Below are 57671 nucleotides of genomic sequence, written 5' to 3'. Positions count from 1 at the left end.
TCCCGTGGTATCGACCACCGAGACTGGCCGCGCGGCGACCCTAATCTGCTCGTCGCCATGGATGGCCACCGCCCCCGCCTTCCCTTCGGTCAACACAAGCCATTCAAGCTGCTCACCCGCCAACTGGCGGGCATGTTGCCAGGGGTCACTTACCTCGCCGAGATCGGAGCGGGAGGCCACCAGCACATGGCAGGGACGGCGCGCTTGGCCGCCCTTGGGATACTGGGCCAACACAAAGCTCTTGCCGAGCATCTGGCGCATATAACTGATGATGGCGGTGCCGGGATAGTTCACGTAGAGGCAGTCGATCCCCTCCTGTGGCAGATCACCGGGCAGATCGGGACGACGGGGACGGCGAAGTATGGTGCGCTCGCCGGTGGAGTCCACCAGGATCAGCAACTCGCCGGTCTCGCCGCCAAAGCGCTCCACATGGCTGCAATCCAGCCCGTAACCGGCCGCCTGCTCCAGCAGCCAGTCGCCGGTCTCGTCCAGCCCGATGCGTGAGGCAATGGTCACCTCGTGACCCGCCCACACCAGCCCGATGCCGGTATTGGCGGCACCACCTCCCAGCCTGCGTCCCTGATCCACGTATTGCAGCCGGGCCCCCGCCACCAGCGGTTCGGAGAGGGAGAGCACATGATCACAGTTGAGATTGGCAAGCAGCAGAATACGTGACATAGAGACCTCGGACGATGGAGATAGCCCAAAAGAGACAGGCTGAACCCCGAGTAGAGCCCAGCCTGACTGAAGAGACAACCGTAAGCGATCGGTAATCCGATCGGGATCAATAGATGGGCAGTTCCACCCCGGCCAGCAGCTCGTCGATGCGCGCCTGGGTCGGTTGTTGCATCACGCTCTGGATCACCTCCTTGGTGAGGTGAGGCGAGAAAGAGCTGATGAAGTCATACATGTAGTTCTGCAGCAGAATGCTCTTGCTGAAGCAGATTTGGGCCGGACAGGGCTTGAACAGGTGCTCCAGATTGATGGAGACCAGCCCGGGGCTGTCGGTGTCGTTGGCCACCAGCGAGGAGATGATGCCGATGCCAAAGCCCAGCTCCACATAGCGCTTGATCACTCCGGCATCCATTACCGTCATGTAGTAGCTCGGGGTCAGCCCCGCCGCCTGAAACACCTCATCCTGCACCTGCCGACCGGTGGCACCGCTCTCGTAACTGAGGATGGGGTAGTGGCAGAGCTGCTCCAGGGTCGGCTTCTTCACCTTGGCCAGCGGGTGATCCTGCGGCACCACCAGCGAGAGGGTCCAGAGGTAGGCGGGCAGCGCGATCAGCTCCTTGTCGAAGCCAATTTCGTGGGCAACGATGGAAAAATCGGAGTAACCCTTGCTGATCTGCTCCTTGCTCGCCGACATCACCGGATGGAGGTGGAACGAGATTTTGGGGTACTTCTTGGTGAAGTAGGTAACCGACTTGGGCAGCAGATAGCGGGCGATAGTGTGGGTAGTGTGAATGTTGAGGGTGCCCACGGTCGGATCCAGATACTCACGGGAGATCGCCTTTATCTTGCTCTCGATGTTGAGCATCGCCTCGGCACACTTGATGATCTCCTCGCCCACCGGGGTGATGCGGTGCAGATGCTTGCCACGGCGCTCGAAGATCCGCACTCCCAGCTCGCTCTCCAGCAGGCCGATCTGCTTGCTGACCCCGGGCTGGCTGGTATAGAGCGCATCGGACGCCACCGAGACGTTGAGGTTGTGGTCCCGGATCGCGATCAAGTACTTCAATTGCTGTAGTTTCAAGGCTTCACCCTCTCAAGCTGGTGCGGCGATCACGCCAGACAAACAGGCCGCCACAAAGGGCGGCCAGTGTATCATCCGATCCCGACATCGCAGCGCTTGATCCTTCATTTTGCTACAAAATCTAGCACCCGAAGGGGGTCGCTGACAAACCGGGCTCAGGCTGCGCCGGCCCGCAGCGGCAGGATCCCCAAAAACTGCAGCAACCACTGCATCATGGTGGTCGAATCCACCTCTCCCTCCAGCGAGGAGAGGCTGCTCTGGTAACGCTCGTCGGGTAACAGGCCTCGGCGCCGCTCGATCAGCGCCCGGTTGTACTCCACCGAAAATTCCGGATGTCCCTGAATGGCAACTATGTTGTTCCCCTGCAGGAACATGAAGTTGGGGCAAAAATCGTTGCCCGCCAGCCGGGTCGCTCCGGGGGGCAGCAGGGCCACCTGATCCTGATGACTGGCCAGAATACGGATCTGATCACGAGACGGCGCCATCCAGGGCTCATCAGCCAACATGGGGTGCACCGACACTCCCAGCCCCCACCCCTTGGTAGACTTCACCACCTCGCCCCCCAGCGCCTGGGCGATCACCTGATGACCAAAACAAATCCCGGCCAGCTTGACGTCGGCATCATGGGCCCGACGGATCCAGCCACGCAACGCCTTGATCCAAGGGATATCGCTATAGGCATCGTGGCGCGAGCCGGTGATGAGCCAGGCATCGCACTCGTGCAGATCCTCCGGCAGCTCCCCATCGATGGCTGACCAGACCCGAAACTCCAGCTCGGGTGCCAGCGGCTGAAACCCCCTGATAAACATCTCGGAGTAGACGGGGCCAAAACGATCCGCCAGATCGGGATCCAGCCGGTCACAATCGAGAATTCCCAATCGCATCTGTTGTTCCTTTACAGAGTTCGCCCCCGCCAATCATCGACCGGCGGGGGCAAGAGGTTAGGCCATGAGCACGTGCCAGCACGTCACTTCATGGTCGGCATGGAGAACTCGGCACCACTGCGCAGGCTCTGGGGCCAGCGCGCCGTCACCGTCTTCATCCGGGTATAAAAGCGAACCCCGTCCGGCCCGTGCATGTTGAGCGGCCCGAAGATGGAGCGCTTCCAGCCGCCAAAGCTGTGAAACGCCATCGGCACCGGAATGGGAACGTTCACCCCTACCATACCGACCTGTACCCGCGCCGTGAAGTCCCGCGCGGTGTCGCCGTCGCAGGTAAAGATGGCGGTGCCATTGCCGTACTCATGTTCATTGATGAGTCGCAGCGCCGTCTCGTAATCCGGTACCCGCACGATGGAGAGCACAGGGCCGAAGATCTCCTCGCGGTAGATGCGCATCTCGGGCGTCACCTGGTCAAACAGGCAGCCACCGATGAAGTAACCCTCGTCGTGGCTCAGCGTGCGACCATCGACCCGCAGCGTGGCCCCTTCGGCCACCCCCTGATCCACATAGCCGCGCACCTTGGCCAGATGCTCCTTGCTGATGAGCGGCCCCATTTCGTTCTCCGGGCTCTGGCCCAGCCCCGGGCCGACCCGCAGTTTTTCCACCAGCGGCGTCAGCTTGGCCACCAACGCATCAGCGGTCTCGTCCCCCACCACCACGGCCACCGAAATAGCCATGCAGCGCTCACCCGCCGCCCCATAAGCAGCCCCCATCAGGGCGGAGACCGCCTGATCGAGGTCCGCATCCGGCATCACCACCATGTGGTTCTTGGCGCCGCCCAGCGCCTGCACTCGCTTGCCGTGGGCCGAGGCGGTGGCATAGATGTACTGGGCGATGGGGGTGGAGCCGACAAACGACACGGCGCCGACCCGCGGGTCGGTCAGCAGCACGTCCACCACCTCCTTGTCACCGTTCACCACGTTGAGCACGCCGTCCGGCAGACCGGCCTCCTTGAGCAGCTCGGCCATCCGCAGCGAGAGAGAGGGATCCTTCTCGGAGGGTTTGAGAATGAAGGTGTTGCCGCAGGCAATCGCGACCGGGAACATCCAGAGCGGCACCATGGCCGGGAAGTTGAACGGGGTGATGCCGGCGCAAACCCCGACCGGCTGCATCATGGAGTAGCTGTCTACCCCGCGACCGACGTTGAGGGAGTGCTCCCCCTTGAGCAGATGGGGAATGCCGCAGGCAAACTCCACTACCTCCAGCCCGCGGGTCAGCTCACCCTGCGCATCGGAGAAGACTTTGCCGTGCTCGCGGCTGATGAGCTCGGCCAGCTCGTCCCTGTGCTGCTCCATCAACTCTTTGAAGCGGAAAAAGACCCGAGCCCGCACCAGCGGCGGGGTTTGCGACCAGTCGGCAAAGGCACGCTCGGCGATGGCGATCGCCTCCTGACACTCGGCGGCGCTGGAAAGCCCAACGCTCCCCTGCTGCTTGCCGCAGGCTGGGTTGAAGATGGCGCCCTGGCGCTCGCTACGACTCTCCTGCGGCTGGCCGTTGATGAAGTTGCTGACCCTGTATGTCATGTATCCTCCGTGATAATTGATGTGGTGATTGCGCTGAACAAGACAACGCAAGGCCCCGCCAGCGCGGGGCCATCAAATGGGTTAGGGTTGTGCCTGCAGGGCATCCTGCAGCAGGGTGAAGAGATCATCGATCTGGCTGCGCTCGATGATGAGGGGTGGCGACAGGGCGATGATGTCGCCGGTCACCCTGATCAGCGCCCCCTTCTCGAAGCAGCGGACAAACACCTCATAGGCGCGCTTGCCCGGCGCATCCGGCATGGATTCAAGTTCGATACCGGCCACCAGCCCGTAGTTGCGCACATCCTTCACATGCTTGCAGCCCTTCAGCGAATGGGCCGCCTCCTCCCAGTAGCCCGCCAGATCCGCGGCGCGGCTAAGCAGGTTCTCGTTGCGATAGATCTCGAGGGTCGCCAGACCCGCAGCAGCAGCCACCGGATGACCGGAATAGGTGTAGCCGTGGAACAGCTCGATAGCCCCCTTACCTGCCGCCATCATGTCGTCATAAATATGCTTTTGCACCAGCACAGCTCCCATGGGGATAGCGCCGTTGGTGAGCCCCTTGGCGCAGGTGATCATGTCGGGGATGACATCGAACTCCTGCGCGGCGAAGGGAGAGCCAAGGCGACCGAAACCGGTGATCACCTCGTCAAAAATCAGCAGGATGCCGTGTTTGGTGCAGATCTCCCGCAGCCGCTTGAGGTAGCCTTTGGGCGGCATCAGCACGCCGGTACTGCCGGCGATGGGTTCGACGATCACCGCCGCTATGTTGCTGGCATCGTGCAGAAAAACGATCTTCTCCAGCTCGTCGGCCAGCGCCACATCCTCCTCAGGCAACCCTTTGGTGAAGGCATTTTTGGCGATGTTGAGGGTATGGGGCAAATGATCCACCCCGGTCAGCAGGGAGCCAAACCACTTGCGATTGCCAGGAATGCCCCCCACCGAGATGCCGCCAAAGCCAACCCCGTGATAACCCCGCTCGCGACCAATCAGCCGGGTGCGGGTGCCCTGACCGCGAGCCCGCTGCCAGGCCAGTGCGATTTTGAGCGCGGTATCAACCGACTCTGAGCCGGAGTTGGTATAGAAGACATGGCCAAAGCCCTGGGGAGCGATCTCCACCAGCCGGTTGGCCAGCTCGAACGGCAACGGGTGGCCCATCTGGAAAGTGGGGGCGAAATCGAGGTGGGAAATCTGCTGGGAGACCGCCTCGGCAATCTCGCGCCGACCATGGCCCGCGTTGCAACACCAGAGTCCGGCAGTGCCATCCAGTATCTTGCGGCCATCCTCTGAGTGATAATACATCCCCTCCGCCGACTTCAGGATGCGCGGCGCCGCCTTGAACTGCTGGTTGGCGGTGAACGGCATCCAGAAGGCGGACATGTCGGAGGGAGTATTGATGTCGCTGATCGGTTTCATGGTCACCTCATCCTTAAGGTGTTTAGCAACTATTGGCCATTGCCTATTAAATTAAACACCTGAATCCATAAAAAAGGGCTCATTATCGCCCTGTCTAATGCCACCCCTAGCTAGATGACTCTACAGGGTGGTATAAGATATTTAACACAAATTTAATAATAGTAAACAGTCAAGGAGTGTCTATCGATGGATATCGGTCACCGTCTCAAGGCGGTTCGCACCAAGGCGGCCCTCTCCCAGCGCGAGCTGGCCAAACGCTCGGGCGTGACCAACGGATTCATCTCCCAGATCGAAAAGAATCAGGTGAGCCCGTCAGTTGCCTCCCTGCGCAAGGTGCTGGAAGGGATCCCCATGTCACTGGCCAGCTTCTTTACTGACGAGACCGAAATGGACTCCGAAGTGATCTTTCGCGCCGCCGATATGCCGGATCTCGGCACTCACCCCATCAGCTACCGGCTGGTGGGCCACAGCCGTGCCAACCGTGCCATCGGCATGTTGCAGGAGGTGCTGCCACCGGGCGCCGACACTGGCGACGACATGCTGAGCCACGAGGGTGAAGAGTGCGGCATCGTTATCAAGGGCGAGGTTGAAGTGACCGTGGGTGAGCAGATCTACCTGCTGACACCGGGGGACGGCTACTACTTCGACAGCCGCACTCCTCACCGTTTTCGCAATGTGGGCGAGCAGGAGTGCGTATTGATTTCGGCCAATACCCCCGCCAGTTTCTAACAGGGTGATAAGGGGTCAGCCAGCCGCCAATGTTTAATGAATTGTTACAAAATGGATTTACAAGTGGCAGGATGTTTAGCATATTGATACGCGGACAATGACTTTTGCCGGTTCAAGGAGTGAACATGAGTGACCTGACCCTGGCCCAGTGGCAACACAAGGCCGCCCATCTGACCCTGCCCTCACAAGCCTTTATCAACGGTAGCTATCGGGATGCCGTCAATGGTGCCACCTTCGACTGTATCAACCCGGCCAACGGCAAGCTGCTGACCAAGGTAGCAGCCTGCGATGCCGCCGATGCCGAGCTGGCGGTACAGGCCGCGCGTGATGCCTTCAACGACAAGCGCTGGAGCGGCCTGCCGCCGAAACAGCGCAAGCTGATCATGCAGCGCTTCGCCGAACTGATGCGTCTCAACAAGGTGGAGCTGGCACTGCTGGAGTCGCTGGACATGGGCAAACCCATCGGCGATGCCATGGGCTACGATGCCCCTGCCGCCGCCAACTGCATCGCCTGGAACGCCGAAGCGATCGACAAGATCTACGATCAAGTCGCGCCGGTCGAGGAATCCGCCCTGGCGCTGGTGACCCGGGAACCGCTCGGGGTCGTTGCCGCCATCGTGCCGTGGAACTTCCCGCTGGTGATGGCCTGCTGGAAGCTGGGGCCGGCGCTCGCTACCGGCAACTCGGTCATTCTCAAACCTTCCGAAAAGTCCCCCCTGACCGCCCTGCGTATCGCCGGCCTGGCCAAGGAAGCGGGCATTCCGGACGGTGTGTTCAACGTGCTGCCGGGCTTTGGCCACATCGTGGGCGAGGCGCTGGCCATGCATATGGATGTGGACTGCATCACCTTCACCGGCTCCACCAAGATCGGTAAACATCTGGTGGAGTGCTCCGGCAAGTCCAACCTCAAGCGCGCCTTTATGGAGTGCGGCGGCAAGAGCCCCAACATCATACTGGCGGATGCGCCGGATCTGGACGCTGCGGCCAAGAGCGCCGCTGGCGCCATCTTCTACAACCAGGGCGAGGTGTGTACTGCCGCCTCTCGCCTGCTGGTGCAAAACAGCATCAAACCGCAATTTATGGAGCGACTGCTGGCCCATGCCCGCGAGTGGATCTCGGCCAACCCGCTCGACCCTGCGACCCGCATCGGCGCCATGGTGGATCACATCCAGATGGAGCAGGTGCTGCGCTATGTCGAGATTGGCAAGCAGGAGGGAGCCAAGCTACTGCTGGGAGGCAAACGCACCAATCTTGAGAGCGGCGGCTTCTATATCGAGCCCACCATCTTCGACGAGGTGACACCCGAGATGCGGATCTTCCGCGAGGAGATTTTCGGCCCTGTGCTGGCAGTGACCGGTTTCGACACGCTCGAAGAGGCCATTGCACTGGGCAACGACACCGACTACGGGCTGGCAGCAGCGATCTGGACCGCGGATCTCAACAAGGCGGTGAAGGGTTCCCGCGCCCTGCGTGCTGGCACCGTATTCGTCAACAACTGGGATGGCGGCGACATGACCATGCCGTTTGGTGGCTTCAAGCAGTCTGGTAACGGTCGTGACAAGTCGCTGCACGCGCTGGAGAAGTACACCGAGCTGAAAAGTACCTGGATCCAGCTCGAATAAAGGTATAAATAGCCATCATCATCAGCAATGGGGGAGAAATCCCCCCTTTTGCATTTTGGTCTTCCATCAGGCGGCACAATCGATATAATCATCAAATAAGCAAACCATTAAATATAAAGACAAAAATGCTATTTTTTCTGGGAAGCGTACTTTTTCTGGTGATCGGGTTGCCCCTGCTGTTTTTCGTGCTGGGGCACGGCGAGGCCTACGTGACCTGGGGCCCCTGGATCTCCGCCATCGCCCTGATGTTGTGGCTGTTGATGGACGTCGACAAGATCCGTCGCGGCAAAGGCTGACCAGCTTCCAACCGTATTCTCAAACTTCGTTTATTCGCTTCTTTCCTCGATAAAGGATCGCTACACTGATTTTTTGCGATGTTTTCCCGCATCCAACGCATCAGTAAAGGTCATCCGCATGCCGCAACAGATCCAGCGCCAGGGCGTCATCTACGCCCTGTGCGCCTATACCCTTTGGGGCATAGCCCCCATCTATTTCAAGACCATCTCTGCCGTCCCGGCCGCTGAAATTCTGACCCACAGGATGATCTGGTCCTGCGTGCTGCTGATGGTGCTCACCCTGGCTGGCCGCCAGTGGCACAAGGTGCAGGCAGTGCTGCGTCAGCCAAAAGTGCTGCTCACCCTAGCTTTTACCTCGGTCACCGTTGGCGGCAACTGGCTGCTGTTTATCTGGGCCATCAACAACGGCCACATGCTGGATGCCAGCCTCGGCTACTACATCAACCCGCTGTTCAACGTGCTGCTGGGGATGGTGTTTCTGAGCGAGAAACTGCGCCGCCTGCAGTGGTGGGCGGTGGCGCTGGCCTTTGCCGGGGTGACGATCCAGCTTATCGCCTTTGGCTCCCTGCCCTGGATTGCGCTGGTGCTGGCATCGAGCTTCGCCATCTATGGCCTGGTGCGCAAAAAACTGGCCCTCGATGCACTTACCGGTCTGCTGATCGAAACCATGATCATGCTGCCACCGGCAGCAATCTATCTGTGGGGCATTGCCGACAGCCCCACCAGCCATCTCACCCAGAACGACTGGCACCTCAACCTGCTGCTGATCGCTGCTGGCGCCGTCACCACAGCCCCTCTGCTCTGCTTCACCGCCGCCGCGACACGGCTCAAGCTCTCCACCCTGGGCTTCTTCCAGTACATAGGCCCCAGCCTGATGTTCATCCTCGCTGTCACTCTCTACGGCGAGGAGCTGGCAATGGACAAGGCTCTTACTTTCGCCTGTATCTGGAGCGCGCTGCTGATCTTCACGCTGGATGGGCTGCGCAACGGCAAGCGTCCTGCTGCAACGAGCAATATAAAGCCTTCAAAATCAAATCAGTAGCTAACAAAGTCATCAGAAGCGATATGCCATTTTCTCGCCCCCTGACCTGTTAAACCGGTAGCCTTGGACTCAATGTGGGAATAGGATCCGCACTCCCTATTCTCCATCCAGCTATAAGGAATTACAGCTATGACTCGAAAATGGTCGCTCCCCATCGTGGCAATCGCGGGGGGAGCGTTACTCTGGCTTGGCAACACCTTTGGTATGAAATGGGCCCTGATGGCCCTGATCGGATTCGGCTTTGGCTTCACCCTCTCCTTCAGCCGCTTCGGCATCGTGTTCGGTTGGCGCGAAATGCTGACCAAGCGCAACAGTTACTATGTGCGGGTTCACCTGCTCACCATCGCCATCGAAATTCTGCTGTTCACCACCTTCCTCTCCTTTAGTCACGCCCTGTTTGGCGATGCCATGGTGGGCAACGTGATGGCTATCGGCATTCCCTTCATCGTCGGTGCCTTCCTGTTCGGCATCGGCATGCAGCTGGCAGGCGTCTGTGCCACCGGCACTCTTTATTGCTGCGGCGAGGGACAACCCCGCTTCTGGCTGGTGCTGATCTGCTACGGAATCGGCACCCTCATCAGCAACCAGTTCCGCCCCGAACTGGAGGCCACCTTCTCCAGCCATGTGGTGCTGGCCAAGGATTTGACCGGCAATATCTGGAGCGGCATGCTGCTCAACCTGGCGCTGGTCGCCGCGCTGTTCCTGCTGTTTCGCAACAGCGAACTCAAGCGTACCGGCGAACTCAAGCCCCTCTTCAGCGGCGGCAACCTGTTCTGGCGCGATGGCCGCTTCACCGTGCTGACCGGCGGCATCATCATCGCCATACTCAACTCCACTGTCGTCGCCCTGCACGGCTCGGCCTGGACCATCACAGGCGCCGTCTATGACATGGCGCTGCGCGGCGCCTCCCTGTTCGGCCTGTTCGAGGGCAACCCCAAGCTGGCCCAGCCACTCTTCATCAATCCCATGGTCGGCATGTTCTGGCTCGGCATTCTGGGGGCCATGCTGGCGCGCTGCATCAGCGGTGGCGGAAACTTCGCCCCGATGCGGATCGGCAACAGTCTGGCATCCATCCTCGGCGGCCTGCTGATGGGGATGGGCGCCATGTACAGCGCCTGCAACCTCGGCGGCTTCTTCGACGGCACCGCCTCCGGCAGCCTGCACGGCTGGGTCTGGATGCTGATGGCCCTCGCCGGCAGCCTGATCGGTATTCGCCTGCGCCCGCTGTTCAAGCTCTAAGCCACAGGCCGGTACTCGCCAACAAGGGAGTCGGGTCACACCAAATAAAGAGAGCCAGTCCGCTTGCGTGGGCTGGCTCTCTTTTTTCTGTCGCGCCGGGATCACACCGGCCCGTCAGCTAGCACGTCATCAGAACCACTGGCCGTGGCGCTTGATGTAGATGCTCTTGACGGTCTGGGTCAGCCCCATGTAGGCCAGCATGGTGATCACCAGCCACATGAAGTACTTGGGCCCATCCAGAGTGATGAAGCCGAAGTGCTCAGCCACAGGCGAGAAGGGCAGGTAACAGCCGATGGCAATGGCGATCGAGGTGGAGAGCAGCACCGGCAGGGTAGCGGTACTCTGCAGGAACGGGATCTTGCGGGTACGCAGCATATGTACCACCAGCGTCTGCGACACCAGCCCCTCGATAAACCAGCCGGAGTTCATGATGGCCTGACCGTTGACCAGCGGATCCATACTGCCGTTGGCGGTGGCATAGAGGGCGCCAGCACCGAACACGAACCACATCAGGCAGTAGGTGCTGATATCGAACACCGACGAGGTCGGGCCGAGCCAGAGCATGAAGCGCTTGATGTTGCTCGCCTCCCACTTGCGCGGCCGCTTGAGGAACTCGGGATCCATCTTGTCCCACGGCAGCAGCATCTGGGAGACGTCATACACCAGGTTCTGGATCAGCATCTGCATCGCCAGCATGGGTGCCCATGGCAGCCAGGCGGAAGCCACCAGCACCGAGAAGACGTTGCCGAAGTTGGAACTGGCGGTCATGTTGAGGTACTTGAGGATGTTGCCAAAGGTCTCGCGCCCCTTGATCACCCCCTCCTCCAGCACCATCAGACTCTTCTCCAGCAGGATGATGTCGGCGGTCTCCTTGGCGATGTCGGCACCGCTGTCCACCGAGATCCCTACGTCCGCATCCCGCAGCGCCGGCGCATCGTTGATGCCGTCACCGAGGAAACCGACGGTGTTGCCGTTGGCCTGCAGCGCCTTCACCACCCGCGACTTCTGCAGCGGGGTGAGCTTGGCGAAGATGGTGGTCTGCTTGACCACCTCGCACAACGCCACGTCATCCATTCCTTCGATATCCTTGCCGAGCAGCGGTAAGCCGGGCTCCAGCCCTACGTCACGACACACCTTGCTGGTGATGATGGGATTGTCACCGGTCAGCACCTTGACCGCCACACCATAGTCGTTCAGCGCACGGATGGCCGGTGCGGCCGAATCCTTGGGCGGATCGAAGAAGGTGAGGAAGCCGCGCACCACCAGATTGACCTCATCACTGGTACGATAGCTCTGCTTGCACTCGCCTGCCGGGATCTCGCGGGTCGCCACGATCAGTACCCGATAGCCCTCGGCATTGAACTCCTCGCTCTGGCGCAGCAGGGCAAGGCGATCGGCGTCGGTCAGATCCCGCACCTCCTGGCCATCGGCGATCTGGCTGGAGACGGCCAGCATCTCTTCCACCGCCCCCTTGGAGACCATCAGCTGCTGGCCACGCTCATCCTGTACGATCACCGACAGACGGCGGCGCACGAAGTCGAATGGCAACTCATCCACCTTGCTGTAACCAGCCGGCTTGCAGCCAGCTCCCAGCACATCGGCATGCTCGATCACCGCGATGTCCATCAGGTTCTTCATGCCGCTCTGATGATAACTGTTGAGCCAGGCCAGCTGCAGGATCCGGTCGTCCCGGTTGCCACGCACGTCGTAGTGGTGCTCGAGGATGATCTTGTCCTGGGTCAGGGTACCTGTCTTGTCGGTGCAGAGCACGTCCATGGCACCGAAGTTCTGCACCGAGTTGAGCCGTTTGACCACCACCTTGCGCTTGGCCATGGCCACCGCCCCTCGCGCCAGGTTGGCGGAGACGATCATCGGCAGCATCTCGGGGGTGAGCCCTACCGCCACCGCCAGCGCGAAGGTGAGCGCCGACATCCAGTCACCACTGCTGATACCACTGAGCATGAAGACGATGGGCACCATCACCAGCATGAAGCGGATCAGCAGCCTGGTGACGCTGTTGACGCCGCGATCGAAACTGGTCTCGATGCGCTTGTGGCTCACCACGTTGCGGGCCAGCGAACCGAAGTAGGTGTCGCTGCCGGTGGCCACCACCACAGCCTTGGCTGTACCGCTCACCACGTTGGTGCCCATGAAGCAGATGTTGGGCTGATCGAGCAACCCCACGTCCCCTGTGCTGTTGCCGTCTGCCGACTTCTCGGCCACAGCTCCCAGAGTGTCATACTTCTCTACCGGCAGTGCTTCACCGGTCAGCACCGCCTGGCTGATGAAGAGATCGCGGGATTCAATCAGCTTGATGTCGGCGGGGATCATGTCTCCCGCCTGCAAGTGCACTATGTCTCCGGCCACCAGCTCGGTCATTGCCACCTCCTTGCGCTGGGGGGTAGCGCCCGGCGAGGGACGACGCTGTACAGTGGCAGTGTTGCGCACCAGTGACTTGAGCGCCTCGGCCGCCTTGGCGGAACGGTACTCCTGCCAGAAGCGCAGCAGACCGCTCAGGCCCACCATGACACCGAGGATGATCACCTTGACCCAGTCCTCATCACCCGGCTCGGCCATCAGCACGTCCATCACGTAACTGACCAGCCCAAGCACCATCAAGACCATCACAAACGGGTTTTTGAACGCCTGCAGCAGCTGGATCAATGGATGGGGCGGCTTGTCGTGGGTCACCTCGTTGGGGCCAAACTGGACCAGACGGTTGGCCGCCTCGGTCGCGGTCAGGCCGTCGATATTGCCGCGCACGGCAGTGAGGGTGTATTCGAGGGACTTGTCGGCCTCGTCGAGCACCCGGGAGGAGAGCTTCTCATTGGCACGGCCCGGGGCGACGAACCCCTGTTGCTTGTGCCGGCTGGCAGTATGTTGTTGCTTCATAACTTTAAATCCTGATTTTCGCTTGCAGAAGGGCCCTGTCGCGGGCCAGGCCAGGCGTCAGTACTGATATCGAAAGCTGTGAACCCGACTCGTTGCCGGCACGCTCAACTGGCGCGCACGGGGCGGCTCGTCAGACAAATGTCTGCCGTCGAGCTAACCTGCATGGTTGGGTCAGATCAGGGGTCAGAACACCGCATCCCGTCCCCGCAGGGGGGATCAGGAGTGGGGAGACGTGAACCCCGAGGGTCGAGGTTTGGGCTCTTCGGTCATACGATATCCTCCGAGTGGGGTGGAGAGAGGGCCGGACGAACCATGGACAGCGATACACACTGTCGTTGGCAGGCATGGCCGCGAGTCTGCATTATCAGCGGACCAATCCGGTGATCCCGCAACTAGAGCGGCATCACCCATAAAGAAAATCAGGATTACGACAGTTTGAAATAACTGGATGCGGGCAGGAAATAGTATCAGTGATATCTGGCGGGTAAGAACATCGGAGAAAACCACGCCTATAGAAATATTACAGCGCGACCCTTGCCACCGCCGAAATATATTAATCAATCACATCATTTATTTTAATGTGCAACCTGCCATATCGAAAACGAAATAGTTTTCAATATGAGATTATCCATCTTGTTATTTTACGCTTGATCCCTTCCCGACCACGGCACGGATGCATGGTTCCGACGCTGTGACGGCCCTGACGGGCAGTACCGGGATGCATGATGAAGCGTTCAATTGCAGAGGTCGCGAGGCGCGCATGGCTCGCAGATGAGCGGAACGATCCAGATTTACAACCGTAATCCCTGATGAAGGCGGGATAAAGAGGTTGTGAGAGTCGATGCTGACTCATATAGATGCTGCACTCTATGCTTGTGATTCGAGCAATCAGAGTGAGAGAGAAGATAAAATATTCGGCCTCAGCTCTGGTAAACCCGCATCGCGATTTGCAATCGGCTACAACTGTCGCAGTCCATAATATTTACCTGTCTATTGATAACACGCAGAGATTCTAACCAAAAGAATCTTCAGGCGCAAAGTTTAATTCTATTTTTTTATCCTGTAATTTCCTGGAAATATAATAACTATTCCTATTAGGAAAAGATTCGATAACTCATGATGTTGGCAAATCAGGTCTGCACCACCATCCGATCACGCTGACCATAGAAAACGGGAGGCCTGGCCTCCCGTTCTTCTCGAATCCCATCTCTAGCCGCAGCATCACTGCGCCGGCTGGGAAACCCCCTCCAGATGGATTTCAACCCGACGATCCGGTGCCAGACAGGCAATCAGCTCCTGTTTGGAACGGCTGGCGCAGTTGTTGCCAGTAACCGGATTGGCCTTGCCACGCCCTTCGACCCGCACCTTGTCAGCATACAAGCCTTTGGCTACCAGATAGCTGGCCACGCTCTGGGCCCGCTTCTCGGAGAGGGCCAGGTTGTAGTTGTCGGAGCCGATGCGGTCGGTATAACCGACCACGGTCGCGACGCCATCCTTCGGATTGGCCGCCACAATCTGGCTGAACAGGGCATCGAGCGCCTGGCTGGCGGCAGGTTTCAGGGTCGCCTTGTTGAACTCGAACAGCACATCGGAACTAAGGCTGAAGGTCTTGGGCTCCACCACCACAGCCGGGGCAGGCTCGGCTGCCGGAGCTGGCGCCGGCACAGCAACCTCACCACCTTGCTGACCGAAACGATAGAGCATGCCGAACGAGATCAGGCCGTTATCCAGCTCGATGCCTGAGCGATCGAGAGAGGCATCTCCCAGCGGCGTAGTGTACTGGTACTCCAGACGGGCGGCCCAGTCACGATCGATGGCGTACTCGGCACCCAGCGCCCCGACAAATGCGGCGCCATGCTTTTTACCGGTCTCGCTGCTATTGGCGAAGCTGATCTCGCTATCCGTCCAGGCATAGGCACCGCCGAGCCGGCCATAAAGATCGAGCACATTCGTTGCCGGGAAGCTGATCTTCATGGTGGCCTGAATCATCTGGCTCTTGGCTTCGGTATTGAGGGTATTGGCGCCGGTGCCCGAGGTGGTGTCGTATTTGCCAAGCCAGTCATAACCCAGCTCGAACCCCAGGTTGGGGTTGAGCTGGTAACCGGCGAACAGACCCAGACCCAGATCATCCGTGTTCTCGCTGGTATTACCCAACGTCTGGGCAATCGACTCGGCATACTGGTTGTGGTCAACGCCATAGTAATTGGACCAACCGGCCTTGCCACCGACATACCAGGTATTGTCCTGAGCAGCGGCCTGCACGGCTCCGGCCGCCAGCAAACCACTGACCAATACGGCAAGCATGGATTTATTCATATTTTCGCCTCTGCAATAAGTCGTTATGGGCGCCTGAGTGCGCACTCTTCCCTGTGTGAAGCCGTCAGGCGGCCTCTCCGCTATTCAGGGTATCCCATCCGAACGCAGCCTCAAATGACCAGCATCTCAGGAGTGTGAAGCGGCCTGCATTATCGCGCCATCGTCGGCCAAAATGGTCTTTGCCAGCATTCTGGCCTGCTCCAACGCCAGTGGCTGCTGATAGCTGTGAGCCATCACGATCGCCCCCTCCAGCAACAGGCAAAGCTCGGTGGCCTGTGCCAGAGAACAGTTGAGCTGGTTTATCACCCAGCCCAATAACGCCTGCTTGTGGGCCATCACCAGCTTGCGCACCGGATGGCGTGGGTCGGCAAACTCGGCGCTGGCGTTGATAAAGTTGCAGCCATAGAAATCAGAGCGGCCAAACCACGCCGCGAAACCATCGAACAGCGCCTGGAGGCGAGCTTCACGTCCGCTCACACCGGCCAGCCGCTGGTCAAGCAAGGCGAAGAACTCCCGGTCACGAGCGAGCAGCACCTCCTCAATCAAGGCATCCTTGGTCGGGAAGTGGCGATAGAGGGTGCGCTTGGTACTCCCCGCCTCGGCCCAGATGCGATCTATGCCGGTGGCATGAAAGCCATGACGGTTGAACAGACGGTAGGCCGTCGCCACCAGTTGTTGACGCTTCTCACTCATGATTTGCCTCTTGAAGTACACCGATCTGTCTACCTAATGTGCCTAATCAGTTCTGGCAAACCAAGAGGAAAGCATGATGACAAAATGGTATGGCCCGTTATGGGCAGGTGTGGGCGCCGCACTCACCATCGGCATATTGGGATGGCTCAATCTGAGCTGGCATGTCGCGCTAGTCATGGCACCTTTCGGGGCCAGCTGTGTGTTGTTGTTTTCCCTGCCAGATAGTCCGCTGGCGCGCCCCAAAAACGTGCTGGGTGGACACCTGCTGACGGCCTGCGTCGGACTGGTCATCGGCCTGCTTCCCCTCCCTGCTGAAATGCAGATGGCTCTGGCAACCGGGCTGGCCATCGCCCTGATGCAGGGACTGAATATTCTTCACCCTCCGGCGGGCGCCAATCCCTTGCTGATCCTGATGACAGGACAAGAGCCAGCCTTCCTGTGGCAAACGGTGCTGCCCGGCACCCTGCTGCTGATGGCACTGGCCCATGGATTTCAATGGCTCAGACAGAAGTTCCCAATTGCAGCCTAAAAACAGAGGGAGGACAACGCCTCCCTCCTGCTTCATCGCGATCCCGCCATCAACTAGCCAGGAATAGCCGGTAGGCGGGGTCGTCGCTCACCTCTTTCCAGCCGTAGCCAATCTCGCGCAGGTAGTCGTGGAAGGCTGCCACGTCTTCATCCGGCAGCTCGAAGGCGCAGAGCACGCGGCCGTAGTCGGCACCGTGGTTACGGTAGTGGAACAGGCTGATGTTCCAGCGACAACCCAGTGTCTCGAGGAAGCGCATCAGGGCGCCAGGCTGCTCCGGAAACTTGAAGCTGTAGAGACGCTCACCAAGGGGCCGGGCCGGGCGGCCGCCAATCATGTAGCGCACATGATTCTTGGCCAGCTCGCTCTCGGTCATGTTGACCACTGGATAGCCGTTGCCACCGAGCTGATCGATGATCTGGCCGAGCTCTTCGTCACCGCCGGTGAGGCGCACCGAAACGAACAGCGACGCCTGTTCGGCATCGGCGTAGCGATAGTTGAACTCGGTCACCATGCGGGGGCCAAGCTGACGACAGAAGTCGAGGAAGGCCCCCTTGCGCTCGGGGATGGTCACCGCCAGCATGCCCTCGCGCTTCTCGCCGATCTCGCAGCGCTCCGACACGTAGCGAAGGCTGTGGAAGTTAACGTTGGCGCCGGAGAGAATGGCCGCCATCCGCCCCCCTTTGACCTGCTCCCGCTCGCTGTAGGCCTTGAGGCCCGCCAGCGAGAGGGCGCCCGACGGCTCGGCGATGGCGCGGCAGTCGTCGAAGATGTCTTTCAGTGCGGCGCAGATCTGGTCGTTGGAGACGGTCACCACCTCGTCCAGATACTGGTTGCACAGGCGGAAGGTCTCCTCGCCGATGCGCTTGACCGCCACCCCGTCCGCAAACAGCGAGACCCGCTCCAGATTGACCGGCTCGCCGGCCGCCAGCGCGGCCTTGAGACAGGCAGACCCTTCAGCCTCCACCCCGATCACCTTCACATCCGGCAGCAGTTGCTTGATATAGACCGCCACCCCGGCGGCCAACCCACCGCCGCCCACCGGCACAAAGACGTGAGTGAGGTGGGTATCCTGCTCCAGCAACTCCTTGCCGATGGTGCCCTGCCCGGCGATCACCTCGACGTCGTCAAACGGCGGGATCAGGGTGTAACCCTCCAGCTCGGAGAGGCGGCGGCTCTCGCCGTAGGCCTCGTCGAAACTGTTGCCAAACAGCATGACGTTGCCGCCCTGCCGGCGCACCGCGTCGATCTTGATATCCGGCGTGGTCTTGGGCATCACGATGATCGCCTTGATGCCGAGCTTGGCGGCCGACAGGGCGACCCCCTGTGCGTGGTTGCCAGCAGAGGCGGCGATAACGCCGCGCGCCTTCTGCTCCTCGGTCAGGGTGGCGATCTTGTGATAGGCGCCGCGCAGCTTGAAGGAGTGGACCGGTTGCAGATCCTCCCGCTTCAGGCTGACATGGTTGCCGAGCCGCTCGGAAAGTTTCTTCAGGGTTTGCAGGGGGGTCACCCGCGCCGCCTCATAGACGGGGGAGAGCAACACCTTGCGTAGATAATCCGCCGCAGAGACCATGATTTATTCCCCCAGCATCGAGCGATCGCGAACCGCGCCCTTGTCGGCACTGGTGGCGAACATGGCGTAGGCGCGCAGGGCAAAGGAGACCTGACGCTGACGATCGAGCGGCTTCCAGCCACGGGCTTCCACGGCGACGCGGCGGGCGGCCAGCACGCTGTCGGCCACCTCCAGCACCATGCTGCGGGCCGGGATATTGATGCTGATGATGTCGCCATCCTCCACCAGACCTATGGTGCCGCCAGAGGCTGCTTCCGGCGAGACGTGGCCGATGGAGAGGCCCGAGGTACCGCCGGAGAAGCGGCCGTCGGTGATCAGGGCGCACGCCTTGCCGAGCCCCATGGACTTGAGATAAGTGGTGGGGTAGAGCATCTCCTGCATGCCCGGACCCCCTTTCGGCCCTTCGTAGCGGATCACCACTACCTCGCCTGCTTTCACGGTACCATCGAGGATGCCGCTCACCGCGCTCTCCTGACTCTCGAATACCCGGGCCGGGCCACGGAAGGTGAGGTTCTCCTCATCCACCCCGGCAGTCTTGACGATGGCGCCGTTGACCGCGAGGTTGCCGGAAAGCACGGCGAGGCCGCCCTCCTGGCTGTAAGCGTTGTCCAGCGAGCGGATGCAGCCTTCGGCGCGGTCCAGATCCAGCTCCGGCCAGCGGCAATCCTGACTGAACGCCTTGGTGGTGCGGATCCCGGCCGGCCCGGCGCGGTAGAAGTCCACCACCTCCTGACTCGGCTGGCGGCTGACGTCATATTCATTGAGCTGTTCGACGAGGGAGCAACCCAGCACGGTACGGGTATCCCCATGCACCAGGCCCGCTTTTTCCAGCTGACCCAGAATGGCGACCACGCCACCGGCACGGTGCACATCTTCCATATGATATTTCTGGGTGGAGGGCGCCACCTTGCAGAGCTGAGGCACTTTGCGGGACATGCGGTCGATATCGGCCATGGTGAAGTCCACCCCGGCCTCCTGCGCCGCTGCCAGCAGGTGCAGCACGGTATTGGTGGATCCGCCCATGGCGATATCGAGCGCCATGGCGTTCTCGAACGCCGCCTTGGTGGCGATATTGCGCGGCAGGGCGCTCTCGTCATCCTGTTCATACCAGCGCTTGGCCAGCGTCACGATGCGCTGACCCGCCAGCTTGAACAGCTGCTCGCGGTCGCTATGGGTCGCCAGCATGGAGCCATTACCCGGCTGGGAGAGACCGAGCGCCTCGGTCAGACAGTTCATGGAGTTGGCGGTAAACATGCCGGAGCAGGAGCCGCAGGTGGGGCAGGCACTGCGCTCCACCTGTTCGCTCTGGGCGTCCGATACCTTGGGATCGGCGCCCTGGATCATGGCGTCCACCAGATCCAGTTTGATGATCTGGTCGGAGAGCTTGGTCTTGCCCGCTTCCATCGGGCCGCCGGAGACGAAGATCACCGGGATATTGATGCGCAGGGCGGCCATCAGCATCCCCGGGGTGATCTTGTCGCAGTTGGAGATACAGACCATGGCGTCGGCGCAGTGGGCGTTGACCATATACTCCACCGAATCAGCAATCAGCTCGCGGGAGGGCAGGGAGTAGAGCATGCCGCCGTGGCCCATGGCGATACCGTCATCTACTGCTATGGTGTTGAACTCCTTGGCAACGCCGCCTGCGGCCTCGATCTCGCGCGCCACCAGCTGGCCCAGCTCCTTGAGGTGGACGTGGCCCGGCACGAACTGGGTGAAGGAGTTGACCACGGCGATGATGGGCTTGCCGAAATCCTGATCGGTCATTCCGGTGGCACGCCACAGGGCGCGGGCCCCGGCCATGTTACGTCCGTGGGTGGTGGTGGCGGATCTCAACTTCGGCATGTCTCTACTCCCTGAATGCCCAGCGGGCTCATTATCTTTGAAAATGAAAAAGTGACTCTCGGATCGGGAATCGATCCTGGTGAGGGCACCGCGCAGAGCCCTCACCGGAAGCGACTCGGGGAGGCACAGCGCCTCCCCTCTCTCATCAGTCGTTGACGGGCGTCAGCCAACCCCACTTGTCCTCGGTCTGGCCGTTGAACAGACCGAAGAAGGCATTCTGCAGTTGCTCTGTCACCGGGCCACGGCTGCCAGCGCCCACCTTCATCCGATCGACGGAGCGCACCGGGGTCACCTCGGCAGCGGTGCCGGTCATAAAGATCTCGTCCGCCACATAGAGCGCCTCGCGGGGCAGCGCCTGCTCGCGCACCTCGTAACCGAGATCGCGGGCCAGCGTCATGATGGTGTCGCGGGTGATCCCGGGCAGGATGGCGGCGGTAGCGGGCGGGGTAAACAGCACGCCGTTCTTCACCAGAAACAGGTTCTCCCCCGCCCCTTCGCTCAGGTAGCCGTTCACATCCAGCGCCAACCCCTCGGCGAAGCCGTTGCGCTTGGCCTCGCGGCTGATCAGCTGGGAGGACAAATAGTTACCGCCCGCCTTGGCGCCGGTGGGAATGGTGTTGGGAGCGAGCCGGTTCCATGAGGTGACGCAGACATCCACCCCGTTTTTCAGCCCCTCTTCCCCCAGATAGGCGCCCCACGGCAGGGCGGCCACCATCAGGTCGGCCTTGGCATCCAGCGGCGGATGCAGCCCCAGCCCCACGTTGCCGACAAAGGCCAGCGGGCGCAGGTAGCCGCTCTTCAGGCCGTTCTCGCGCACCACGGTGCGGCAGGCTTCATTCACTTCGGACTCGCTGTAGGGGACGTCCATCCAGTAGATCTTGGCGGAGTCGAACAGGCGGCGGGTGTGCTCCTGCAGACGGAAAATGCAGGTGCCTTTGGGGGTATCGTAGGCACGCACCCCTTCGAACACCGAGGAGCCGTAGTGCAGGGCGTGGCTCATCACGTGCACCTGGGCATCCTGCCAGGGCACCAGTTTGCCGTTGAACCAGATGTATTGCGGGTGAGTGGCGGATTGGGAAGGCTGTGACATTGGCTTGGCTCCTTAAGCTCTGATCCGGGGTTGCTGTTCCAGTGCATCGACCCGGGAGACGTCCACCAGCTTAACCAGCTGGCTCCACAACTGCTGGATGGGACGCACCGACTCGACAGTAACCGTGATCCGCAGCTGTTGGCAATCCTGCTCCATATTCAAGGCGCATAGATTGAAGCCGCGGTGACGCACCACCCGCAGCACCCGCTCCATCACTTCCGGTCTGGGCTGGGCGTGGATATGCAGGGTGTGCTGTGCAAAGGCTGGCTGGGCAAGGGTGTGCGGGTTCATGGGCGTTGCTCCATCATCTGGTGGTTGGCGACTCCCGGTGGAACCAGGGGCCAGACGTTTTCTTCCTCTGAAATGGCCACATGCAGCAGATAGGCGCTCTCGCTCGCCAGCAGGCGATCCAGTGCCGGACCTATCTCTTCCTTGCATGTGATGGTCTCGCCGGGAATGCCGAAGGCGGCAGCCAGGGCGACGAAATCGGGGTTGTCGGACAGATTGGTCTCGCTGTAGCGACCGTCGAAGAACAGCTCCTGCCATTGGCGCACCATGCCGAGGCGCTGGTTATCCAGCAGCACCATCTTCACCTTGAGCTGAGCGCGGCGGATGGTGCCGAGCTCCTGCACGTTCATCATGAAAGAGCCGTCACCGCTTACCAGCACCACTTCATCCTCCGGGCGCGACATCTTGGCGCCGATGGCGGCGGGCAGACCGAACCCCATGGTGCCGAGACCGGCGCTGGAGAGGTGGTTGCGCGGGCTGGTGAAGCGCATGTGCTGGGCCACCCACATCTGGTGCTGACCCACGTCGCAGGCGACCACGCTGCTCTCCGGCAACTTGGCAGATAGCTGTTTGAGCAGAGCTGGGGCATAGATGGCCTGACCCGGGTGGTCGTAGCGAAATGCATATTCGCGGGCCATGGCGGCGCAGTGTTCACGCCAGGGGGCGATGTCGAGAGTCATGGCGAGGCGCGGCAGCACCAGCTTGAGATCCGTGGTGATGCCCACCTCAGCGGCACGGCGCTTGCCGAACTCGGCGGCATCCACATCGAGATGGATCACCTTCGCCTCGGGGGCAAACTCCTCCAGCTTGCCGGTCACCCGATCATCGAAACGGGCGCCCACCACCAGCAGCAGATCGCACTGCTGCACCGCATAGTTGGCCGACTTGGTGCCGTGCATGCCGAGCATGCCCAGATAAACGGTACTGTCGGGGTCGAGCGCGCCGATCCCCTTGAGGGTGGTGACCGCTGGCATGCCGGTGGCGGCGGCAAAGTCACGCAACTGCTGCTCGGCATTGGCCATGCCCACTCCGCCACCGACGTAAAGCACCGGACGCTCGGCGGCAGCCAGCAGGGTGCGGGCTGCGGTCAGCTCCGAGGGGTTGAGCACCTCCGGCTCCTCCACCGCAAACAGAGGGCTCTGGGGCGGCACGGCGGCCAGTTGCACATCCTTGGGGAGATCGATCAGCACAGGACCGGGGCGCCCTTCGGTGGCGATGGCGAAAGCTTCTGCCAGCACTCGCCCCAGATCGGCGGCATCAGTCACCATAAAGGAGTGCTTGGTACAGGAGAGGGACATGCCGAGCACGTCGACCTCCTGAAACGCATCGGTACCGATGGCGGAACAGGGCACCTGACCGCTGATGGCCACCAGCGGCACCGAATCGAGCAGCGCCTCCGCAAGACCGGTTACCAGATTGGTAGCGCCGGGGCCGGAAGTAGCGATGCAGACCCCCACCTGACCGGAGGCGCGGGCATAACCCACCGCCGCCATGGCGGCACCCTGCTCGTGGCGACAAAGCTGATGGGCCAGACCACCGTCATACAGGGCATCGTAGACCGGCATGATGGCCCCGCCCGGGTAACCAAACACCTGGGTCACACCCTGTTTCTTGAGAGCCTGTACCAAAAACTGCGCGCCGTTCATGTGGAAAATCCTGTCCTTTGGTCGAAAAAAAACCCCCGGGCTGTGAGGCTCGGGGGTCGCTTGTTTCGTTCTGTCCGGTGGTGGGTCTATCCCTTGTTCCGTGCAGCTAAACGAGCCCCGAGCGGTGAGATAATAATCACCACTAGGACCACAATAATGCTGACGAAACGGGAGGCCATGTTCATAGTTACAACCGGAAATCCTGTGAAATTGGGGCGGTTTCTACCGCGAATGGCTATTAGAACTAGCACGGTGATTTTTATTGGGCAAGCCTTTTTTCTGTGACAACCCACTGATTTTGGCTATTCCTCAGCCGGAACTATGGAATAAAAAACCAACAACAAGCAGTTAGTCAGAACATATATCAACTCAAGGACGGGATTTATGTCATTAGCTGTGGTTTATAGCCGTGCCAGCCTCGGGATCGCGGCCCCGCAAGTTACAGTGGAAGTTCACCTCTCCAACGGCCTGCCCGCCTTCAACATGGTCGGCCTGCCGGAAACCTCGGTGAAAGAGTCGCGGGATCGGGTGCGCAGCGCCCTGCTCAACGGCAATTTCGAGTTCCCGAGCAAACACATCACAGTCAATCTGGCCCCCGCCGATCTCCCCAAGGAGGGGGGCCGTTTCGATCTGGCCATCGCCATCGGCATTCTCGCCGCTTCCAAGCAGATACCCGCAAAATACCTGCTCGATCACGAATTTTTGGGGGAGTTGGCCCTGACCGGAGAGATCCGCCCCGTACTCGGGGTACTGCCTGCCGTACTCGCCTGCCGGGATGCGGGACGCACCCTGCTGGTGCCGCGGGAGAACGGCCCGGAAGCCTCCCTCATTCAGGATGCCGAGGTGCGCACCGCCCACCAGCTGCTGGCAGTCACCGCCTGGCTGGCAGGACAATACGAACTGCCACTGCCGAATCCCCAAAGCGCGGAGAGCCTGCCCGATGTGCCAGACCTGCAGGATGTGATTGGCCAGTCACAGGCCAAGCGGGCGCTGGAGATCGCCGCTGCCGGCAGCCACAACCTGCTGTTCATCGGCCCACCCGGCACCGGCAAGAGCATGCTGGCGAGCCGATTGCCCGGCATTCTGCCGCCGCTCAGCGAGCAGGAGGCGCAGCAGACCGCCGCCATCCACTCCATCGGCGGCCTCACTCCGCGCGCCGGTCACTGGCACCACAGACCCTATCGCACGCCCCACCACAGTGCCTCCGCAGTAGCGCTGGTGGGCGGCGGCAGCCACCCAAGGCCCGGCGAAATATCGTTGGCCCACAACGGGGTGCTGTTTCTGGATGAATTGCCCGAGTTCGAGCGCAAGGTGCTCGACTCCCTGCGCGAGCCGCTGGAGACGGGCCACATCACCATCAGCCGGGCCGCCCGTCAGGTGGATTTTCCCGCTCGCTTCCAGCTGGTCGGCGCCATGAACCCCAGCCCCTGCGGCCACTATGGTGACGGCCAGACCCGCTCCAGCCCGGATCAGATCTTGCGCTACCTCGGCAAGCTCTCCGGCCCCTTTCTCGACCGCTTTGACCTGACGGTGGAGGTGCCGCTGCTGCCCAAGGGGAGCCTGACCGGCAAGGCGGAGCGGGGGGAGTCTAGTCAGCAGATCCGCGATCGGGTACTGGCGGCGCGAGAGCGCATGCTGAGCCGTAACGGCAAGCTCAACAACCTGCTGGATAGCCGTGAAATAGAGGATATTTGCCGCTTATCACCGCAAGATGCCGAATTTTTGGAGAACGCCATCCAGAAGCTGGGGCTCAGCATCCGGGCCTGGCATCGCATCCTGCGGGTGTCACGCACCATCGCCGATCTGGCCGGGCAACCCGCCATCGGCAAGGAGCATCTTATCGAGGCGCTCGGTTATCGCGCCATGGACCGGCTGCTGTCGCGACTGCGCAGCAGCTGACAGAAGGGAAAGGGTGAGTCCAACTCCGTAAAGGCTCTGAATGGTCTCGCAGGCAATCGGCTGATATTATGGCCACAGATCTGACCACTTGATGGCCCTTTATCGACAGCAAGACGGACCCGACTCATGCCCAACAAGCTGACAGAGCGACTGCGCGGCAGCCTCTCCACCCTGCTCTATTTTTTCAACACCCTCTTCTGGTTTGTCCCCATCTTCTCGCTGGGTCTGCTCAAACTTCTGCTCCCCCTCAAGGGGTGGCGCACCCTCTGCAACTGGCTGCTCGATGGCTGTGCCAGCTGCTGGATCGGTTTCAACAATCTGATCCAGAAAACCATCATCAAAACCCCTTTCGAGGTGGTCGGAGTGGACAAAGGGCGCCGGAATGAGTGGTATATGGTGATTGCCAACCATCAATCCTGGGTCGACATACTGGTACTGCAGCGGGTTTTTAACCAAAAAATCCCCTTCCTGAAGTTTTTCCTCAAGAAAGAGCTTATTTGGGTACCTTTTCTCGGCCTGGCATGGTGGGCGCTCGACTTCCCCTTCATGCGGCGATATTCCAGGAAATTTCTGGAAAAGCATCCCCATCTGAAGGGAAAAGACATAGAAACAACCCGTAAAGCCTGTGCCAGGTTCCGCCACATTCCGGTGAGTGTGATGAACTTCGTCGAAGGCACCCGTTTCACCAAGGGCAAACATCAGAAGCAGGGTTCGCCCTATCGTCACCTGCTCCACCCGAGAGCAGGCGGCATCGCCTTTACCCTGGCAGCCATGGGTGACCAGTTGCATCAACTGGTGGATGTCACCATCGCCTATCCGGACGGCATCCCCAGCTACTGGGACTTCATGTGTGGCCGGGTCGGGCAAATCAAGGTTCAGGTCCGCTATTTGCCGATCGACCGCAAGCTGGTGGGGGATTACTTCAATGACCCCGAGTTCCAACAAGAGTTTCAACAGTGGTTGAACGGGATCTGGCACGAAAAGGACCAGACCCTGAGCCAACTGCTGGCAACCAAGGCGCAGTAAACATTCATGCTATCCCTGCTTCCCGGCCCGCTGGTGCTGATCATCAGCGCGGGCCTGACCATCCTTTTCACCGCCTTGTGCGCCAGTCTGATCCTGCTGGTGTCGCTGGCCAAACTGTTGCTGCCGATCCCGGCCTTTGGCCGTGCCTGCAGCCGGCTCAACAACCGCTTCATGAGACTGTGGCTGGCCTGCAATGCGCTGGTGATCCGCCTCACCACCCGTATTGACTGGCAGGTGGAGGACAATACCAAGCTGCGCAAGGATGGCTGGTATCTCATCATCAGCAACCATATGAGCTGGACCGATATCGTGGTGCTCGGCCACCTGTTCCGGGATAGGCTGCCGGTGCCCAAGTTCTTTATGAAGCACGAGCTCATCTACATCCCGCTGCTGGGGCTCGCCTGCTGGGGGCTCGATATGCCCTTTATGCGTCGCTACTCACGGGAGTTTTTGCTGAAGAACCCGCACCTGCGCGGCAAGGATATCGAGACCACCCGCAACGCCTGCGAGAAGTTTCGCCACATCCCCACTACCGTCATCAACTTCGTGGAAGGAACCCGCTTCACCGAGCAGAAACGGGACGCATCACGCTCCCGCTACCGCCATCTGATGCCGCCCAAGGCGGCGGGGCTGGCCTTTACGTTGGCCGCCATGGGCGAGCAGTTCGACAGCCTGATCAACGTCACCATCCGCTATCCGGAAAACGCCGAGACCCCGTTCAAGGACTTCCTGATGGGACGGGTAAAACGCATTCAGGTGCGGATTGAGGAGCTGCCGGTGAATGAACAACTGATAGGAGATTACTTCAACGACAAGCAGTTCAAACGCGGTTTTCAGGAGTGGCTAAACCAGCGCTGGCAGGAGAAAGACGAGGTGCTGGAGGGGTGGCAGAGCGGTCAGTCACCGCTGCCAGTTGCCGCCAAATCCGGGAATGAATCCAAAGAGAGCGCAGAAGCCAACTCGGCCAACTGATCTTCGGAAAAGACAGCAATCCCGTGGCGGCGCAGCAGGGCGGTGGTCTTGCCCTCGCCCGCCACAGAAACACCTTCGAAGCGGCCGTTATAGATACGGCCGCTGCCACACGAGGGGCTCCCCTCTTTCAGCAGGGCGAAGCGAATGCCCTGCGTCTGACAGATTTCCAGCGCCAGCTCGGCGCCGCGATCAAACTCGTCAGTCACATCCAGTCCGCTCGCCGTCACTACGCGCTCGCCCTGCCGCTCGGCAGGAAGGCGCGGGGTCGGCAGACCGCCCGCCACTTCGGGGCAGAAGGCCAGCGCCCGTCCTTCGGCTCCCAGCGCACTCAGCCAGTCGCTGACGATTCCCTTGCTCTGACCGTCGTAACGCACCGGCTGACCCAGCAAGCAGGCGCTAACTAAAACCTTCCCTCTCATACTTCTGCTCTATGAATTTTATTGAACCCAACCCATCCGGAATTTTTTGCTGTTTCAATAATGAAATCCATGTCTATCAAATCACCATCGGACAATAATTCTTCACTCATTTCTACAGAACAATAAAAGCACTGTTCATTGTCTGCCCACCCAACAGTCGCTAGTGTGTAGACTTGCATATCTTCATGCAAACGGAGCCCAACAAATGGAACGAAGGGCAAGCTAAGCTCTTTGGCGCCAGCACAAAAACAGGTTTTATCCACATCTCGCACAATTAGCGAAAGTTTCACTTTGTAATTCATAGCAACAACGATCTCTCTTTTACGCTTCTGCTCCGTGCATCACCTGATCGAACATCACGCAGCAGGGGCTCTCCAGCCGATAGAGAATGGCGGGGCGCTGTTTGCCGGTGCGCTTACGGCCGGTATCTACCAGAATGTCGGCGCGATGGATCCGCTTGCGAAATGCCGCCGTATTCATGGGTGTTTGCAGGATGATTTCGAAGGCGCGCTGCACCTCGGAGAGGGTGAACTCGGGCCCCAGCAGTTGCAGCGGCAGGGTGCTGTAGCGGCTCTTGATCCGCAGCCGCTCCAGTCCCTTGGCGATAAGCTGGACATGGTCGAAGGCGAGGCTCAGCCCCGGCAGGTTGGCGAGCGGATGCCAGCAACCGTGGATCGCCTCCACTTCCGGATCCACCAGACAGAGATAGACCAGGGTCGTGGACCAGCCGCGGGGATCCCGCTCCAGATTGCCGAGGGTGCAGACCTGCTCGCTGTAGCAGTGACCGAGCCCCCACTCCGCCAGCAGACGGCGCTGGGCGGCATCGAGATCCCGATCCCGGGTCTCGTCGATGCGCAGCGCAGGCAGTTGCCAGCAGTGGGCAAAGGGGGGGCGATCGCGGGTCTCGAGCAGCAGCTCGAGCCGCTCCTCATGCAACCGCAGCACCACCATATCCAGACTCATTCTCAGCATGCCGATCGCCCTGCTCGCCTTCCATTAATGTTTGGTAGATAATATCACACGAATAGTATGTGCAGGAGCCAATCATGGGAACCGTCGCCAGCCTGGATATTGATGCGCAGAAGGGCTTTACCCCTCTCTGCCCGAACGAACTGCCCGTCGCGGGCGGTGATGATATTGTGGCTGCGCTCAACGCTCAGGCCACCCTCACCACGCTGCGGATCGGCAGCAAGGACTCTCACCCTGCCAATGCCGACTGGGCCGTCTCTGACCCTGCCGGTATGCTGTTGCCGCTGGATCTGCCCAACGCCGACCTCACCTGGCCGGTGCACTGCGTACCGGGCAGCAAGGGCTTCGAGCTGCTCGACGGCCTGCCCGCTCCCATCGACTATGACTTCTTCGTCTGGAAGGGGGTCGAGCCGGATCTCCATCCCTACGGCACCTGCTTCCACGACCTGGCAGAACGGCGCAGCACCGGACTCATCGAATTTCTGCAAGCCCGCAAGGTCGATACCGTACTGGTCGGCGGCCTTGCCACCGACTACTGTGTCAAAACCAGCGTGCTGCAACTGCGCCGCGCCGGTTTCCGGGTAATCGTCCATCTCGATGCCTGCCGTGGCATCGCCCCCGAGACGGTTGCCAGCGCCCACACCCAGATGATCGAAGCTGGCGCCGAACTGGCCCAGACCCTGATCGATGTACAACGCCTGCTGGACGCCTGATATGCCACCGATTCTTACCAGCCTGCTCGACACCGACGCCTGCACGTTACATATGCGGCAGGGGAGCTCCATCGTGCTCACCAGTCTGCGAGGAGCCTGATATGCCCCCAATCCTCACCAGCCTGCTCGACACCGACGCCTACAAGCTGCATATGCAGCAGGCGGTGTTCCATCGCTATCCGGATGCCGAGGTGGTGGCCGAGTTTCACAGCCGCAATGAAGAGGATCTGCTGCCCATGATGGGGCAGATCGAGGAGCAACTGCGCCTCGCCGGTTCCCTGCGACTGACCAGGCCAGAGCTCGATTTTCTGGCCGAGCGTCCCTTCTTCACTCCTGACTACCTCGACCACCTGCGCCGCAAGCCGCTCGATGCCTCGCTGCTCAAGGTGTTCGAGCAGGATGGCCGCATCAATGTGCGGGTCGAGGGCCCGTGGCAGGATGTGATCCTGTGGGAGATCCCGGTGCTCGCCATCATCAGCGAGATGCGCAACCGCTTCCGCTACCCCCAGTTCGGCGTCAGCCACGCGCTGGATCGGCTCGATCAGAAGATCGATAAGCTGGAACGGGAGCTGAGCAGCGACGAGATGAGCGAGTTCAACCTCATCGACTTCGGCACCCGCCGCCGCTTCTCCCATGCGGTACAGGATGCGGTAGTGGGTCGCCTCAAGGAGCGTCTGCCGGCGTTTCGCGGCACCAGCAACTATATGCTGGCCCAGAAGTACAAGCTGCCCGCGGTCGGCACCCAGGCCCATGAGTGGTTCCAGGCGCACCAGCAGCTCGGCTTCCCGCTGGAGCACAGCCAGCGCGCAGCCCTCACCAGCTGGCTGGACGAGTTCACCGACCATCTCGGCATCGCCCTGACCGACTGCATCACCATGGATGCCTTCCTGCGCGACTTCGACTTCGAGCTGGCCAGCAGCTATCAGGGCTTGCGCCACGACTCCGGCGATCCCGTGGTGTGGGGCGAGAAGGCGATCAGCCACTATCAGCGCCTTGGCATCGACCCCACCGACAAGACCCTGGTCTTCTCCGACGGGCTCAACCTCGACAAGGCGGTGCAGCTGTTCCGCCACTTCCGTGGTCGCATCAACACCAGTTTCGGCATCGGCACCAAGCTCACCTGCGATCTGCCCGGTGTCAGCCCGATGAACATCGTCTTCAAGCTGATCGAGTGCAATGGCGGCCCGGTTGCCAAGATCTCCGACAGCCCTGGCAAGACCCTCTGTCGGGATGCGGAGTTTATCCGCAACCTCAAACAGGCGTTCCACGTCGGGGTCTGATCTTCGAGATCGCCAGAAGACAAAAAGCCCGCCGGTTCGCACCGGCGGGCTTTTTTATCGACTCAAGGGGTATCAGTCTTTCTTGGCCAGCAGGAACTGCACCAGCTTGTTGAACTGCTCTTGAGAAGTGATGGATTCAATCTTCACCATGTACTTGCCGTTCACCAGGAAGGCCGGCACACCGCGAATGTTGTAGCTCTCGGTGTTGCGATCGAACTGGGAGACCATGCCGGAGACGGCGAAGCTGTCGACGGCACCGTCGAACTCTTCGGCCGGTACGCCGTTGTCCACGAAGATCTTCTTCACATCGTCACGGCTCATCGGCGGCTGACGCTGGGTGTGGATCTTGTTGAAGATGGCCGGGGTCAGCTTGGCTTCGGCATTGAGCAGACTTGCAACGGCGTAGGCACGCTGCATCTCGGGGCCCATTTCGCGACCGAGGAAAGCAACCGGGTTCTTCTTGAGGGGCACCCCCTCTGGCAACCCGGCCTTCAACTGTTCAACGATCGGTTCGAAGGTGGCGCAGTGCGGGCAGTAGTAGGAGAAGAACTCCATCACTTCCGGCTGGGCACTGCCAGTCTGTTTGACCACATCGTAGTTGACGCCTTCCTTGAACTCGGGGGCGGCGTGAACCATGGGGATCATCAGCATGGCAGCAAGGAAAAATAGAACTTTTTTCATGATGTTTCCTGTTAAGGGATCACTGTGAGGCACGCCCGGCGAACCGAAGCAGTGCCAAGCCTATTGTTTCGCCATGCTGACGTCAATGGTCAGGGCCGGAGATCGAGTCCCGCTTGCCGTGCAAGATCCCTTCTATTTCACCAGTTTGGCATCAGACTCAACGGCGGTGCCTTCAGTGCTTCCAGCTGATCGTGCAGTGTCGCTATCTGTTGACGCCAGTAGTGATCGGTATTGAACCAGGGGAAGTGACGGGGGAAGGCGGGATCTTCCCAGCGCCGTGCCAGCCACGCCATGTAATGAACGATGCGCATCGCCCGCAGCGGCTCGATCAGCGCCAGCTCCCGCGAGTCGAACTCCATAAACTCCTCGTAGCCCGCCAGCAGGGTGTCGAGCTGGATCTGCTGCTCGTGGCGCTCGCCGCTAAGCATCATCCAGAGATCCTGAATCGCGGGGCCGGTACGGCAATCATCGAGGTCGACAAACATGGGGCCATCGCGCCACAGGATGTTGCCCGGGTGGCAATCACCATGCAGGGAGATCTGCGCCACATCGAGGGTCATGGCGTCGCTGACATGTTTGATCAGCTCGTCGAGCACCCCGAAGAATTGCTTCGCCAGCCCGCTTGGCAGCCACTCGCCAGACGCCAGCAGCTGACGCGGTTCGTGCAGCATGCTCTCCACATCGAGCCGTACCCGATGGTGGAACGGCTTGCTGGCACCGATCTGATGAATGCGGCCGAGGAAACGCCCCACCCACTCAAGCTGGTCGAGATTATCCACCTCGAACTGGCGGCCACCGACGCTCTGCCAGATGGCAAAGAGGTAGCCCTCGTGCTCCAGCAGGGTCTCGCCCGCGAAGGCGAGCGGCGCGGCGACCGGGATCTCAGCCTCTGCAAGGCGGGTGGCAAACTCGTGCTCCTCGAGGATCTGGGCCCGGCTCCAGCGGCCGGGGCGGTAGAACTTCACCACATAGCGGCGACGATCCTCATCCTGAAACTGATAGACCCGGTTTTCGTAACTGTTGAGCTCGATAAGGCCGGAGTCGAGCCGCAGGCCACTGAGATCGAGCGCATCCATGATGAGGTCGGGATTGAGGTCGGAATAGTTGAAACGCATGTCATCCACCATAAGAAAGGGGCGCCGTTGCGCCCCATTCTATCACTACTGACCGGCATTGCCGTGCTCGCTGGTGACCGGATTATTGCCACGCCCGGCCCGCAATCACACGCAGTTACAACCGGCTGATAAACTTGCTGCCCTGGCGCAGGTTGCCCTTGCTGTCATCGGGCGCCGCCCCCTCCCGTTTCAGCACGAACTGGATATCCAGCGTTGGTCGTTTCAGGTTGTAGGGGTCGACCGCCAGACTGACCGGCAGGGTGTAGATCTCGCCCGCCTTCAGGGTCACTTCACGGGGGCCGAACCACTGATACTCGGGCAAGCCCTCCACATCCAGCTGGTAGGTCTGGGACTGCAGGGTCTTGTTGAGGATCTTGAGGGTATAGGTGTTCTCGATAAGCCCCTCGCTGTTCTCGCGGAACAGCTGGTTGCGATCCCGCAGAATGTCGAGCCCCATCGGCATGATGGACATGGCGTTGTAGACAAACACCCCCAGCATCACCGCCATCACCAGCCCATAGCCAATCAGCTTGGGCCGAGCCACATGGGTGGAGTCGTTGGCCAGCTTGTGCTCTGTGGTGTAGCTGATAAGCCCTTTCGGATAACCCATACGTTCCATGGTCTGGTCGCAGGCATCGACGCAGGCACCGCAGTTGATGCACTCGTACTGCAGGCCGTCGCGAATATCGATACCGGTCGGGCAGACCTGCACGCAAAGATCGCAGTCGATACAGTCACCCAGCCCCATCGCCTTGGGATCCGCCTTGCGGGAACGGGCGCCACGGGTCTCGCCACGCTTGGTGTCATAACCGACTATAAAGGTGTCCTTGTCGAACATGGCGGACTGGAAGCGGGCATAGGGGCACATGTGGATACACATGATGGCACGCATCCAGCCTGCATTGCCGTAGGTGATGATGGTGAAGAAGAGCACCCAGAACAGCACCCATCCGCTGGCCTGCAGGGTGAAGAGATCCGGCACCAGTTCAGTCACATCCTGGAAGTAGGCGACGAAGGTCAGGCCGGTTACCAGCGAGATCGCCAACCAGGCCAGATGCTTGGCTCCCTTGCGGGCCAGCTTCTCGCCGCTCCAGGGCGCCTCGTCCAGCTTGCGCCGCTTGTTGGCGGGCCCTTCCAGCTTCTCTTCAAACCAGATGAACATGAAGGTCCAGACCGTCTGCGGGCAGAGATAGCCACACCAGACCCGACCGAGGAAGGTGGTAATAAAGAAGAGTCCGAAGGCGGCGATCATGAAGAGCCAGGCGAGCAGGGTCAGATCCTGCGGCCAGATGGTGGCGCCAAAGATATGGAACTGCTGATGACCGAGGTCGAACAGCACCGCCTGTCGCCCGTCGTAACGCAGCCAGGGCAACAGCACGAACAGCGCCACAAAGAACCAGCCCATGGCCTTGCGCATCCGCTGCCAATACCCTTTCTGGGCCCGCACATAGATGCGGTTGCCCGGGTTGAATCTGTCGTCGCTGGCTTTGAACGTATTGGGGTTGAAGGTCCCGGTTACGCCCTTGTCGGTGACGTCCTTGATATCGATTTTATCGTGGTCGGCCATTGCAAGACATCGCTCCCTTATTTGTTATGGAGCGGATTATATCTTAAACAGCATGCTAATTGTGTGGATTAGATGTATCTAATATTGGGGTTGGATCGCAATTTTCGGCAACAAAAAAGCGCATCACCCCGAGGTGATGCGCTTCCGCTAAAGATTCACTTGATTCCGCGGGCCTTGAGCAGTGCCTCTTTGAAATCGGGCACATGATCCTTGGCCAGACCGGGGATCATCGCCTGCTTATCGGATTCCCGCATCTTGAGGTGATAGATCAGCATGTCGTCGGTCAGCTCGGACAGAGGCCCTTCAAATCCCGCTTCTTGGGCCAGTTTGGCAACAAACTGCACCAGGCTGAGATCCTGTTCCTTGATCCAGGCAGGCTGCAACAACTCCAGCAGCTCTTCGATACGATGACATTGCATAGACAACCTCTTTAATCTGTCACGTTAAATTCAGGCAACCTTACCCATCAAGGCTACTTCGATTCGATCCCGCCCATTATGCTTGGCCTGATAGAGTGCCGCATCCGCTTTTTGGATCAAATCGGCGATTTTCATGCTGTTGTCCGGTATCAGTGTCGCAACACCAAAACTACATGTGACCCGACCGGAGACCAGTGACTTCTGGTGCGGGATGGCCAGCTCCTTGAGCGCCTGCCGCACATTGTCGGCCACCTGCAGTGCCCCCTGCATGCCGGTGCAGGGCAGCAGCAAGGCGAACTCTTCGCCCCCGTACCGGGCCGCCAGATCGTCCTCGCGCCGCTCCACCTCGGCCAGCAAGCCAGCCACCTGTTGCAAACAGTCATCCCCCAGCTGATGGCCGTAGAGATCGTTGAACTGCTTGAAGTAATCCACATCCACCAGCACCAGCGACAACGGCGCCCGGGCGCGATGGCAGCGCCGCCAGGCCCGCTCCAGAGAGTCGTCGAGATGGGCGCGGTTGGCGATGCCGGTCAGGCCGTCGAGGCGGGAGGTGAGACGCAAATGCTCGGAGACCGCCTTCAGTTCGGCCACCAGCTCGGCGTTGGAGAAACGGTGGTGGAGCGAGGCGATCTGATCCCGCCGCATCCGGCGCAACAGGGTCGGCAGAAAGACAAACAGATAGCCCGCCAGCATGCAGGAGACAATCCGCTCCTGCTCGTTGCCATTGCCCAGCTCGAACAGCATCGCCATGCCCAGCGGCAGGGCGGAACCATAGAGGGTGCGGCGGCTGCCAAACAGCATGATGGCGCTGCCGGTAAGAATGAGACTGGAGAGCATCATCATGGCGGCCCGGTAGGTATCGGGCAGCTTGTCCATGTAGAGCAGCACCCCGAGGGCCCAGATGATGGAGGTGATGGTGGCTCCGATAAAGAGCTCCCGCTCCAGCACCGGCAACGGCGTCTGGTGCAGGCGGGCTCGGCGCCAGCGCAGGTGCCAGCCCCGACCCAGTAGCCACAGGAAAGTGCCTGCCAGCCAACCGAGCGCTTCGATGGCGGGTAGATAGTCGTGAAACAGCAGACTCCAGCCAAATGCCAACACGCCCAAACAGGGGAGACTGAACGATGCATGGGTATAGAGCTGGGCCATAATGGCCTGCTTAACCTGACGTGTCACACTCTGGGTCAACTGAGTACTCCTGTACAAGAGCCGAGCAGTCTACCATTACCCCCTGACCCGCAACAATAAAGCGCCGCTTATTAAGAAGTTAATCAATCAATAACGATTTCTTCTGCGCTGGCAGGTGAGTCCTTGCTCACCCCTTCTCCAATTCATCGAGGATCGGGCACTCGGGATTTTCATCCCCGTGGCAGCAGCAAACCAACCCTTCCAGGGAGGTAAGCATGGCCTGCAAACCGGCAATGCGGGCGCGCAGATCGACGATCTTCTCCTGCGCCAGCTTCTTCACCTGGGCGCTGGTTCTGTGTTCGTCCCGATAGAGTGCCAGCAGCTCCTGACACTCTTCCAGATTGAAGCCGGTCTCCCGCGCCCGCTTGACGAAACGCAGCTCGCGCAGCGCCCCCTCGGTGTAACTGCGATAACCGTTGTCACTGCGTACCGGGGCTGTGATGAGGCCAATGCTCTCGTAATAACGGATGGTCTTGGCGGTCAGCCCAGTGGCCTTGGCAACCTTGCTGATGTTCATTTATGCCTCCTTACTGATCGGGTTGGATGCTGGCCCGTGCGCCGCCCTGGGCTGCCAGCGTTTCAATAACAGGGAATTGCTCAAAACGGTAATGCTGCTCAGGGCCATGGCCGCCCCCGCCAGCTCGGGGCTGAGGTAGCCCAGCGCCGCCAGCGGAATGCCGATGATGTTGAACACGAAGGCCCAGAACAGATTCTGCTGTATGGTGCGCCAGGTCGCCGCCGAGATGTCGATGGCATCGGCCACCAGCCGCGGGTCGGATCGCATCAGGGTGATGGAAGCAGTCTCCATCGCCACATCGGAGCCGGAGCCCATGGCGATACCGACATCCGCCGCCGCCAGCGCCGGGGCGTCGTTCACCCCGTCCCCCACCATGGCCACCAGCCCGCGGGTTTGCGCCCGCAACGCCTCCACTTTCTCCACCTTGCCCGCTGGCAGCACGGAGTCAAAGGCTCCGTCCAGCCCCAGCTTGGCGGCGATATGGGCCACCGGCGCCGGTGCATCGCCACTCACCAGCCAGCTGGCGATACCGCGCTGGCGCAGGGTGGCGATGGCTTCCGGGCTCTCGGGGCGCAGGGTATCGGCCAAAGCAGCGATACCAACCACAGCACCGTCGATGGCCACCCAAACCCGGGTCGCCCCATCGGCGGCTTGTTCATCCTGTTGCGGCATTTCAATCTCGAGCTGGGCCAGCAGGGAGCCATTGCCGATAGCGACCCTGTGGCCCGCCACCTGACCGACAATACCGGCCCCGACCCGCACCTCGACCGCGTCGGGCTGGGGCAGTATCGCCTCCTTGCCGACTGCCTCGCGCATGGCCAGCGCCAGCGGGTGTTCGCTCGCCTGCTGCAGGGCGGCAGCGAGGCGCAGTTGCTCGTCATTGCCGCTCCAGCTCGCCAGCACGGGCTTGCCTTGGGTCAAAGTGCCTGTCTTGTCGAAGATAAGCGCCTTGATGGCGTGGGCCTTCTGCAGGGTATCCACATCCTTGATCAGAATGCCGTGGCGCGCCGCGACGCCGGTACCGGTGACGATGGCCGCCGGGGTCGCCAGCCCCAGCGCACAGGGGCAGGCGATAACCAGCACCGCCACCGCTGCCAGCAGCGCCTGACCGAAGTCGTTGCTGATGGCGTACCACACCAGCAGGGTAAACAGGGCTATGGCCATCACCACAGGTACAAACACGGCAGAGACCTTGTCCACCAGCTGTTGCAGCGGGGCCTTGCCCATCTGGGCACTCTCCACCAGCGCGATGATCTTGCTGAGGCTGGAGTCCTCCCCTACGGTAGTGGCTTCAATTTCCAGCACGCCGGAGCGGTTGATGGCGCCGCCCAGCACCTTGTCGCCCGCACTGCGCGGCACCGGCAGGCTCTCGCCGGTGAGGATCGACTCGTCCAGTTCGCTGGCGCCGCTCACGATTTTGCCGTCCACCGGCACCCGCTCACCCACCAGCACCCGCAGCCGATCGCCACGCAGCACCTCGTCGATGGCGACGCTCTGCCAGCTCTCGCCACGCCAGACGGTGGCGGTTTCCGGTCGCAGCGCCATCAGTTCGCGAATGGCGGACTGGGTGCTGCGTCTGGCCCGTGCCTCCAGCAACTTGCCGAGAGAAATCAGGGTGATGATGATGGCGCTCGCCTCGAAATAGAGCTTGCCGCTGGCGGCCATCCCCAGCGTAAACAACAGATAGAGGCTGTAGAAGTAGGCGGCGCTGGTACCGGTGGCCACCAGCACATCCATATTGGCGGAGCGGTTCTTGATGGCGAGCCAGGCGCCGCGATAGAAACGGGCTCCGATCCAGAACTGTACCGGGGTGGCGAGCAGCAGCTCCAGCCAGGCGGGCAGATGCCAGGGGAACAGTCCGGCCATGGCCAGCATCCCCACCAGCAGCGGCAAGGTCAGCAAAGCCGAGACGATGACCCGGGTCTGCGCCTGACGGGCAGTGGCGACCTCCTGCGCTTCCCGCTCCAGCAACTGCTGGCGGCGGCCGCTGGCCGAGCCTTGTGCCAACTGGGCGCCAAAGCCGAGCGCTTCGATCTGCTCGCGCAAAGCTGCCGGGGTTTGCATCCCGGGGACCAGCACGATCCGGGCCTGTTCGATGGAGAAGTTGACCTCGGCCGAGATAACGCCGGGCAGCGCCGCCAGCATCTTGTTCAGGCGGGCAGAACAACCGGCACAAGTCATGCCGGTAATCTGAAACAGGATTGTCTCGCTGCCGTAGTCGTAACCCTGACTCTTGATGCTGTCGAGCACCACTGGCAGACGGTCGGGACTGGCCAGCTCGATGGCCGCCTGCTCCAGCGCGAAGTTGACGGTGGCCGATACCCCGTCGAGTTTGTTGAGGCTGGTCGCGATGCGGCCTGCGCAGTTGGCGCAGCTCATGCCGCTCAGCGGCAACTGCAGATGAATGGGTGATTGAAGATGAGTGGTCATGTTGTTCCTCCCCGGAACCCGTCGGCACCACAAAACGCCGACTTGCAAACCCTAACCTTTACTGTAAGGGCAAGCTCAAGCCACATGATCCACTTTTTGCAGATGAAAAAACGGCGCCCGTTTGCTGCCAGAGAACAAACGGGCGCCGCATTCAGCTATTGCGCGGTGTGAGCGGAGCTCAGATACCGTACTGGGCGCGATAAGCCTTCATAGCCGCCAGTTGCGCCGCCAGCTCCGGCTGCTCGGCCTGCTTCTCTTCCAGCTTTTCTTCCAAATAAGCGATCAGGTCGCTCATCTGGATGATGGCGATGATGTGGGCGCCGTAGTCACGCTCCACCTCCTGAATGGCGGAGAGCTCGCCCTTGCCCTTCTCCTGACGATCCAGCGCGATCAGCACGCCCGCCAGCGAGGCGCCGTTGGCCTGGATCAGATCCATGGATTCGCGGATGGCAGTGCCGGCGGTGATGACGTCGTCCACCAGCATGATCCGCCCCTTGAGCGGGCTGCCCACCAGATTGCCGCCCTCGCCGTGATCCTTGGCCTCCTTGCGGTTGAAGCACCAGGGCACATCCACATCGTGCTGCTCCACCAGCTGCACGGCGGTGGCTGAGGCGATGGGGATCCCCTTGTAGGCCGGGCCAAACAGCACATCGAACTCGATACCGGCATCCATCAGAGCGGCGGCATAGAAGCGGCCGAGACGGGCCAGATCGCGGCCGCTGTTGAACAGACCGGCGTTGAAGAAGTAGGGGCTTTTACGACCGGATTTCAGGGTAAATTCACCGAATTTGAGGACCTGTTTCTCCAGGGCGAACTCGATAAATTGACGCTGGTAGGCTTTCATTCTGGCTCCTTGCTTGGCTTGTCGTTGTCTTGTGTGGGGGTATAAAAAAACGCGGTCAATGCCGCGTTTTTAAAATTATGAAAGTGACTGCTTCTGCAGCGCAATGATGTCGGCAATGCCGCCCTTGGCGAGCGCCAGCATCTCCAGCAACTCTTCATGGGTGAAGGGCTCGGCCTCCGCGGTGCCCTGCACCTCGATGATGCGACCATCTTCGGTCATCACCACGTTCATGTCGGTCTCGGCGGCGGAGTCTTCGATGTACTCCAGATCGCAGATGGCTTCGCCCTGATACATGCCGACGGAGACGGCGGCGATCATCTGCTTGAGCGGGCTCTGCTTGATCATGCCCTTCTCGACCATCCAGTTCAGCGCATCCACCAGCGCCACGCAGGCACCGGTAATGGAGGCGGTGCGGGTGCCGCCATCGGCTTGCAGCACGTCACAGTCAACTGTGATGGAGTGCTCGCCCAGCGCAGTCAGATCTACCGCGGCGCGCAGGGAGCGGGCGATCAGACGGGAGATCTCCAGAGTACGGCCACTCTGCTTGCCGGAGGCCGCTTCGCGGTTCATCCGGGAGTGGGTGGAGCGCGGCAGCATGCCGTACTCGGCGGTGACCCAGCCCTGGTTCTTCCCTTTCAGGAAGCGCGGAACGCTGGTGTCGACGCTGGCGGTGCAGAGCACGCGAGTGTTACCGAACTCCACCAGCACTGAGCCTTCTGCATGTTTGGTGAAATTGCGGGTAATGGTAACCGGGCGAAGTTGCGCGGCACTGCGATCGCTTGGACGTGACATGGAACGGACCTCTGGGCTGGCTCAAATTGGCGGGGGATTATAAGTGATCCCGCCCCAAATATCAGCCGCTAAAACCACGGCATCGGCTGACGAGCAGGGCCAGGCTGAGTATACTGGCCGCACACTTCATCAAGCCCGGAACAATCAATGATTCACAGCATGACCGCCTACGCCCGCAAGGAATTCAAGGGCGACTGGGGCACAGCCGTTTGGGAAATCCGTTCGGTCAACCAGCGTTATCTGGAGACCTACATTCGCCTGCCGGAGCAACTGCGCAGCCTGGAGCCGGTACTGCGTGAGCGTTTCCGCGCCAAGCTGCAGCGCGGCAAGGTGGAGTGCAACCTGCGTTTCGAGGCCGCTCAGGCCGCTGCCAGCCAGCTGCACATTAATGAAGAGCTGGCCAAGCTGATCATCGACAGCGCCAGCTGGGTAATGAAAGAGGCGGGTCAGGGCCAGCTCAACCCGGTCGACGTACTGCGTTGGCCGGGCGTCATGGCTGCCGCCGAACAGGACATGGACGCGGTCGCCACCGAGCTGCTCGGCGGTTTTGACCAGACCATGGAAGATTTCCTCGCCTCCCGCGCCAGCGAAGGGGCCAACCTCAAAGCCCTGATCGAACAGCGTCTGGCCGGTATTCAGGTGGAAGTGAAGAAGGTGCGCGTCCACCTGCCGCAGATCATCGAGTGGCAGCGCCAGAAGCTCACCGACCGTCTGGCCGAAGCCAAGGTGGAGCTGGATCCGGCCCGCATCGAACAGGAGATCGTGCTGCTGGCCCAGAAGATCGACGTGGCCGAAGAGCTGGATCGTCTGGAGATGCACATCAGCGAAACCAACAAGATCATGAAAAAGGGTGGCGCCTGTGGCCGTCGTCTCGACTTTATGATGCAGGAGTTCAACCGCGAGTCGAACACCCTAGGCTCCAAGTCCATCAATGCCGAAGTGACCCAGTCCGCCGTCGAGCTGAAAGTCCTTATCGAGCAGATGCGCGAGCAAATTCAAAACATCGAGTGATCGCTTGAACCCCACTTGCCAATAAAGAGAGCCCTTGATTCCTCAAGGGCTCTTTTATTTTCAGGCCATCGCATCTGTCGCCCGCCGCCGGTGAGTCAACGGCTGGGGAGCACCCTAGCCTATCGGCATCACCAGCGCCGGTTGGTGCGGGTCGCTCAGCCGCTCGGCGAGGTAGTCCACCAGCAGTCGCACCTTGGGGGAGAGGTGGCGGTTGTGGGGATAGAGGGCCCAGATCCCCTCGGCCGGAGCCCGCAGTTCGGGCAGCAGCTCGATAAGCTCGCCTCGGGCCAGATGGTCGCTCACGTAGTAGTCCGGCAGCTGGATGATGCCGATCCCCTTGAGCGCCGCATCCAGCAGGGCATGGCCGCTGTTGCACTGCAACAGGCCGCGCACCCGCACGCTGTGGGGGCGGCCATCCAGGGTGAAGTGCCACTCGTCGCTGTTGCCCACCAGGCAGGTGTGGCGGGTCAGCTCGGAGAGGCTGTTGGGCATGCCGTGGCGGGCGGTGTAGGCCGGTGAGGCGCAGACATAGGGCACCCGCTGCGCCAGCTTGCGCGCCACCAGCGTCGAATCCTTGAGGTGGCCAAGCCGCAGCGCCAGATCGTAGCCTTCATGCACCAGATCCAGCAGCTGGTTGGTGAGGTTGAGGGTCACCTCCAACTGGGGAAAGCGCACCATAAAGTCATTCACCAGCGGGGCGATGCGGCTCTCGCCGTAGGAGACGGGGGCCGTGATGCGCAGCGACCCTTGCGGCACCGCCTGATGGCGCCCCACCGCCAGCTCCGCCTCGTAGAGGTTGTCCAGCAGCTGGCGGCAGTGGCGATAGTAGATCTCGCCAAGCTCGGTGAGCCGCACCTGACGGGTGGTACGCAGCAGCAGCTTGGCCTGCAGCCGATCTTCCAGCTGTGCCACCTGACGGCTGACCTGCGCCACCGACACTCCCAGCTTGCGCGCCGCCGGGGTAAAGCCCCCCTGCTCCGCCACGCTGACAAATTCACAGATCCCTTCCCAACCGAACATTATTACCTGTGTGTAAAAGTGATTTGAGATTTGCCCTCATTATCACCAAATCGGCGGGAAACTACACTGAATGTCCGAACTCATCTCTGTTCACCCTGCTCAACAAGAAGGATGTCATTCATGGCACAGGTTCAAAGCATCAAGTGTAAAGCCGCCATCGCCTGGGGCCCGGGTCAGCCCCTCTCCATCGAAGAGGTCGAGGTCATGCCGCCGCAAGCGGGCGAGGTGCGGGTGCGCATCGTCGCGACCGGCGTCTGCCACACCGATGCCTTCACCCTCTCCGGTGAGGATCCGGAAGGGGTCTTCCCCTGCATTCTCGGCCACGAGGGGGGCGGCATCGTCGAATCCATCGGCGAAGGGGTCACCAGCGTCAAAGTCGGCGATCACGTGATCCCGCTCTACACCCCCGAGTGCGGCGAGTGCAAATTCTGCAAATCCGGCAAGACCAACCTCTGCCAGAAGATCCGCGCCACCCAGGGCAAGGGGCTGATGCCGGACGGTACCACCCGCTTCTCGAAAGATGGCCAGCCCATCTATCACTACATGGGCACCTCCACCTTCAGCGAATACACGGTGCTGCCGGAGATCTCCATTGCCAAGGTAGACCCGGCCGCCCCGCTGGAAGAGGTCTGCCTGCTCGGCTGCGGCGTCACCACCGGCATAGGCGCCGTGATGAACACCGCCAAGGTGAAAGAGGGTGAGAGCGTAGCCATCTTCGGACTGGGTGGCATCGGCCTCTCGGCGGTGATCGGGGCTCGTCTGGCCAAGGCCGGTCGCATCATCGCCATCGACATCAACGAGAGCAAGTTCGAACTGGCCCGCAAGCTGGGCGCCACCGACTGCATCAACCCGAACGATTACGACAAACCGATTCAGGAGGTGATCGTCGAGCTGACCGATGGCGGCGTCGACTTCTCCTTCGAGTGCATCGGCAACGTCAAGGTGATGCGTGCGGCGCTGGAGTGCTGCCACAAGGGCTGGGGTGAGTCGGTCATTATCGGCGTCGCCGGAGCGGGTCAGGAGATCAGCACCCGTCCGTTCCAACTGGTGACCGGTCGGGTCTGGCGCGGCAGCGCCTTCGGCGGGGTTCGCGGTCGCAGCGAGCTACCGAGCTATGTGCAGCGCTATATGCAGGGTGAGTTCCGCCTCGATGACTTCATCACCCACACCATGGGGCTTGAGCAGATCAACGATGCGTTCGATCTGATGCACGAAGGCAAGAGCATCCGCACCGTCATCCACTACTGAGCATGATCACCCCGCCCGCCATCGTGGGCGGGGTGCAGGAGTCCTTCGATGAATCTGGAGATTATCAGCAGCAACAAGAGCTTCGGCGGCTGGCACAAGCGTTATCGCCACCACGCCAGCGTGCTCGGCTGCGAGATGAATTTTGCCATCTATCTGCCGCCTCAGGCCCTCACCGGCCAGAAGGTGCCCGTGCTCTACTGGCTCAGCGGCCTCACCTGCACCGATGAGAACTTCATGCAGAAGGCGGGTGCCCAGCGTATCGCCGCCGAGCTCGGCATCGCCCTGGTGGCGCCGGACACCAGCCCCCGCGGCGACGGGGTGGCAGACGATCCCGGTTATGACCTCGGCATGGGGGCAGGTTTTTACGTCAATGCCAGCCAGAGCCCCTGGCAGGCGCACTACCAGATGTATGACTACGTCACCCGCGAGCTGCCTGACTTGATAGAGACCCACTTCCCGGTCTCGACACGGCGCGCCATCAGCGGCCACTCCATGGGCGGTCACGGTGCGCTGATCGCCGCGTTGCGAGAGCCCGGTCGCTACCGCTCGGTCTCGGCCTTCAGCCCGATCTGCCATCCAAGCCGCTGCCCCTGGGGCCAGAAGGCGCTCGGCGCCTACCTCGGCAGCAATCCGCTGTTGTGGCAGGAGTGGGATGCCTGCCAGCTGCTGCGCCACCAGCCGGTCACGCCGCTACCAACCCTGGTAGATGTGGGGCTGGATGATCCCTTCCTCGCCGAGCAGTTGCATATCGATGCGCTGGCCGAAGTGGCCGCCAGCAAGGAGTGGCCGCTGGAGCTCAACCGCCACGAGGGCTATGACCACAGCTACTACTTCGTGGCGAGCTTTATCGAGGCGCACCTGCGCTTTCACGCCCGCCACCTCTGATCAACACAGGCCCGTGACGGGCCTGTTTCAGTTGTGGTGATCGGTTGGCTTCAGCTGCCCGCTCGGGTCACTCCGCCGGAGCCTGCGATCTGCTGCTCCACCTTGGGATCGCCCCAGTAGGCGATGTTGCCTGAACCGGCGATGCCGACTTTCAGCGTCTCCTGCGCCCGTACCGCCACATCACCGCTGCCGGCGATATTGACCTCTACCTCGTTGCCGCGCATCTCGCTCCCGAGCACATCACCAGAGCCGGCAATGTTCAGCTCGATGGCCTGTGCCGAACCGCTGCCCAGCTCCAGACTGCCGGTGCCAGCGATATTCCCTTCCAGCCGTTTCAGCTCCAGCTGACTGGCGACGATGTCACCGGTACCAGCCACCGACAGCACCAGCTCATCGCCCTTGAAGCCGCTCAGATTGCCGTTGCCGGTCCCGGCCAATGCCAGTTCGTTCAGCACAGGCAAGGTGATGGTCAGCTCCAGCGGCTCGGTAGGATCGAGCCGGTAACCCTCCTTCACTTCGATCTCCAGCTTGTCGCCGCTCTCGGTCAGCACCAGATAGGGCAGCAGGTTCTCCTGCCCCTTGATCAGGATACCGCGCGGCTCCCCCGCAACCAGATGGAGGGTGGCAGGCACCCCCGCCAGCACCCGGGTCACCCCGTAACCAAGCGCCTGCTGGCGCTCGACCACAGCTCCCGTTCCGGTCACTCTGGTCTGATCCAGCCAGTGACAACCACTGAGCCCTGCCATCAACATGACAACCATCATCCATTTCATCGCTACTCTCCTCCTTATGTGTTGGCCATCCAGGGCCAATTGGTTTTCATGCTCTGCAAAGCGTGAGCCAAAAATTAACCTAATGATTCAAAAGGAAATAACCATTTCAACCAGAACAGACAGAAGAATCAAGAGAGCCATTTAGACCATATTTTGGTGAAAATAACCATTCTCGAACGGATATGATTGTGGCTGATTGGCGGGTCGTCCTGCCGGTCACTATGCTGACAGCCCGTGGAAGTTTTTAATTGCCCTGCCGGTCTGTTGAGCCAATAGTGGTACTTCGTGCGTACCAAGCTCTCCATTGCGGTAATGTCATTACCACTGTCTTGTCAGTCTTCACTGCCAACAAGGAGCCAGAGCGTGACCCAAGCAAGCCCTCTCAATGCCACCGCCACCGGTCTGCCGGAACCGACTCGCACCCCGCTGCTGACCGGCAGCGATCCCGAGCAGAAACGGCGCGAACTGCTCACCTACTTCTGCCAGACCTTCGATCTCTACGACTCGCTGTTCGACTGTCTGGCCGATGAGCGGGCCTGGTTCAACAAGGCGATCCCGCTGCGCCACCCGCTCATCTTCTACTACGGCCACACCGCCGCCTTCTTTATCAACAAGCTGCTAGCGGCACGCCTGATCGATCAGCGGCTGGATGCCCGCATCGAGGCCATGGTCGCCATCGGGGTGGACGAGATGAGCTGGGATGATCTGGACGAGACCCACTACGACTGGCCAAAAGTCACCGAGCTGCGCAGCTATCGGGCCAGAGTCCGTTCGCTGGTGTGCGATTTCATTCGCCAGATGCCGCTCACCCTGCCCATCGACTGGCAGAGCCCGGCCTGGGTGATCCTGATGGGGATAGAGCACGAGCGCATCCACCTCGAGACCTCCAGCGTGCTGATCCGCCAGTTGCCGCTCGCCAGGGTGCGGCCGCAACCTTATTGGCCCGCCTGTACCGAAACCCGCCACCGCATTGATCAGGTGCCCGCCAACAGTCTGCTGCCGGTGGCAGGCGGCAAGGTGCGCCTTGGCAAGCAGGACGCCACCTACGGCTGGGACAACGAATATGGCGAGCGCCATATCGAGCTGGCCCCGTTTCAGGCCAGCCGCATGCTGGTGAGCAATGCCGAGTACCTCGCCTTCGTCCAGGCGGGCGGCTACGGCCAGCAACAGTGGTGGGATGAGGAGGGATGGGGCTGGTGCCAGTACGCCAAGGCGCAGATGCCCACCTTCTGGGTGGGTGATTCCACCAAGCCCGAACAACTGCAGCTGCGGCTGATGACCGAGCAGGTCGCCATGCCCTGGGACTGGCCGGTCGAGGTCAACCAGCTGGAAGCGGCCGCCTTCTGTCGCTGGAAGGCGGCCCGGACCGGACTCCCCATCCAGCTGCCGAGCGAGGCGGAGTGGATGCTGCTGCGCGAGCAGCTACCCGGCGATCAGCCGGACTGGACAGAGGCCCCCGGCAATATCAATCTGGCCCGTTTTGCCTCCTCCTGCCCGGTGGATGCCTGCCCGCAAGGGGAGTTCTTCGATCTGGTAGGCAATGTCTGGCAGTGGACCAGCACCGCCATCGACGGTTTCGACGGCTTTAAAATCCACCCGCTCTACGACGACTTCTCCACCCCCACCTTTGATGGCAAGCACACCCTGATCAAGGGTGGCAGCTGGATCAGCACGGGTAACGAAGCGCTCAAATCATCCCGTTACGCCTTCCGGCGTCACTTCTTCCAGCATGCGGGTTTCCGCTATCTGGTCTCCCGTTATCAGGAACCCGTTATCGTGAATCCCTATGAAACCGACACGCTCGTCGCTCAGTACCTCGACTTCCAGTACGGCCCGAGCAACTTCGGGGTCGCCAACTACGCCAAGACGCTTGCTGATCTTGCTGGCGAGCTGTGCAGCAACCACCAGCGGGCGCTGGATATCGGCTGCGCCACCGGCCGCGCCAGCTTCGAACTGGCCCGCCACTTCCAGCATGTGGACGGGGTCGACTACTCGGCCCGCTTCATCGATGTGGCGCTGGCCCTCGCCAGCCAGGACAGTTTCCGCTACGCCATTCCGCTGGAGGGTGAACTGGTGGAGTATTGCGAGGCGCGCCTGTCGAGCCACGGGCTGGGGGCGAGTCAGGCTGAGCGCATCCACTTCAGTCAGGGGGATGCCTGCAACCTCAAGCCCAAATATGACCACTACGATCTGGTGCTCGCCTCCAACCTGATCGACCGGCTGCGGGAGCCCGCCCGCTTCCTGCGGGACATAGCTCCCCGGCTGCGCAGCGGTGGCCTGCTGGTGCTCACCAGCCCCTACACCTGGCTGGCGGAATATACCCCGCCCGCCAACTGGCTCGGCGGCATTCGCGAAAACGGCGAGGCGCTCACCACCTATCAGGCGCTGCAACGGCTGCTGGCGGCGGAGTTCGAGGAGCACTGCCCGCCGCGGGATGTGCCCTTCGTCATCCGCGAGACCGCCCGCAAATACCAGCACACGGTGGCGCAGCTCACCGTCTGGCGCAAACGCTAATCCGCCGCTCGGCATGCCGATGAGAAGAGGGAGGCCAACGGGCCTCCCTCTTGTTATGACAGCAAAAACGACGCGAGTATCAATCTCCCTGCTCGTGATAGCGGCGCGCCAGCACGGCGCAGACCATCAGCTGGATCTGGTGGAAGATCATCAGCGGCAGCACCATCACCCCGACGCTGGCGGCCGGGAACATGACGTTGGCCATCGGCACCCCGTTGGCGAGACTCTTCTTGGAGCCGCAGAAGACGATGGTAATCTCGTCCGCCTTGTCGAACCCGAGGCGGCGGCTGATCCAGACGTTCCAGCAGAGCACCAACGCCAGCAAGATGCAGCTCAGCAGCACGATACTGGCCAGATCGTACCAGCCTACTTGATGCCAAATCCCCTGCACCACCGCCTCGCTGAAGGCGACGTAGACCACCAGCAGGATGGAGCTCTGATCCAGCTTGCCGATGAGCGGCCGATGGCTATCGACCCAGCGGCCGATCAGCGGACGCGACAGGTGGCCCACCACGAACGGCAGCATCAGCTGCATCATGATGGACTGGATGGAGTGCCAGGTGTCGATCCCCTCCCCTTGCACGTGGATCATCATCCCCACCAGCACCGGCGAGAGGAATATGCCGAGGATACTGGAGGCCGAGGCGCTGCACACCGCCGCCGACACATTGCCCCCCGCCATCGAGGTAAAGGCGATGGCCGACTGCACGGTGGCTGGCAGGGCGCAGAGATAGAGGAAGCCGAGGTAGATGGCCGGGCTCAGCCAACTCGGCACCAGCGGGGTGAGCAGCAGCCCGAGCAGCGGAAACAGCGCGAAGGTGCTGAGCATCACCACCAGATGGAGCCGCCAGTGGCCGAGGCCCGCCAGCAGGTTCTGGCGCGACAGCTTGGCGCCATGCATGAAGAACAGGAGCGCCACCGCCAGCTTGGTCAGCAGACCGAACCATACGGCTACCTGCCCCTCGCAGGGAAAGAGGGAGGCCAGAGTGACCACCGCAATCAGCACAACAGTAAAGGGATCCAGACGCACGAAAGGTCTCCATCAGAAGGGCATCCTGCAGCCGTGGCGACAGTCAGGATTGGGGAGGACAAGAAACAGAGCGGGAGATGTCTGGCACCTCCCGCTAAAACGAACCTCCAGCTTACCCCGATAACGGAGAGGCGCAACGTTGTGCAGCGGTTAATTGTTCATCAATGCTTAACGCCTTTGCTTTGTCGAATAGCGGAAGTTGATGACCCGCGGCCAGATAGCGCCAAACCGGGGCTAAATGGATAAAAAAACGGGCGACCCAGGCCGCCCGTTCCGCTTTTTCACCCAGCCGATCAGCGCTGGCTGGCCAGCTTGCCGCAGCCGGTTTTCTTCTCATTACCAGCGAGCTTGCGGGCCTGCCGCCTCTCGAAGCGGGAGATCCACCAGTAGGCCAGCGCCGAGAATACCGCGGTCATAAAGACGTTGATGAAGAAGGCGCGCACTAGATCCACCCCGGCCGGGAAGGCGGAGGCGCTCATGCTCACCACGAAGATGGCGATCAGCACCGACACCACGCCCATCCCGAACTTGCGCGACCCCATGCGGAAATCGCGGGGGGTGTCGTCATGTTTCCAGCGGAACACGAAGTAGGCCACCATGATGAAGATCGGCGGCAGCATGGCAGTCCCTGCAGTGAGGTTGATGGCGGTGTTCATCATCTGCTGCACCGACTCGGAGCCGAAGCCATTGACCACCAGCATCGCGAACACGAAGACAAACTGCCACCAGGCGGCGCGCACCGGCACGCCGTGCTCGTTGAGCTGGGTGGTCTTCTCGCCGTAAACCCCCTGCGGGATCTCGGAGAAGTGGATCTTCACCGGCGCCGAGGTCCACATCATCATGGAGCCAAACATGGCGATGAACAGCACCACGCCGACGAAGCGGCCCACCAGCGCCTCGGAAAGCCCGAAATACTGCGCCATGCCGGTGAAGATCTCCACCATGCCGCCGGCATAGGTGAGGCTCTCGCGCGGCACGAACACGTTCACCAGCAGGGAACCGACCGCATACATGGCACCGATGACGATACCCGCACTGATGATCACCTTGATAAAGGACTTCTGGCCGCCCTTCACGTCATTGAGGTAGGCCGCCGCCGTCTCGGCACCGCCCGCCGCCTGGAAGATCCAGCACATGATACCCAGCGTCGCCCAGTTGACGGTGGGAGTCATCGCCTCCAGCGTGATGGGCTGGGCCGGCACATGGTCGCCACTCAGAGCCATCAGGGCGCCCAGCACATAGATGGCGAACAGGGCAAATACCCCGTAGGCCACTATTTCGGCAATCTTGCCAAGCCAGCTCGCCCCCTTGGTGGAGATATGGGTCGCCGCCGCAAACAGCACGATGGAGATGATCGAAGTGACCATGGGGGAGAAGCTGTACTCATAGCCCAGCATGGCGTAGGAGGCGTAGGCGATGACGTTGGGCAGCAGGGAGACGAACCAGAACAGGTTCACAAACCAGTAGAGAAACGAGCCCAGATAGGCCATCCGGGTACCGAGCGGCTTTTTCAGCCAGTCGTACATCCCCGACTCGGAGTTTTTGTTGGCCGAGACGAACTCGGCGATGATGAAGACGAACGGGATGAAGTAGACGATGGTCGCCAGCAGGAAGATGGGGGCGGAGCTGAGCCCCAGCTCGATGTTGTTGTTGACGATGTTGCGCACGTTGAACACGGCGGCAAAGGTCATCGACAACAGGGCAAACTTGCCTATGGTGCCGCGTACGGATTCAGACATGGTGTCCTCCAGTGGACTCGCGCTCCCTGCGGGGAGCGCTGTGACTCAGTGATGTGTTCGGCAAGGGTCTGTCGGCCCCGCGCTTTACTCTCTTGTTATGATCGGGCCGCGTGGACGGCCTCGTTGCTGAACCGGTGCAATCTCACCGCACCGGCTCGCAATCCCGTTCAGACGATCGGGGTGCCCGGCGCCATCGGCACCCGCGGTTGCAACAGCACGCTCTGGCTCTCGTCCGGGGTCTCGGCGCAGAGCAACATGCACTCGGATCGCTCGCCGCGCATTTTGGTGGGCTTGAGGTTGGTCAGTACCACCACCTCGCTGCCCATCAGCTCCTCTTCGCTGTAGTAAGGCACCAGACTGGTGACGGTCTGCAGCGGCCGCTCGCCACCCACGTCGATCTGGACGATGTAGAGTTTGTCGGCCCCGGGGTGACGCACCACCTCCAGCACCTTGCCCACCTTCATCTCGACCCGCTTGAATTCGGCAAACTCGATCGTCTCGCTCATTCTCTTTTCCTTTTCTGGTTCAACGGTTTGCGGGTGGCCAACGGCCACCCGGTTTTATTCGGATTCAATGCAGTGGCTATGGCGTCTGCATAGCAACCTGCGCTGTCGGCTGGGCCTCTTTGGCACGCGCTTCGGCGCTGAGGGAGGCTTCGTAGCGGTTGTACTTCCACCAGGCGAAGCCGAGGAAAATCACGATCCCGCCGACGTTGTAGAAGATGATGGTCATGATGTCGGCGCCGGTCGGGAAGGTGGAGGCGAGGAAGCCCACCGAGAAGATGGCGATCAGCATCGAGACCACGGCGATGCCGGTGGTACGCGAACCCATCTTGAACTCCCGCGGCAGGTGGTCGAGCTTCAGGCGCAGATTGAGGTAGGCCAGCATGATGAACAGCGGCGGCAGCATGGAGGCAGCGGCGGTCATGTTGATGACGGTGTTCATCAGATCCTGCGCTGTGTTGGAGCCCAGGGTCGGGATCACCATCAGCGGCAGCACGATGAGGTACTGGATCCAGGCAGCACGGGCGGGCACGCCATTCTCGTTCAGCTCGACCGTCTTCTTGCCGAAGATGCCGGCCGGGATCTCGGAGAAGAAGATCTTCACCGGGGTCGCCGTCCACATCAGCAGGGAGCCGAACATGGCGGTGAAGGAGACCAGACCCACGAAGCGGTTCATCAGGATCTCCGGCAGGCCGAAGTAGGCCGCCAGCCCTTCAAACACCTGCACCGAGCCGCCGGTATATTTCAGGGTGTCGCTGTGGACGAACACGTTGATCAACAGCGATGCAATGGAGTAGAGCACGCCGATAAAGATCCCGGCGACGATGATCACCTTCACGAAGGATTTGGAGCCGCCTTTCACGTCATTGACGTAGACCGCCACTGACTCGGCGCCACCGGCTGCCATAAAGATCCAGGTGGTGATGCCCAGAAACGCCCAGCTGAAATCGGGAACCATGGCCTCTACCGTGATGGGGTCAGCCGGTTGTACGCCGCCCACCAGTGCCGCACCTACCAGCAGAATGTAGGAGAGGGTCAGCAGCAGCATCAGGGACGAGGTCACCGAGGTGATGGGGCCCAGCATCTTGGCGCCGTTGGTGGAGACGTAGGTGGCAAAGGCGAACAGCACCATGCTCAAGGCCGTGGTCGCCACCGGGGTGAGAATGTACTCGTAGCCGAGGAAGGCATAGGAGGCGTAGGCGATGACCCGCGGCAGCAGCGAGGTGAAGAAGAAGAGGTTCACGAACCAGTAGGTGTAGGCGGAGATAAAGGCCCAACGACCGCCGAGGGAGCTCTTCACCCAGGCATAGACGCCCGCTTCGGAGTTCTTATTCAGTGACACGAATTCCGCAATGATCAGGCAGAACGGAATGAAGTAAAAAATGGTGGCCAGAAAGAACATCGGGGCGGAGGCCAGACCGATCTCGATGTTGTTGTTGATGACGTTGTTGAAGCTGAATACCGCCGCGAAGGTGAGCGACAGCAGACCAAACTTGCCTATCGTATTGCGTTTGGAATCAGACATGGTGCATCTCCAGACCTGTAGTTATCTCAGCGAAAGGGCGGGGCATGATTTGTAGGGTGAGCCCCGCCCTTCCGGCTTTTATCAGTGCAGAACCGGCGGCTTGTTATTTGTTTTTGAAGTAGCCGCCTTCGACGGTGACCTTGATGATCACCTTGCGCACCGGCCCGTCGCCGACGAAACGGTAGGCCTCGTCGTTCTCGAAGATCACCACCTGACCGTTGCCGACTTTCTGGCGCTCACGCACCTCACCAGCCAGCCACTCGCGGTCGGTGGTGTCGTCATAAGCCTGCTCGACCGCCAGCTCCGATTTGGGGGCCCACTCCACCGTCTCTGCTCCTTCCAGGTAGTAGTGAACGTCGAAGTAGCGGCGCTGCCCCTCGAACAGTGAGGTGGCCGGGCTGGCCCCCTCCTGCAAGCGGTAGGTGAGGGAGTCACCGATGGAGTGGCAGATTCCTGGCTTGAGGTTCGGCAGGTTGTTGATGGCCTCCACGCAGCGGCCCCACTTCTTGCCTTCCCGGTAGATGTTTTTGAACAGGGTCAGGTTGTCCAGGGTGATCATGCGAGGTTCCTCCCGCCGTTGATGGTGAGATCGAGCCCAGCCAGTGCAGCCGGATTGAGGTTGCCACGGGCGATGGGCAGCAGGGTCAGGCCGAAGCTGAATGGCTCGAAGCGCACCCGCCAGGAGTCCAGCACCTCGGAGCCCCAGGAGTTGGAGCCGAGCCCCAGTACCTTGTGATCCAGATTGAGGGTGAGATAACCGCTCGGTTCCAGCTCGTTGATGTGCTGCGCCGCGTGGATATGCTCCCAGCTGTAGGGCCAGACGCTCAGATTGATGGGGGCATCGGGCCGCACGTAGAGACCGGCGCCGTGGCGGTTGGTCAGGGTCGCCCAGCGCACCTGCTGGCGGTTGCCGTTATCCTGCGGGAAGGGGTAGTGCTCCCACATCTCGCTGACTGTGCTCTGGAAGCTGTCGATCCAGTTGCTCTGGCGGCTGTCCTGATAGTTTTCGCCAGGGCCCATGCCGTAGTAGTGCACCCTGTCGAGATCCTGACGAATGCCCAGCTCGAAGCCGATCTTGGGGATGATGTCGTCATAACCGCCGTAGGGCTGACCGGACAGTGCCACGTGCAGCTGACCGTTCGGGCTCAGGGTGTAGACGTAGCGGCAGCGCATGCCGAAGTCGAACACCGGCGGCGCGATCAGGCTCTCGACCGTCACCTCGACCGCGTCACCCAGCTGGCGCCAGCTTAAGGTGCGGAAGTGCTCCTGCATGATCTGCAGGTGGTTCGGGTGCCACAGGCTCTCGTACTCCTGCTTGTGGTTGTCGATCATCGGCTTGAAGAAGGTGAGGCGCGGCGCCCGCTCGATGAGCTCGATACCATCCTGCTGCCAGCTCACCAGCTTGCCGTCGAGGCGCGAGAAGCGCAGGGCAAAGCCGCTTCCGCTCAAGGTCAGGTCGAGGCGCTCGTCGGCGATATGCAACGGAGTGGCGTTGGGGTTGGCAAAGGGTAGCAGCTGGCGAGTCGACTCTTTCAGCTGGAACTGGTACTGGCCCAGCTCGTGCTCCGCCGCGCTGTAACGGGTGGCACTGGCCTTGATGACCCGCAGCTGGACGAAGGCTTCCCGCCCATCGAGGGATGGCAGTTCGAGTTGCAGCTCTGTGGTGGTACCGGGGGAAACCCCTTCCAGCCGGATTTGCTGGCTGGCCAGCAGTTCGCCTTCAGCCTTCACCTCGACCAGCAGGCGGATGTCGTCGAGAGTGGAGAACCAGTAGCGGTTTTCCAGCTCAAGCCGGCCACTCGCCAGATCCAGTGCCCGCACCTTGACCGGGCAGATCACCTGCTTGTATTCGCGCAGGCCCGGCCCCGGAGTCTGATCCGGATAGATGAGGCCATCCATGCAGAAGTTGTAGTTGTTGGGGTAGTCGCCGTAGTCGCCGCCGTACTTGTAGACGGGGCGACCCTGCTCGTCCTGATCCAGAATGCCGTGATCGCACCACTCCCAGATGTAGTGACCCTGAATGTGGGGATGGCGGTCGAACACCTGCTGGTATTCGCTGAGGCCACCCGGGCCGTTGCCCATGGCGTGGGCGTATTCGCAGAGGATGCGTGGCTTGGCCATCGGGAACTCGCCGAAGCAGTTCATCTGGGAGACGCGGGAATACATGGTGCTCACCACATCCACCACCTCGGCATCGCGATCCTCTTCGTAGTGCACCAGCCGGGTCGGGTCGATCGCCTTGCAGCGCTGGTACATGGCCCTGATGTTGCAGCCATAGCCGGACTCGTTGCCCAGCGACCAGATGATGATGGAGGGGTGGTTCTTCTGGGCGTGCACGTGGCGCTCGATGCGATCCACGAACACCGGCTCCCAGAAGGGGTCGTCGGTGATGCGGCTGAGATCGCCGACGTTGGCAAAGCCGTGGGTCTCCACGTCGGTCTCCGCCATCACGAACAGACCGTACTGGTCGCACAGCTCGTAGAAGCGCGGGTCGTTCGGGTAGTGGGCAGTGCGCACCGAGTTGAGGTTGTGCTGCTTCATCAGCACGATATCGCGCTCCACCCGATCCATGCCGACCGCGCGACTCTTGAGGTGGTCGTTGTCGTGACGGTTCACCCCGTGCAGCTTGAGGTAGTGGCCGTTGACGTAGAAGAGGCCATCCTTGACCTTGATTTCACGCACCCCGACCCGCTGCGGGATCACTTCCAGCAGCTCACCCCGACCGTTGTAGAGGGAGAGTTGCAGCTGGTAGAGGTAAGGGTCTTCGGCGCTCCACAGATGGGGGTTGGCCAGATCCAGCGTGAAGTGGCAATCACACTTGCCGTCGATGGCGAGATGGTCGAGGGAGCCGCTGGCGATCTCGCTGCCCTGATCCAGCAGGGACCAGACCAGACGGTGATCACGGGCGGCCGCCCCCAGGTTCTCGAGCTGGATATCGCAGCTCAGGGTAGCGCTCTGATTGTCATCGGCCAGCGCGGTGCGGATGAAGAAGTCCTGCACATGGGCGGCCGGTTTGCCCACCAGATAGACGTCGCGGAAGATCCCCGCCATCCACCACATGTCCTGATCTTCAATATAGGTGGAGTCGGCCCACTGCATCACCCGCACCGACAGCAGGTTCTCCCCAACCTTGGCGTAGGCGCTGATATCGAACTCGGCGGTGAGACGACTGCCCTTGCTGAAGCCGACGTAGTGGCCGTTCACATAGACCTCGAAGTAGGTCTCCACCCCGTCAAACTTGATGATCACCTGCTCGCCGTCCCAGGCCGGGCTCAGCGTGAAGCTGCGCTGATAGGCGCCGGTGGGGTTGTTGGTCGGCACGAAGGGCACGTCGATGGGGAAGGGAAAACCTTCGTCGGTGTACTGCAGCTGACCATGTCCTTCCATCTGCCACATGTTGGGCACGGTGATCTGGCTCCACTCGTTCATGGGGCTGTGATAGAAGGCCTCCGGCACCTGCAGGGGGTGGTCGAAGTAGTGGAACTGCCACTGGCCGCCAAGGCTCAGAAAACGGCGACTCAGCTCGCGCTGCATGGTGGCCGCCAGCGCGTGGTCGGCATAAGAGAAGAAGTAGGCGCGCGGAGCCAGCCTGTTTTCACCAACGAATTGGACGTTTTCCCAGTTATTCACATGTCCTCCCGGAACAAGGCAACGTTAACTGGGTAAACTCTAGATAAAAATTTACTAAATATCAGCTTTGGATTGGTAAAGTTTTAACCTAATCACAATGAACAGATGGTTTTGTGAGCGAGATCAGAAGCGGGAGATAAAAGAGGGCAAGATATGGATGAGTGGCATGGATGTTGATAAGAGTTGGCTGATTAGCAATAAAATCAACTATAAAACAATATGATATGAAGTTACTGGATGATATGGGAAAGAGGTTTGCTTGGGAGAGGTGTCGCACCACCGCAAGATGGCGCGACTAAATAGCAGAATATTTTACTAAAATTAGCGAGTAGTGCCACGCAGGGTCAACTTGCTCGGCACCAGCACCCGAAGTGGAATATCACGCTCGTCACGCAGCCGTTCGACCAACAGATTGACTCCCTGGGAACCCATCAACTCGGAGTGGATCCGCACTGTAGAGAGCGGCGGGAAGGTGAACTTGGCGGTCGGGATATCGTTGACGCTGATAAGCTCGATCTGCTGGGGAATCGCCAGTCCCTTCTCATGAATGGCACGCAGAACACCGATGGCGATGGAGTCGGAGGCGACGAACAGCGCCTTGGGCCAGTCACCCGCCAGCATCTCCTTCGCCAACTGGTAGCCGGAGGCGCTGGAGAAATCTCCACGATAGAGGTCGCTCTCCTGCACCACCCCCAACCGCTGGCCATACTCCCGGAAGGCCAATTCACGCAGATCCGGGCTCTCATCCTGGCCACCGATATAACCGATGCGCTGATGCCCCTGCGCGATATAGTAATCGACGACCTGCTGGCTGATCAGGGCAAGATCCACATCGACCGAGTCGAACTCTCCCTGTGAACGGCAGTCGACAAACACCAGCTGGCTGGAACAAGCCCTTAGCTGGACGAGACGTTCGGCTGTGAGGGTACCGACCACCAGAATGCCATCCACGGCGCTCAGTTCGCGCCCTTCACCGCAGTTGTAGAGATGGGTCAGTTCGATATTGAGGCGGGCACTCTGGGTCTCGATGCCATAACGGATAGCGAGATAGTAAGGGTCGTTGACCTCGGTACTCTGGGGATAGGCATAGACCACCAGAAAGTGCAGCTTGCTCTTGTGCACCCCCTTGCGGGCGCTGCTGGTCTTGTACTCCAGCCGTTCGGCAATCTCGAAGATCCGCTGCTTGGTCTCTTCCTTGACGCTCAGGCTGGGATCCTCGTTCAGTACCCGGGATACCGTGGCGAGAGAAACTCCCGCTTCCTGTGCAATTTCCTTCAACGTAGCCATCAATACCTCGCTGGCAGCATCACGTGTTAATCGGCAACGGCTAAAGAGTAACGGGCAATCCCTTGATAGCCCAGCACTTTTACTAAAATGCCGGCGGCAGGGCAGTTTTTTGAATTGCAGAAATGCAAAAAGGCCTCCCGAATGGGAGGCCTCTTCTAAATAGGTGCCTGACAGTGTCCTACTCTCGCATGGCGAATGCCACACTACCATCGGCGCTACCGCGTTTCACTTCTGAGTTCGGCATGGGA

General features: G+C 60.8%; 49 protein-coding genes (1 of these 49 running past the window's edge). 15 read left to right on the top strand and 34 right to left on the bottom strand.

Translation table 11 applies throughout. The features are described from left to right. From G5306_RS11410 to G5306_RS11390, 5 genes are all read right to left on the bottom strand, one after another. A protein-coding gene (locus G5306_RS11410) for a PfkB family carbohydrate kinase (RefSeq protein WP_216979891.1) crosses the window boundary here: on the bottom strand, positions 1-678 show its 5' portion. Its footprint begins 162 nt before the window's first position; only the first 678 of its 840 coding nucleotides appear in the window; the start codon lies at positions 676-678; its stop codon lies off the left edge, out of view. A 106-nt stretch (positions 679-784) separates the two neighbouring features. After that, the gene (locus tag G5306_RS11405; protein WP_033114758.1) at positions 785-1756 is read right to left on the bottom strand and encodes a LysR substrate-binding domain-containing protein; all 972 of its coding nucleotides are present in this window, start codon (positions 1754-1756) and stop codon (positions 785-787) included. 155 nt (positions 1757-1911) lie between these two features. Further along, complete coding sequence (locus G5306_RS11400) at positions 1912-2640, bottom strand: glutamine amidotransferase-related protein (RefSeq protein ID WP_216952309.1); 729 nt, start codon at positions 2638-2640, stop codon at positions 1912-1914. Positions 2641-2723: 83 nt separating this feature from the next. After that, on the bottom strand, positions 2724-4220 hold the full coding sequence (locus G5306_RS11395) for a CoA-acylating methylmalonate-semialdehyde dehydrogenase (RefSeq protein WP_268011089.1): 1497 nt from the start codon (positions 4218-4220) through the stop codon (positions 2724-2726). 81 nt (positions 4221-4301) lie between these two features. Then, entirely contained in the window at positions 4302-5633 is a 1332-nt protein-coding gene (locus G5306_RS11390) for an aspartate aminotransferase family protein (RefSeq protein WP_216952313.1), read from the bottom strand. Positions 5634-5819: 186 nt separating this feature from the next. Here G5306_RS11390 and G5306_RS11385 point away from each other — a divergent pair, with 186 nt between their 5' ends. From G5306_RS11385 to G5306_RS11365, 5 genes are all read left to right on the top strand, one after another. Next, positions 5820-6362: a cupin domain-containing protein gene (locus tag G5306_RS11385; RefSeq protein ID WP_042012327.1), complete on the top strand. Its 543-nt coding sequence runs from the start codon at positions 5820-5822 to the stop codon at positions 6360-6362. A gap of 125 nt (positions 6363-6487) precedes the next feature. Then, positions 6488-7984: an aldehyde dehydrogenase gene (locus G5306_RS11380; RefSeq protein WP_421312894.1), complete on the top strand. Its 1497-nt coding sequence runs from the start codon at positions 6488-6490 to the stop codon at positions 7982-7984. A 125-nt stretch (positions 7985-8109) separates the two neighbouring features. Beyond that, positions 8110-8280, top strand: a complete 171-nt coding sequence (locus tag G5306_RS11375; protein WP_005341999.1) for a hypothetical protein — start codon at positions 8110-8112, stop codon at positions 8278-8280. A 118-nt stretch (positions 8281-8398) separates the two neighbouring features. Further along, positions 8399-9322, top strand: coding sequence for an EamA family transporter RarD (gene rarD / locus G5306_RS11370; RefSeq protein WP_216952315.1), 924 nt, complete (start codon positions 8399-8401; stop codon positions 9320-9322). A gap of 129 nt (positions 9323-9451) precedes the next feature. Then, positions 9452-10561, top strand: a complete 1110-nt coding sequence (locus G5306_RS11365) for a YeeE/YedE thiosulfate transporter family protein (RefSeq protein ID WP_216952316.1) — start codon at positions 9452-9454, stop codon at positions 10559-10561. A 129-nt stretch (positions 10562-10690) separates the two neighbouring features. On the opposite strand, the gene mgtA is transcribed toward G5306_RS11365, so the two are convergent. From mgtA to G5306_RS11350, 3 genes are all read right to left on the bottom strand, one after another. After that, positions 10691-13453 (bottom strand): magnesium-translocating P-type ATPase, encoded by a 2763-nt coding sequence (gene mgtA / locus G5306_RS11360; protein ID WP_421255733.1) that lies wholly within the window; start codon positions 13451-13453, stop codon positions 10691-10693. Between the two features lie 1221 nt (positions 13454-14674). Continuing rightward, positions 14675-15769 carry a porin OmpA gene (gene ompA, locus G5306_RS11355; protein ID WP_216952325.1) on the bottom strand — a complete coding sequence of 365 codons (1095 nt, stop codon included), beginning with the start codon at positions 15767-15769 and terminating at the stop codon, positions 14675-14677. Between the two features lie 126 nt (positions 15770-15895). Next, positions 15896-16462, bottom strand: a complete 567-nt coding sequence (locus G5306_RS11350) for a TetR/AcrR family transcriptional regulator (protein ID WP_182963048.1) — start codon at positions 16460-16462, stop codon at positions 15896-15898. Between the two features lie 76 nt (positions 16463-16538). Between G5306_RS11350 and G5306_RS11345 the strand changes: the two genes are divergently transcribed. After that, complete coding sequence (locus G5306_RS11345; protein ID WP_227342965.1) at positions 16539-16991, top strand: HPP family protein; 453 nt, start codon at positions 16539-16541, stop codon at positions 16989-16991. A gap of 49 nt (positions 16992-17040) precedes the next feature. Here the strand turns inward: G5306_RS11345 and ilvA are convergent, their stop codons facing one another. The 5 genes from ilvA to ilvG all read right to left on the bottom strand — a co-directional run bounded on the left by ilvA (position 17041) and on the right by ilvG (position 23430). After that, the gene (gene ilvA, locus G5306_RS11340) at positions 17041-18561 is read right to left on the bottom strand and encodes a threonine ammonia-lyase, biosynthetic (protein ID WP_167570662.1); all 1521 of its coding nucleotides are present in this window, start codon (positions 18559-18561) and stop codon (positions 17041-17043) included. Between the two features lie 3 nt (positions 18562-18564). Further along, entirely contained in the window at positions 18565-20406 is a 1842-nt protein-coding gene (gene ilvD / locus G5306_RS11335) for a dihydroxy-acid dehydratase (protein ID WP_421312893.1), read from the bottom strand. Positions 20407-20551: 145 nt separating this feature from the next. After that, positions 20552-21496 carry a branched-chain amino acid transaminase gene (locus G5306_RS11330; protein WP_005342010.1) on the bottom strand — a complete coding sequence of 315 codons (945 nt, stop codon included), beginning with the start codon at positions 21494-21496 and terminating at the stop codon, positions 20552-20554. A 12-nt stretch (positions 21497-21508) separates the two neighbouring features. After that, positions 21509-21787: an acetolactate synthase 2 small subunit gene (gene ilvM / locus G5306_RS11325; protein ID WP_005342011.1), complete on the bottom strand. Its 279-nt coding sequence runs from the start codon at positions 21785-21787 to the stop codon at positions 21509-21511. Further along, positions 21784-23430, bottom strand: a complete 1647-nt coding sequence (ilvG, locus tag G5306_RS11320; protein ID WP_245132247.1) for an acetolactate synthase 2 catalytic subunit — start codon at positions 23428-23430, stop codon at positions 21784-21786. Before ilvG ends, ilvM begins: the two co-directional genes overlap by 4 nt. Positions 23431-23814: 384 nt before the next feature. Between ilvG and G5306_RS11315 the strand changes: the two genes are divergently transcribed. The 3 genes from G5306_RS11315 (at position 23815) to G5306_RS11305 (ending at position 27327) form a co-directional block, all read left to right on the top strand. Further along, positions 23815-25329 (top strand): YifB family Mg chelatase-like AAA ATPase, encoded by a 1515-nt coding sequence (locus tag G5306_RS11315; RefSeq protein WP_139741315.1) that lies wholly within the window; start codon positions 23815-23817, stop codon positions 25327-25329. Between the two features lie 126 nt (positions 25330-25455). After that, positions 25456-26355, top strand: a complete 900-nt coding sequence (locus G5306_RS11310; protein WP_181269816.1) for an acyltransferase — start codon at positions 25456-25458, stop codon at positions 26353-26355. Between the two features lie 6 nt (positions 26356-26361). Beyond that, the gene (locus tag G5306_RS11305) at positions 26362-27327 is read left to right on the top strand and encodes an acyltransferase (RefSeq protein ID WP_421312892.1); all 966 of its coding nucleotides are present in this window, start codon (positions 26362-26364) and stop codon (positions 27325-27327) included. On the opposite strand, the gene G5306_RS11300 is transcribed toward G5306_RS11305, so the two are convergent. The 3 genes from G5306_RS11300 to G5306_RS11290 are packed head-to-tail and all read right to left on the bottom strand — an operon-like array spanning position 27252 to position 28718. Beyond that, on the bottom strand, positions 27252-27746 hold the full coding sequence (locus G5306_RS11300) for a DUF523 domain-containing protein (RefSeq protein ID WP_201990897.1): 495 nt from the start codon (positions 27744-27746) through the stop codon (positions 27252-27254). The genes G5306_RS11305 and G5306_RS11300 overlap by 76 nt on opposite strands. Continuing rightward, positions 27743-28048, bottom strand: a complete 306-nt coding sequence (locus G5306_RS11295; RefSeq protein WP_120416227.1) for a hypothetical protein — start codon at positions 28046-28048, stop codon at positions 27743-27745. The genes G5306_RS11300 and G5306_RS11295 overlap by 4 nt, the downstream gene beginning before the upstream one ends. A gap of 19 nt (positions 28049-28067) precedes the next feature. After that, positions 28068-28718 (bottom strand): NUDIX hydrolase, encoded by a 651-nt coding sequence (locus G5306_RS11290; RefSeq protein WP_005339607.1) that lies wholly within the window; start codon positions 28716-28718, stop codon positions 28068-28070. A 74-nt stretch (positions 28719-28792) separates the two neighbouring features. Here G5306_RS11290 and G5306_RS11285 point away from each other — a divergent pair, with 74 nt between their 5' ends. Both G5306_RS11285 and pncB read left to right on the top strand, forming a co-directional pair. Further along, positions 28793-29428 carry a nicotinamidase gene (locus G5306_RS11285; protein WP_421312891.1) on the top strand — a complete coding sequence of 212 codons (636 nt, stop codon included), beginning with the start codon at positions 28793-28795 and terminating at the stop codon, positions 29426-29428. A 101-nt stretch (positions 29429-29529) separates the two neighbouring features. Beyond that, positions 29530-30708 carry a nicotinate phosphoribosyltransferase gene (gene pncB, locus G5306_RS11280; protein WP_075116071.1) on the top strand — a complete coding sequence of 393 codons (1179 nt, stop codon included), beginning with the start codon at positions 29530-29532 and terminating at the stop codon, positions 30706-30708. A gap of 72 nt (positions 30709-30780) precedes the next feature. On the opposite strand, the gene G5306_RS11275 is transcribed toward pncB, so the two are convergent. The 9 genes from G5306_RS11275 to rph form a co-directional block, all read right to left on the bottom strand. Then, positions 30781-31389, bottom strand: a complete 609-nt coding sequence (locus tag G5306_RS11275; RefSeq protein WP_005356138.1) for a thiol:disulfide interchange protein DsbA/DsbL — start codon at positions 31387-31389, stop codon at positions 30781-30783. Positions 31390-31526: 137 nt separating this feature from the next. Further along, the gene (locus G5306_RS11270) at positions 31527-32516 is read right to left on the bottom strand and encodes a serine/threonine protein kinase (protein WP_421236315.1); all 990 of its coding nucleotides are present in this window, start codon (positions 32514-32516) and stop codon (positions 31527-31529) included. Positions 32517-32619: 103 nt separating this feature from the next. Next, complete coding sequence (gene ccoG, locus G5306_RS11265; protein WP_005342023.1) at positions 32620-34071, bottom strand: cytochrome c oxidase accessory protein CcoG; 1452 nt, start codon at positions 34069-34071, stop codon at positions 32620-32622. Between the two features lie 155 nt (positions 34072-34226). Next, positions 34227-34490, bottom strand: coding sequence for a YihD family protein (locus G5306_RS11260; protein WP_005339598.1), 264 nt, complete (start codon positions 34488-34490; stop codon positions 34227-34229). A gap of 30 nt (positions 34491-34520) precedes the next feature. Next, the gene (locus G5306_RS11255; RefSeq protein ID WP_005339596.1) at positions 34521-35675 is read right to left on the bottom strand and encodes a GGDEF domain-containing protein; all 1155 of its coding nucleotides are present in this window, start codon (positions 35673-35675) and stop codon (positions 34521-34523) included. Positions 35676-35802: 127 nt separating this feature from the next. Further along, entirely contained in the window at positions 35803-36192 is a 390-nt protein-coding gene (gene cueR / locus G5306_RS11250) for a Cu(I)-responsive transcriptional regulator (RefSeq protein WP_005356117.1), read from the bottom strand. Beyond that, a complete protein-coding gene (locus G5306_RS11245; RefSeq protein ID WP_421312890.1) occupies positions 36193-38622 on the bottom strand; it encodes a heavy metal translocating P-type ATPase in 2430 nt (809 codons plus the stop codon). A 178-nt stretch (positions 38623-38800) separates the two neighbouring features. Next, entirely contained in the window at positions 38801-39466 is a 666-nt protein-coding gene (gene pyrE, locus G5306_RS11240; protein ID WP_088870390.1) for an orotate phosphoribosyltransferase, read from the bottom strand. Positions 39467-39541: 75 nt separating this feature from the next. Further along, positions 39542-40258, bottom strand: a complete 717-nt coding sequence (gene rph / locus G5306_RS11235; protein ID WP_005339589.1) for a ribonuclease PH — start codon at positions 40256-40258, stop codon at positions 39542-39544. A 147-nt stretch (positions 40259-40405) separates the two neighbouring features. Between rph and G5306_RS11230 the strand changes: the two genes are divergently transcribed. After that, positions 40406-41269, top strand: coding sequence for a YicC/YloC family endoribonuclease (locus tag G5306_RS11230; protein ID WP_005342032.1), 864 nt, complete (start codon positions 40406-40408; stop codon positions 41267-41269). Between the two features lie 114 nt (positions 41270-41383). Here the strand turns inward: G5306_RS11230 and G5306_RS11225 are convergent, their stop codons facing one another. Then, a complete protein-coding gene (locus G5306_RS11225) occupies positions 41384-42289 on the bottom strand; it encodes a LysR substrate-binding domain-containing protein (protein WP_019446199.1) in 906 nt (301 codons plus the stop codon). A 120-nt stretch (positions 42290-42409) separates the two neighbouring features. On the opposite strand from G5306_RS11225, the gene G5306_RS11220 reads away from it, so the two are divergent. Further along, the gene (locus G5306_RS11220; protein WP_204477878.1) at positions 42410-43537 is read left to right on the top strand and encodes an S-(hydroxymethyl)glutathione dehydrogenase/class III alcohol dehydrogenase; all 1128 of its coding nucleotides are present in this window, start codon (positions 42410-42412) and stop codon (positions 43535-43537) included. Between the two features lie 48 nt (positions 43538-43585). Continuing rightward, positions 43586-44422 (top strand): S-formylglutathione hydrolase, encoded by an 837-nt coding sequence (fghA, locus tag G5306_RS11215; RefSeq protein ID WP_139494387.1) that lies wholly within the window; start codon positions 43586-43588, stop codon positions 44420-44422. 50 nt (positions 44423-44472) lie between these two features. On the opposite strand, the gene G5306_RS11210 is transcribed toward fghA, so the two are convergent. Further along, positions 44473-45195, bottom strand: coding sequence for a head GIN domain-containing protein (locus tag G5306_RS11210; protein WP_421312889.1), 723 nt, complete (start codon positions 45193-45195; stop codon positions 44473-44475). Between the two features lie 363 nt (positions 45196-45558). Here G5306_RS11210 and ovoA point away from each other — a divergent pair, with 363 nt between their 5' ends. Continuing rightward, positions 45559-47709, top strand: a complete 2151-nt coding sequence (gene ovoA / locus G5306_RS11205; protein WP_421312888.1) for a 5-histidylcysteine sulfoxide synthase — start codon at positions 45559-45561, stop codon at positions 47707-47709. 79 nt (positions 47710-47788) lie between these two features. On the opposite strand, the gene G5306_RS11200 is transcribed toward ovoA, so the two are convergent. The 7 genes from G5306_RS11200 to ebgR all read right to left on the bottom strand — a co-directional run bounded on the left by G5306_RS11200 (position 47789) and on the right by ebgR (position 57423). Continuing rightward, positions 47789-48739, bottom strand: coding sequence for a bile acid:sodium symporter family protein (locus G5306_RS11200; RefSeq protein ID WP_421312887.1), 951 nt, complete (start codon positions 48737-48739; stop codon positions 47789-47791). A 293-nt stretch (positions 48740-49032) separates the two neighbouring features. After that, a complete protein-coding gene (locus G5306_RS11195; RefSeq protein ID WP_421312886.1) occupies positions 49033-50478 on the bottom strand; it encodes an amino acid permease in 1446 nt (481 codons plus the stop codon). A gap of 167 nt (positions 50479-50645) precedes the next feature. Next, positions 50646-50984, bottom strand: coding sequence for a tRNA-binding protein (locus G5306_RS11190; RefSeq protein WP_005342042.1), 339 nt, complete (start codon positions 50982-50984; stop codon positions 50646-50648). A gap of 76 nt (positions 50985-51060) precedes the next feature. Then, entirely contained in the window at positions 51061-52506 is a 1446-nt protein-coding gene (locus G5306_RS11185; RefSeq protein WP_421312885.1) for an amino acid permease, read from the bottom strand. A 103-nt stretch (positions 52507-52609) separates the two neighbouring features. Continuing rightward, positions 52610-53065 (bottom strand): beta-galactosidase subunit beta, encoded by a 456-nt coding sequence (locus G5306_RS11180; protein ID WP_421312884.1) that lies wholly within the window; start codon positions 53063-53065, stop codon positions 52610-52612. Further along, positions 53062-56136 (bottom strand): beta-galactosidase subunit alpha, encoded by a 3075-nt coding sequence (gene ebgA, locus G5306_RS11175; RefSeq protein WP_421312883.1) that lies wholly within the window; start codon positions 56134-56136, stop codon positions 53062-53064. Before ebgA ends, G5306_RS11180 begins: the two co-directional genes overlap by 4 nt. Before the next feature lie 321 nt (positions 56137-56457). Then, positions 56458-57423: a transcriptional regulator EbgR gene (gene ebgR, locus G5306_RS11170; RefSeq protein WP_421312882.1), complete on the bottom strand. Its 966-nt coding sequence runs from the start codon at positions 57421-57423 to the stop codon at positions 56458-56460. Between the last annotated feature and the right edge of the window lie 248 nt (positions 57424-57671).

The sequence above is a fragment of the Aeromonas sp. 603404 genome, assembly GCF_049171775.1.
Taxonomy (GTDB): domain Bacteria; phylum Pseudomonadota; class Gammaproteobacteria; order Enterobacterales; family Aeromonadaceae; genus Aeromonas; species Aeromonas veronii_A.
The sequence above is the reverse complement of the archived record's forward strand: the minus strand, read 5'-3'. Positions and strand labels throughout refer to the sequence as shown.

What these genes read in the sequence shown, in the direction of transcription:
- cueR (WP_005356117.1), bottom strand. Translation starts at nt 36,192, where the DNA reads ATGAACATCAGCAAGGTTGCCAAGGCCACTGGGCTGACCGCCAAGACC.
- G5306_RS11385 (WP_042012327.1), top strand. Translation starts at nt 5,820, where the DNA reads ATGGATATCGGTCACCGTCTCAAGGCGGTTCGCACCAAGGCGGCCCTC.
- G5306_RS11305 (WP_421312892.1), top strand. Translation starts at nt 26,362, where the DNA reads ATGCTATCCCTGCTTCCCGGCCCGCTGGTGCTGATCATCAGCGCGGGC.
- G5306_RS11350 (WP_182963048.1), bottom strand. Translation starts at nt 16,462, where the DNA reads ATGAGTGAGAAGCGTCAACAACTGGTGGCGACGGCCTACCGTCTGTTC.
- G5306_RS11380 (WP_421312894.1), top strand. Translation starts at nt 6,488, where the DNA reads ATGAGTGACCTGACCCTGGCCCAGTGGCAACACAAGGCCGCCCATCTG.
- G5306_RS11345 (WP_227342965.1), top strand. Translation starts at nt 16,539, where the DNA reads ATGACAAAATGGTATGGCCCGTTATGGGCAGGTGTGGGCGCCGCACTC.
- G5306_RS11330 (WP_005342010.1), bottom strand. Translation starts at nt 21,496, where the DNA reads ATGTCACAGCCTTCCCAATCCGCCACTCACCCGCAATACATCTGGTTC.
- G5306_RS11270 (WP_421236315.1), bottom strand. Translation starts at nt 32,516, where the DNA reads ATGGTGGATGACATGCGTTTCAACTATTCCGACCTCAATCCCGACCTC.
- G5306_RS11315 (WP_139741315.1), top strand. Translation starts at nt 23,815, where the DNA reads ATGTCATTAGCTGTGGTTTATAGCCGTGCCAGCCTCGGGATCGCGGCC.
- G5306_RS11390 (WP_216952313.1), bottom strand. Translation starts at nt 5,633, where the DNA reads ATGAAACCGATCAGCGACATCAATACTCCCTCCGACATGTCCGCCTTC.
- G5306_RS11290 (WP_005339607.1), bottom strand. Translation starts at nt 28,718, where the DNA reads ATGCTGAGAATGAGTCTGGATATGGTGGTGCTGCGGTTGCATGAGGAG.
- G5306_RS11310 (WP_181269816.1), top strand. Translation starts at nt 25,456, where the DNA reads ATGCCCAACAAGCTGACAGAGCGACTGCGCGGCAGCCTCTCCACCCTG.
- pyrE (WP_088870390.1), bottom strand. Translation starts at nt 39,466, where the DNA reads ATGAAAGCCTACCAGCGTCAATTTATCGAGTTCGCCCTGGAGAAACAG.
- G5306_RS11195 (WP_421312886.1), bottom strand. Translation starts at nt 50,478, where the DNA reads ATGTCTGAATCCGTACGCGGCACCATAGGCAAGTTTGCCCTGTTGTCG.
- ccoG (WP_005342023.1), bottom strand. Translation starts at nt 34,071, where the DNA reads ATGGCCGACCACGATAAAATCGATATCAAGGACGTCACCGACAAGGGC.
- rph (WP_005339589.1), bottom strand. Translation starts at nt 40,258, where the DNA reads ATGTCACGTCCAAGCGATCGCAGTGCCGCGCAACTTCGCCCGGTTACC.
- G5306_RS11365 (WP_216952316.1), top strand. Translation starts at nt 9,452, where the DNA reads ATGACTCGAAAATGGTCGCTCCCCATCGTGGCAATCGCGGGGGGAGCG.
- G5306_RS11395 (WP_268011089.1), bottom strand. Translation starts at nt 4,220, where the DNA reads ATGACATACAGGGTCAGCAACTTCATCAACGGCCAGCCGCAGGAGAGT.
- G5306_RS11230 (WP_005342032.1), top strand. Translation starts at nt 40,406, where the DNA reads ATGATTCACAGCATGACCGCCTACGCCCGCAAGGAATTCAAGGGCGAC.
- ompA (WP_216952325.1), bottom strand. Translation starts at nt 15,769, where the DNA reads ATGAATAAATCCATGCTTGCCGTATTGGTCAGTGGTTTGCTGGCGGCC.
- G5306_RS11225 (WP_019446199.1), bottom strand. Translation starts at nt 42,289, where the DNA reads ATGTTCGGTTGGGAAGGGATCTGTGAATTTGTCAGCGTGGCGGAGCAG.
- ilvG (WP_245132247.1), bottom strand. Translation starts at nt 23,430, where the DNA reads ATGAACGGCGCGCAGTTTTTGGTACAGGCTCTCAAGAAACAGGGTGTG.
- G5306_RS11220 (WP_204477878.1), top strand. Translation starts at nt 42,410, where the DNA reads ATGGCACAGGTTCAAAGCATCAAGTGTAAAGCCGCCATCGCCTGGGGC.
- G5306_RS11185 (WP_421312885.1), bottom strand. Translation starts at nt 52,506, where the DNA reads ATGTCTGATTCCAAACGCAATACGATAGGCAAGTTTGGTCTGCTGTCG.
- G5306_RS11190 (WP_005342042.1), bottom strand. Translation starts at nt 50,984, where the DNA reads ATGAGCGAGACGATCGAGTTTGCCGAATTCAAGCGGGTCGAGATGAAG.
- G5306_RS11180 (WP_421312884.1), bottom strand. Translation starts at nt 53,065, where the DNA reads ATGATCACCCTGGACAACCTGACCCTGTTCAAAAACATCTACCGGGAA.
- G5306_RS11260 (WP_005339598.1), bottom strand. Translation starts at nt 34,490, where the DNA reads ATGCAATGTCATCGTATCGAAGAGCTGCTGGAGTTGTTGCAGCCTGCC.
- ilvA (WP_167570662.1), bottom strand. Translation starts at nt 18,561, where the DNA reads ATGGTCTCTGCGGCGGATTATCTACGCAAGGTGTTGCTCTCCCCCGTC.
- G5306_RS11375 (WP_005341999.1), top strand. Translation starts at nt 8,110, where the DNA reads ATGCTATTTTTTCTGGGAAGCGTACTTTTTCTGGTGATCGGGTTGCCC.
- G5306_RS11285 (WP_421312891.1), top strand. Translation starts at nt 28,793, where the DNA reads ATGGGAACCGTCGCCAGCCTGGATATTGATGCGCAGAAGGGCTTTACC.
- rarD (WP_216952315.1), top strand. Translation starts at nt 8,399, where the DNA reads ATGCCGCAACAGATCCAGCGCCAGGGCGTCATCTACGCCCTGTGCGCC.
- fghA (WP_139494387.1), top strand. Translation starts at nt 43,586, where the DNA reads ATGAATCTGGAGATTATCAGCAGCAACAAGAGCTTCGGCGGCTGGCAC.
- G5306_RS11210 (WP_421312889.1), bottom strand. Translation starts at nt 45,195, where the DNA reads ATGAAATGGATGATGGTTGTCATGTTGATGGCAGGGCTCAGTGGTTGT.
- pncB (WP_075116071.1), top strand. Translation starts at nt 29,530, where the DNA reads ATGCCCCCAATCCTCACCAGCCTGCTCGACACCGACGCCTACAAGCTG.
- ilvD (WP_421312893.1), bottom strand. Translation starts at nt 20,406, where the DNA reads ATGCCGAAGTTGAGATCCGCCACCACCACCCACGGACGTAACATGGCC.
- mgtA (WP_421255733.1), bottom strand. Translation starts at nt 13,453, where the DNA reads ATGAAGCAACAACATACTGCCAGCCGGCACAAGCAACAGGGGTTCGTC.
- G5306_RS11295 (WP_120416227.1), bottom strand. Translation starts at nt 28,048, where the DNA reads ATGAATTACAAAGTGAAACTTTCGCTAATTGTGCGAGATGTGGATAAA.
- ilvM (WP_005342011.1), bottom strand. Translation starts at nt 21,787, where the DNA reads ATGAACCCGCACACCCTTGCCCAGCCAGCCTTTGCACAGCACACCCTG.
- ebgR (WP_421312882.1), bottom strand. Translation starts at nt 57,423, where the DNA reads ATGGCTACGTTGAAGGAAATTGCACAGGAAGCGGGAGTTTCTCTCGCC.
- G5306_RS11245 (WP_421312890.1), bottom strand. Translation starts at nt 38,622, where the DNA reads ATGACCACTCATCTTCAATCACCCATTCATCTGCAGTTGCCGCTGAGC.
- G5306_RS11400 (WP_216952309.1), bottom strand. Translation starts at nt 2,640, where the DNA reads ATGCGATTGGGAATTCTCGATTGTGACCGGCTGGATCCCGATCTGGCG.
- G5306_RS11300 (WP_201990897.1), bottom strand. Translation starts at nt 27,746, where the DNA reads ATGAGAGGGAAGGTTTTAGTTAGCGCCTGCTTGCTGGGTCAGCCGGTG.
- G5306_RS11275 (WP_005356138.1), bottom strand. Translation starts at nt 31,389, where the DNA reads ATGAAAAAAGTTCTATTTTTCCTTGCTGCCATGCTGATGATCCCCATG.